General features: G+C 55.6%; 52 protein-coding genes (2 of these 52 only partly in view). 36 read left to right on the top strand and 16 right to left on the bottom strand.

The window, feature by feature from the left end; all coding sequences use genetic code 11:
• The 4 genes from RSK20926_RS10915 to RSK20926_RS10900 form a co-directional block, all read left to right on the top strand.
• Positions 1–434: the 3' end of a pyridoxal phosphate-dependent aminotransferase gene (locus tag RSK20926_RS10915; protein WP_037254743.1), read on the top strand. The gene continues 721 nt to the left of window position 1, outside the view; the window shows 434 of its 1,155 coding nt (coding positions 722–1,155); the start codon falls outside the window, past its left edge; the stop codon is at positions 432–434.
• Between the two features lie 136 nt (positions 435–570).
• A complete protein-coding gene (locus RSK20926_RS10910) occupies positions 571–1,809 on the top strand; it encodes an N-acetylmuramoyl-L-alanine amidase (RefSeq protein ID WP_050773071.1) in 1,239 nt (412 codons plus the stop codon).
• 29 nt (positions 1,810–1,838) lie between these two features.
• Positions 1,839–2,627, top strand: a complete 789-nt coding sequence (locus RSK20926_RS10905) for a phosphodiesterase (RefSeq protein WP_157133091.1) — start codon at positions 1,839–1,841, stop codon at positions 2,625–2,627.
• 149 nt (positions 2,628–2,776) lie between these two features.
• The gene (locus RSK20926_RS10900; RefSeq protein WP_008206675.1) at positions 2,777–5,281 is read left to right on the top strand and encodes a penicillin-binding protein 1A; all 2,505 of its coding nucleotides are present in this window, start codon (positions 2,777–2,779) and stop codon (positions 5,279–5,281) included.
• 99 nt (positions 5,282–5,380) lie between these two features.
• Here RSK20926_RS10900 and RSK20926_RS10895 read toward each other — a convergent pair whose 3' ends face one another.
• A complete protein-coding gene (locus tag RSK20926_RS10895) occupies positions 5,381–7,459 on the bottom strand; it encodes a Hint domain-containing protein (RefSeq protein WP_008206672.1) in 2,079 nt (692 codons plus the stop codon).
• Between the two features lie 243 nt (positions 7,460–7,702).
• Here RSK20926_RS10895 and prfB point away from each other — a divergent pair, with 243 nt between their 5' ends.
• The 3 genes from prfB (at position 7,703) to RSK20926_RS10880 (ending at position 11,319) form a co-directional block, all read left to right on the top strand.
• Positions 7,703–8,827, top strand: a complete 1,125-nt coding sequence (gene prfB / locus RSK20926_RS10890) for a peptide chain release factor 2 (RefSeq protein WP_008206671.1) — start codon at positions 7,703–7,705, stop codon at positions 8,825–8,827.
• Between the two features lie 276 nt (positions 8,828–9,103).
• A complete protein-coding gene (locus tag RSK20926_RS10885) occupies positions 9,104–10,513 on the top strand; it encodes an amidase (protein WP_008206669.1) in 1,410 nt (469 codons plus the stop codon).
• A gap of 80 nt (positions 10,514–10,593) precedes the next feature.
• The gene (locus RSK20926_RS10880; protein WP_008206667.1) at positions 10,594–11,319 is read left to right on the top strand and encodes a DUF2189 domain-containing protein; all 726 of its coding nucleotides are present in this window, start codon (positions 10,594–10,596) and stop codon (positions 11,317–11,319) included.
• A gap of 21 nt (positions 11,320–11,340) precedes the next feature.
• On the opposite strand, the gene RSK20926_RS10875 is transcribed toward RSK20926_RS10880, so the two are convergent.
• Positions 11,341–12,099: a helix-turn-helix domain-containing protein gene (locus RSK20926_RS10875; protein ID WP_037254739.1), complete on the bottom strand. Its 759-nt coding sequence runs from the start codon at positions 12,097–12,099 to the stop codon at positions 11,341–11,343.
• A gap of 275 nt (positions 12,100–12,374) precedes the next feature.
• On the opposite strand from RSK20926_RS10875, the gene RSK20926_RS22085 reads away from it, so the two are divergent.
• Entirely contained in the window at positions 12,375–12,836 is a 462-nt protein-coding gene (locus RSK20926_RS22085) for a hypothetical protein (protein WP_008206665.1), read from the top strand.
• Between the two features lie 144 nt (positions 12,837–12,980).
• On the opposite strand, the gene ilvN is transcribed toward RSK20926_RS22085, so the two are convergent.
• Together ilvN and RSK20926_RS10860 are read right to left on the bottom strand one after the other, a co-directional pair.
• Positions 12,981–13,544, bottom strand: a complete 564-nt coding sequence (ilvN, locus tag RSK20926_RS10865; protein ID WP_008206664.1) for an acetolactate synthase small subunit — start codon at positions 13,542–13,544, stop codon at positions 12,981–12,983.
• Between the two features lie 65 nt (positions 13,545–13,609).
• Positions 13,610–15,361 carry an acetolactate synthase 3 large subunit gene (locus RSK20926_RS10860; RefSeq protein WP_008206662.1) on the bottom strand — a complete coding sequence of 584 codons (1,752 nt, stop codon included), beginning with the start codon at positions 15,359–15,361 and terminating at the stop codon, positions 13,610–13,612.
• Between the two features lie 406 nt (positions 15,362–15,767).
• On the opposite strand from RSK20926_RS10860, the gene RSK20926_RS10855 reads away from it, so the two are divergent.
• On the top strand, positions 15,768–16,664 hold the full coding sequence (locus RSK20926_RS10855; protein WP_008206658.1) for a HalD/BesD family halogenase: 897 nt from the start codon (positions 15,768–15,770) through the stop codon (positions 16,662–16,664).
• 76 nt (positions 16,665–16,740) lie between these two features.
• Here the strand turns inward: RSK20926_RS10855 and RSK20926_RS10850 are convergent, their stop codons facing one another.
• On the bottom strand, positions 16,741–17,385 hold the full coding sequence (locus RSK20926_RS10850) for a response regulator transcription factor (RefSeq protein ID WP_008206655.1): 645 nt from the start codon (positions 17,383–17,385) through the stop codon (positions 16,741–16,743).
• Positions 17,382–18,902, bottom strand: a complete 1,521-nt coding sequence (locus RSK20926_RS10845) for a cache domain-containing protein (RefSeq protein ID WP_008206653.1) — start codon at positions 18,900–18,902, stop codon at positions 17,382–17,384. The genes RSK20926_RS10850 and RSK20926_RS10845 overlap by 4 nt, the downstream gene beginning before the upstream one ends.
• 251 nt (positions 18,903–19,153) lie before the next feature.
• Here RSK20926_RS10845 and RSK20926_RS10840 point away from each other — a divergent pair, with 251 nt between their 5' ends.
• From RSK20926_RS10840 to RSK20926_RS10825, 4 genes are all read left to right on the top strand, one after another.
• Positions 19,154–20,236, top strand: coding sequence for a TRAP transporter substrate-binding protein (locus RSK20926_RS10840; RefSeq protein ID WP_037254737.1), 1,083 nt, complete (start codon positions 19,154–19,156; stop codon positions 20,234–20,236).
• 140 nt (positions 20,237–20,376) lie between these two features.
• Positions 20,377–21,303 carry a TRAP transporter small permease subunit gene (locus tag RSK20926_RS10835; RefSeq protein WP_008206648.1) on the top strand — a complete coding sequence of 309 codons (927 nt, stop codon included), beginning with the start codon at positions 20,377–20,379 and terminating at the stop codon, positions 21,301–21,303.
• 17 nt (positions 21,304–21,320) lie between these two features.
• Positions 21,321–23,675: a TRAP transporter large permease gene (locus tag RSK20926_RS10830; RefSeq protein WP_008206646.1), complete on the top strand. Its 2,355-nt coding sequence runs from the start codon at positions 21,321–21,323 to the stop codon at positions 23,673–23,675.
• Positions 23,676–23,868: 193 nt separating this feature from the next.
• Positions 23,869–24,432 carry a hypothetical protein gene (locus RSK20926_RS10825; protein ID WP_008206644.1) on the top strand — a complete coding sequence of 188 codons (564 nt, stop codon included), beginning with the start codon at positions 23,869–23,871 and terminating at the stop codon, positions 24,430–24,432.
• A 20-nt stretch (positions 24,433–24,452) separates the two neighbouring features.
• Here RSK20926_RS10825 and RSK20926_RS10820 read toward each other — a convergent pair whose 3' ends face one another.
• Entirely contained in the window at positions 24,453–24,848 is a 396-nt protein-coding gene (locus RSK20926_RS10820; RefSeq protein ID WP_008206643.1) for a VOC family protein, read from the bottom strand.
• Complete coding sequence (locus RSK20926_RS10815; RefSeq protein ID WP_037254734.1) at positions 24,848–25,669, bottom strand: arginyltransferase; 822 nt, start codon at positions 25,667–25,669, stop codon at positions 24,848–24,850. Before RSK20926_RS10815 ends, RSK20926_RS10820 begins: the two co-directional genes overlap by 1 nt.
• Before the next feature lie 410 nt (positions 25,670–26,079).
• Here RSK20926_RS10815 and RSK20926_RS10810 point away from each other — a divergent pair, with 410 nt between their 5' ends.
• Positions 26,080–26,703: a VPLPA-CTERM sorting domain-containing protein gene (locus RSK20926_RS10810; protein WP_008206639.1), complete on the top strand. Its 624-nt coding sequence runs from the start codon at positions 26,080–26,082 to the stop codon at positions 26,701–26,703.
• 232 nt (positions 26,704–26,935) lie between these two features.
• On the opposite strand, the gene RSK20926_RS10805 is transcribed toward RSK20926_RS10810, so the two are convergent.
• Entirely contained in the window at positions 26,936–27,367 is a 432-nt protein-coding gene (locus tag RSK20926_RS10805) for an RDD family protein (protein WP_008206638.1), read from the bottom strand.
• Positions 27,368–27,487: 120 nt separating this feature from the next.
• The gene (locus RSK20926_RS10800) at positions 27,488–27,949 is read right to left on the bottom strand and encodes a DUF2852 domain-containing protein (RefSeq protein WP_008206636.1); all 462 of its coding nucleotides are present in this window, start codon (positions 27,947–27,949) and stop codon (positions 27,488–27,490) included.
• Between the two features lie 818 nt (positions 27,950–28,767).
• On the opposite strand from RSK20926_RS10800, the gene RSK20926_RS10795 reads away from it, so the two are divergent.
• The 10 genes from RSK20926_RS10795 to RSK20926_RS10750 all read left to right on the top strand — a co-directional run bounded on the left by RSK20926_RS10795 (position 28,768) and on the right by RSK20926_RS10750 (position 38,811).
• Positions 28,768–29,916 carry an MHYT domain-containing protein gene (locus RSK20926_RS10795; RefSeq protein ID WP_008206634.1) on the top strand — a complete coding sequence of 383 codons (1,149 nt, stop codon included), beginning with the start codon at positions 28,768–28,770 and terminating at the stop codon, positions 29,914–29,916.
• 112 nt (positions 29,917–30,028) lie between these two features.
• On the top strand, positions 30,029–30,883 hold the full coding sequence (locus tag RSK20926_RS10790) for an FAD binding domain-containing protein (protein ID WP_008206632.1): 855 nt from the start codon (positions 30,029–30,031) through the stop codon (positions 30,881–30,883).
• An 11-nt stretch (positions 30,884–30,894) separates the two neighbouring features.
• Positions 30,895–31,389, top strand: coding sequence for a (2Fe-2S)-binding protein (locus tag RSK20926_RS10785; RefSeq protein WP_008206629.1), 495 nt, complete (start codon positions 30,895–30,897; stop codon positions 31,387–31,389).
• Entirely contained in the window at positions 31,386–33,812 is a 2,427-nt protein-coding gene (locus RSK20926_RS10780) for an aerobic carbon-monoxide dehydrogenase large subunit (RefSeq protein ID WP_008206628.1), read from the top strand. Before RSK20926_RS10785 ends, RSK20926_RS10780 begins: the two co-directional genes overlap by 4 nt.
• Positions 33,813–33,856: 44 nt before the next feature.
• Entirely contained in the window at positions 33,857–34,732 is an 876-nt protein-coding gene (locus tag RSK20926_RS10775) for an AAA family ATPase (RefSeq protein WP_008206627.1), read from the top strand.
• Positions 34,729–35,910, top strand: coding sequence for a vWA domain-containing protein (locus tag RSK20926_RS10770; RefSeq protein ID WP_037254729.1), 1,182 nt, complete (start codon positions 34,729–34,731; stop codon positions 35,908–35,910). The genes RSK20926_RS10775 and RSK20926_RS10770 overlap by 4 nt, the downstream gene beginning before the upstream one ends.
• Positions 35,907–36,686, top strand: coding sequence for an XdhC family protein (locus RSK20926_RS10765; protein ID WP_008206623.1), 780 nt, complete (start codon positions 35,907–35,909; stop codon positions 36,684–36,686). The genes RSK20926_RS10770 and RSK20926_RS10765 overlap by 4 nt, the downstream gene beginning before the upstream one ends.
• Complete coding sequence (locus tag RSK20926_RS10760; protein ID WP_008206621.1) at positions 36,679–37,287, top strand: nucleotidyltransferase family protein; 609 nt, start codon at positions 36,679–36,681, stop codon at positions 37,285–37,287. The genes RSK20926_RS10765 and RSK20926_RS10760 overlap by 8 nt, the downstream gene beginning before the upstream one ends.
• Positions 37,288–37,397: 110 nt before the next feature.
• Complete coding sequence (locus tag RSK20926_RS10755) at positions 37,398–37,853, top strand: CoxG family protein (protein WP_008206620.1); 456 nt, start codon at positions 37,398–37,400, stop codon at positions 37,851–37,853.
• Positions 37,834–38,811, top strand: a complete 978-nt coding sequence (locus tag RSK20926_RS10750) for an XdhC family protein (protein WP_008206619.1) — start codon at positions 37,834–37,836, stop codon at positions 38,809–38,811. Before RSK20926_RS10755 ends, RSK20926_RS10750 begins: the two co-directional genes overlap by 20 nt.
• A 472-nt stretch (positions 38,812–39,283) precedes the next feature.
• Here RSK20926_RS10750 and RSK20926_RS10745 read toward each other — a convergent pair whose 3' ends face one another.
• From RSK20926_RS10745 to RSK20926_RS10735, 3 genes are all read right to left on the bottom strand, one after another.
• A complete protein-coding gene (locus RSK20926_RS10745; protein ID WP_008206618.1) occupies positions 39,284–39,718 on the bottom strand; it encodes a helix-turn-helix domain-containing protein in 435 nt (144 codons plus the stop codon).
• 451 nt (positions 39,719–40,169) lie between these two features.
• Positions 40,170–40,838: a DUF1415 domain-containing protein gene (locus RSK20926_RS10740; protein WP_232281880.1), complete on the bottom strand. Its 669-nt coding sequence runs from the start codon at positions 40,836–40,838 to the stop codon at positions 40,170–40,172.
• Positions 40,839–40,960: 122 nt separating this feature from the next.
• Positions 40,961–42,157 (bottom strand): oxidoreductase, encoded by a 1,197-nt coding sequence (locus tag RSK20926_RS10735; RefSeq protein WP_037254725.1) that lies wholly within the window; start codon positions 42,155–42,157, stop codon positions 40,961–40,963.
• Between the two features lie 101 nt (positions 42,158–42,258).
• Here RSK20926_RS10735 and RSK20926_RS10730 point away from each other — a divergent pair, with 101 nt between their 5' ends.
• Positions 42,259–43,158: a LysR family transcriptional regulator gene (locus tag RSK20926_RS10730; protein ID WP_008206614.1), complete on the top strand. Its 900-nt coding sequence runs from the start codon at positions 42,259–42,261 to the stop codon at positions 43,156–43,158.
• A 739-nt stretch (positions 43,159–43,897) separates the two neighbouring features.
• Here the strand turns inward: RSK20926_RS10730 and RSK20926_RS10725 are convergent.
• A complete protein-coding gene (locus tag RSK20926_RS10725; RefSeq protein ID WP_037254720.1) occupies positions 43,898–44,782 on the bottom strand; it encodes a LysR family transcriptional regulator in 885 nt (294 codons plus the stop codon).
• Positions 44,783–45,044: 262 nt separating this feature from the next.
• Here RSK20926_RS10725 and RSK20926_RS10720 point away from each other — a divergent pair, with 262 nt between their 5' ends.
• The 7 genes from RSK20926_RS10720 (at position 45,045) to RSK20926_RS10690 (ending at position 52,374) form a co-directional block, all read left to right on the top strand.
• Complete coding sequence (locus RSK20926_RS10720; protein ID WP_037254827.1) at positions 45,045–46,010, top strand: ABC transporter substrate-binding protein; 966 nt, start codon at positions 45,045–45,047, stop codon at positions 46,008–46,010.
• Between the two features lie 110 nt (positions 46,011–46,120).
• Entirely contained in the window at positions 46,121–47,176 is a 1,056-nt protein-coding gene (locus tag RSK20926_RS10715) for a quaternary amine ABC transporter ATP-binding protein (RefSeq protein WP_008206609.1), read from the top strand.
• Entirely contained in the window at positions 47,173–48,723 is a 1,551-nt protein-coding gene (locus RSK20926_RS10710; RefSeq protein WP_008206607.1) for an ABC transporter permease, read from the top strand. Before RSK20926_RS10715 ends, RSK20926_RS10710 begins: the two co-directional genes overlap by 4 nt.
• Complete coding sequence (locus RSK20926_RS10705) at positions 48,720–49,439, top strand: alpha/beta fold hydrolase (protein ID WP_008206606.1); 720 nt, start codon at positions 48,720–48,722, stop codon at positions 49,437–49,439. The genes RSK20926_RS10710 and RSK20926_RS10705 overlap by 4 nt, the downstream gene beginning before the upstream one ends.
• Before the next feature lie 977 nt (positions 49,440–50,416).
• Positions 50,417–51,046, top strand: a complete 630-nt coding sequence (locus tag RSK20926_RS10700; protein WP_008206605.1) for a sigma-70 family RNA polymerase sigma factor — start codon at positions 50,417–50,419, stop codon at positions 51,044–51,046.
• Positions 51,047–51,682 (top strand): ChrR family anti-sigma-E factor, encoded by a 636-nt coding sequence (locus RSK20926_RS10695; protein ID WP_008206604.1) that lies wholly within the window; start codon positions 51,047–51,049, stop codon positions 51,680–51,682.
• 176 nt (positions 51,683–51,858) lie between these two features.
• Positions 51,859–52,374, top strand: a complete 516-nt coding sequence (locus tag RSK20926_RS10690; RefSeq protein WP_008206603.1) for a fasciclin domain-containing protein — start codon at positions 51,859–51,861, stop codon at positions 52,372–52,374.
• 31 nt (positions 52,375–52,405) lie between these two features.
• On the opposite strand, the gene RSK20926_RS10685 is transcribed toward RSK20926_RS10690, so the two are convergent.
• Together RSK20926_RS10685 and RSK20926_RS10680 are read right to left on the bottom strand one after the other, a co-directional pair.
• A complete protein-coding gene (locus RSK20926_RS10685) occupies positions 52,406–53,131 on the bottom strand; it encodes an SDR family NAD(P)-dependent oxidoreductase (protein ID WP_008206601.1) in 726 nt (241 codons plus the stop codon).
• Positions 53,128–53,895 carry a DUF1365 domain-containing protein gene (locus tag RSK20926_RS10680; protein WP_008206600.1) on the bottom strand — a complete coding sequence of 256 codons (768 nt, stop codon included), beginning with the start codon at positions 53,893–53,895 and terminating at the stop codon, positions 53,128–53,130. Before RSK20926_RS10680 ends, RSK20926_RS10685 begins: the two co-directional genes overlap by 4 nt.
• A gap of 123 nt (positions 53,896–54,018) precedes the next feature.
• Between RSK20926_RS10680 and RSK20926_RS10675 the strand changes: the two genes are divergently transcribed.
• The 4 genes in view from RSK20926_RS10675 to RSK20926_RS10660 are tightly spaced (each overlapping or abutting the next) and all read left to right on the top strand, a layout consistent with a single transcriptional unit that may run on beyond the window.
• Positions 54,019–55,368, top strand: a complete 1,350-nt coding sequence (locus RSK20926_RS10675) for an NAD(P)/FAD-dependent oxidoreductase (protein WP_008206598.1) — start codon at positions 54,019–54,021, stop codon at positions 55,366–55,368.
• On the top strand, positions 55,307–56,464 hold the full coding sequence (locus tag RSK20926_RS10670; protein ID WP_008206597.1) for an SAM-dependent methyltransferase: 1,158 nt from the start codon (positions 55,307–55,309) through the stop codon (positions 56,462–56,464). Before RSK20926_RS10675 ends, RSK20926_RS10670 begins: the two co-directional genes overlap by 62 nt.
• Entirely contained in the window at positions 56,457–56,945 is a 489-nt protein-coding gene (locus RSK20926_RS10665; protein WP_008206596.1) for a hypothetical protein, read from the top strand. Before RSK20926_RS10670 ends, RSK20926_RS10665 begins: the two co-directional genes overlap by 8 nt.
• Positions 56,942–57,270, top strand: the 5' portion of a protein-coding gene (locus RSK20926_RS10660; protein WP_008206595.1) for an MFS transporter. It continues 901 nt past the right edge of the window; the window shows 329 of its 1,230 coding nt (coding positions 1–329); its start codon is at positions 56,942–56,944; its stop codon lies off the right edge, out of view. The genes RSK20926_RS10665 and RSK20926_RS10660 overlap by 4 nt, the downstream gene beginning before the upstream one ends.

Below are 57,270 nucleotides of genomic sequence, written 5' to 3'. Positions count from 1 at the left end.
TTGTGCCAGAGGATCATGTACGCGTTGTCGAAAGGCTGGCCCAAAACATGTTCATCTGCGCGCCGCATGCCAGTCAGGTGGCGGCCTTGGCTGCGATGGATTGTGAGGAAGAGCTGCGGGAGAACCTGAAAGTTTACACCCGAAACCGCCAGCTGATGATCGAAGGTCTGCCCAAGGCGGGGTTTACGTCTTTTGCTCCACCAGATGGCGCCTTTTATGTCTACGCGGATGTTTCGGCTCTGACACAGGACAGTCGCAGTTTTGCGGCTGAGATCCTGGAAAAGGCGGGTGTTGCGGTGACACCTGGGCTGGATTTCGACCCGGTGCGCGGCGCAACAACCCTGCGCTTCTCCTATGCGCGGTCAACCGAAGACATCCAAGAGGGGCTGTTGCGACTAGAGCAGTTCATGCGTGAGCGCGGTCAGACCGATTAGTGAGCTTGCTACCCTAAGTGGCTTCTAGAGTGAGCGCACCCGAAGGCGAGTATCGCTGGTTCTGGCAGGGCTGGGAGCATAAGTCAGTGTTGTGGTGCTGAGAGAGAAAAAAACGAGAAAGAAGCAGGGCAGCGATATGAGAGGCAAGAACTTGGTAAGGTCGTTTTCACTGCTGTTCGGGTTGCTTTACCTGTTTTCCAGCTTGGCCTCTGCCCAGGGGTTTAGTGGTCTCGCCCGGGTTGAAGCTTCGCAGAGTGCCGCCAAGGGGACCGTCGAAGAGGTGCTGATTGACCTCTCTCTCAGCCAGGGAGTGCCCTACCGGATGTTCCTCTTGGATGAGCCGCCGCGCCTGGTGCTGGACTTCCAAGAGGTGGATTGGACCGGGTTGCGTGAAGAAGAGTTCTTGCAGGGGGAGGGCGTCTTGTCTGCGCGGTTTGGGACCTATGTGCCGGGCTGGTCGCGTATGGTGCTGGAACTGGCGGGGCCTATGACGGTTTCAGCCGCCTCCATGGCAATCGATTCCGTCACCGCGGCCGCAGAGCTGAAGGTCCAGTTGCAGGACGCCACTCCGGAATCTTTTGCTGAAAACACCGGCGCCCCGCAGGACAGTCACTGGGATCTGCCCGTGCCTGCACCACTCAAACGCCCAAAGCAACGGGATGAAAACGCCCCGCTCTTGGTAGTTTTAGATCCGGGGCACGGGGGCATAGACCCAGGCGCAAAGGCTGAGGGGGGCGTGGTCGAGAAGGATCTTATGCTGCGCTTTGCCTTGGAGCTGGGGGAGGTCCTGATCCGCTCCGGACAGTTCCGGGTTCAAGTGACCCGCGATGATGACTATTTTGTCTCGCTCGAAAGACGGACAGCCCTTGCGCATCAGGCCGGTGCGGATCTTTTTATCTCGCTGCATGCGGATTCCATCGCTCAGGGGCATGCACATGGGTCGACGGTCTATATTCTCTCCGATGAGGCCTCGGATGCGGCCTCTTCCAGTCTGGCAGAACGACATGACCGGGGCGACCTCTTGGCGGGAACGGACCTGAGCCAGACAGACGATCTGGTGGCGGGGGTCATGCTGGATCTGGCCCGGCAGGAAACACGGCCACGCAGCAAGGCTTTGGCGCGATCAGTTGTTTCCGCGTTGCAAACACATGGCGGGCCGGTCAATCGCAAGCCTTTGCGGTCAGCGGGATTTTCGGTGTTAAAATCCGCAGACATTCCCTCAATCCTCATCGAGATCGGCTTTATGTCGAGTGAGCGGGACCTGAAAAACCTGTTGGATCCAGCCTGGCGGAACCAGATCGCCCGCTCAATTCTGGCCGGACTGATCGAATGGCGCATTCTGGATGAGGCGCAAAAGGATCTTGTCCGGCAATAATTGGCAGCGAAATAGGATTGGACCTCGCATTGAAACTGATTTGGCTTTCGGATTTACACTTTCTGGCGACTGGTAATGTTCTGGGACATGATCCACGTCTGCGGTTAGAGGCTGCGATTTCTCACATCTCTGCCTGCTATCCGGAAGCAGCGGCTTGCATCATAACCGGCGATCTTGTTGAGAGTGCAGAGCCCGAGCACTATGAGGCGCTGCAGACGCAGCTATCCAACTTGCCTGGACAATTGCTGCCCTTGACGGGCAACCACGACGACCGAGACCTTTTGCGGCAAGTCTTTTCGCTGCCCAATGTTGCTATGGCTGAATTTGTTCAGTACCGGGTGGATTTCCCGCGTCTCTCGGTGGTCGCTTTGGATACACTGGTTTCCGGGCAAGGCTACGGTTTCCTCTGCGCGCAGCGATTGGAGTGGTTGCAGCAAACATTGGATGACTGTCGTGACGGACCTCTTTTGCTGGCGATGCACCACCCGCCGATGAAACTGGGACTGCCGATTTTGGATGAGGACAACCTAAGAAACGGCCAAGAGCTGCTAGAACTGCTCAAAGGACGGAACAACATTCAGCATCTGTTGCTAGGGCATGTTCACCGACCTGTCGCAGGCCTGACTGCGGGGATCCCTTTTAAGACTTCAAAATCAATACTCTATCAGGCTCCTCCTGCGGTCCCCGCTTGGGATTGGGAGAGCTTTTCACCCGCGCCGGAAGCGCCAGCTTATACCGTGATCGAAGTGACAGAGACAGGTGTGACCCTGCAGGAGATGTGTTTTTGTCCTTATGAATTGGGTATCGTGGCGCAGTAGGAATGGGAGCGGTCAATTGCTGCGATTGCATCAGCGGGAAAACTGCCGCATTTTTCCCGTCTTTTCAGGCAAAGAACCGCTGTTTCCTGTTTTGACGCCACTGTCTTGGGCTCTTATATAAGCAGAATCCTGCGAGAGAGGCTCAATACGTGCTGCGGTTCATCTTTTCCTTCTTTGGTTCCATCTTCAGCACCATCACCTTGGGTGTTGCTATGGTTGCTCTGACCATTGGCGCTGTGTTTTGGATCTATGGTCGTGACCTGCCAAGCCATGAATCTCTGGCTCAGTATCAGCCTCCGACAATCAGCCGGATCTATTCCGGCGAAGGGCGTCTGATCGATGAATTCGCCAAAGAACGGCGACTCTTTACCCCATCAGAAGAAGTTCCGGATCTGGTGAAACAGGCCTTTATTTCTGCGGAGGATAAGAACTTCTATTCGCATAAGGGCTATGACGCGCGCGGTATCGCCGCCGCTTTTGTTGAGGCTGTGCGTTCACGTGGGAGCAATGTGCGCGGCGCCTCGACGATTACCCAGCAGGTGATGAAGAACTTCCTGTTGTCCGGGGATCGTAAGGCCGCGCGTAAGATCAAGGAAATCATCCTGGCGACCCGCTTGGAAGAGACCCTGGACAAGGATCAAATTCTGGAGCTCTACCTTAATGAAATCTTTCTGGGGCAGAATTCCTATGGGGTGACAGCTGCGGCGCAGAGTTACTTCAACAAGACGCTTGGCGAACTGGCCCCACATGAAGCGGCGACCTTGGCCTCAATGCCAAAAGCGCCAGGCAAGTTTCACCCGGTGCGCGGCAAGGAGCGTCTGACAGAGCGCCGTAACTACGTCCTGCGGGAGATGAAAGAAAACGGTTACATCTCCGAAGACGTCTATGAGGTCGAGGTGGAGCAACCCCTGCGGTCGGTGCAAAATGGTGATTTTGAAAGCTTCCGCACCGGCCTGCCACCACGCGATTACTTCACCGATGAGATCCGCCGCCAATTGTCCGTGGATTTTGGCGAAGGTGAGTTTTTTACCGGTGGTCTTTCAGTACGCGCTACCATTGATGCTGAGATGCAGATGGTAGCTGCTGAAGCGCTGCGCGAAGGTTTGCAAAAATACGACCGCTCCCGCGGTATCTGGATTGGCACTGGGGTCACGCTCGAAGAGGCCGTGCTTGACGGAGAAGCCGAATGGCGCGACGCGCTGGCTGCAACAGAAGTTCCCCGCGACATTGATCTTGGTGGGAAATGGCTGCCAGCGGTCGTCTTTGAGGTTGGTGACAAGAGCCTTTCCATTGGTATCGAAGGCGAAGATGCGGCTGGCTCTGTTCCGCGTGCGGACATCAAATGGATGAAGGGCAACTTCAAGGATAATTTCACCCGCGGTGATGTGGTTCTGGTTCGTGCAGAGCTGAACAAGGACGGCACATTCAAACACTGGTCATTGCGTCAGGTGCCGGAAGTGCAAGGCGGCTTTGTTGCGATGGATGTAAACTCTGGTCGTGTTCTGGCGATGCAGGGTGGCTTTTCTTACCAGCATTCGGTGTTCAACCGCGCCACCCAGGCACAACGCCAGCCGGGTTCCAGTTTTAAGCCCTTTGTCTATGCAGCAGCACTTGATAGCGGCTATAGCCCGGCGACAGTTGTGGTCGACGCCCCGATTGAGATCAATACACCTCAGGGGCTCTGGCGGCCTAAGAACTCGACCAATAAGTTCTACGGCCCCACGCCGCTTCGGACCGGGATCGAGATGAGCCGTAACCTGATGACCATCCGCCTGGCACAAGAGGTCGGCATGCCGGTTGTTGCAGGCTACGCAGAGCGTTTTGGGGTCTACGACAATATGGGTACCTTCCTGGCCAACTCACTGGGCGCGGAAGAGACCACGCTTTATAAGATGGTTGCGGCCTATGCGATGTTTGCAAATGGCGGTGAACGCGTCCGGCCAACCCTGGTGGACCGGGTGCAGGACCGCTATGGGCGCACGATTTATCGCCATGATGACCGTGACTGTATTGATTGTTCGGCACAGGATCTCGCACTTGGTCAATCGCCCCGCATCGTCACCGATCGCGAACAGGTGATGGACCCGATCACCGCCTATCAGCTCACCTCGATGATGCGCGGTGTTGTTGATCGCGGGACCGCCTCCAGTGTGATCAACTTGCCAGTGCCAACCGCTGGTAAGACTGGCACCACAAATGACAGCCGCGATGTCTGGTTTGTGGGCTTCACTTCGAACATTGTTGCCGGGTGCTACATGGGGTTCGATCAACCGCGCCCAATGGGGCGCGGCGCCTATGGCGGGACCATGTGTGGCCCGGTCTTCCAGAAGTTCATGAAGGTCGCGACGGAGAAATTTGGTGGCGGTCGCTTTGATGTTCCGGAAGGTGGCCATTTCATCAAGATTGACCGTTTTACAGGCGCGCGCCTGCCTGACAGTGCCTCTGGCAGCTATGTCGTGGCAGAGTATTTCCGGGATGGCTTTGAGCCCATTTTTGGTCTGGCCTTTGATGGCGGTTTTGCAATGGGGTCTGACCTGCCGCTTTTTGAAGAGGCGCAATCCTCTGGTCGTCAAGTCACAACATCCAGCGGGGGAACTGCAATTTTGGGGCCAAAGGCGACTTTTGGCACTATCAGTTCAGGCGGGCAGTACTAGCGCCTTTTTCTGAATGTGGTGAAGGGTTTTGCCGAAGCCGCTTGTTTTGCGGCGTTCCAAACGGGTGATCTGTAATAGGCGCATTGAGACTGTTCCACGTCAGATCAGCGCCCTAGTTTCGCTGCGGGTCAGGCATAGGCGGGCGGTTGGGCCATAGCTGCCGGGATTGCTCCTCAGATCAGGCAGACAGTCAAAGAGAGAGTGGAGGGCGCTGGGGCAAAGGGCTTCCAGCGCTTGATCTCCGGGAAAGAAACTCTCTGTTGGGCAGTTTTCCGCAAAGATCACCTCATGCTGATCCAGGAGAAGATGGACATAGGTGACCGCACCTCCAGGCTGGCGACAAATGCTGTGGTCGTTCAATAGATGTCTGGCCACTGTCAGAACTTCGTCACTGCCATAGAGCATGCGGGCTGCGGTTCCCCTTATCAATAGGCGATGTTGTGGCGAAACCAGCAGATCGCGGCTGCACCCAAGGGTGCCCGCTGAAATGCGGATTGGGGCAAATTCACCAAGAGCGGGGACCGTAGTCTTACCGATCCAACGTACCGGCTGGTAGCCATTGTCGCGGGTCAAGACCATATCGCCAATCTGCAGCTCCTCTACCGGAACGGCACCCGCCAATGTGGTGATCCTTGTGCCCGAGGCGAAACAGATGATTTGCTCGATATTTGAAAAAGTGACCAGGCTGCCATCCAGCAGAGAAACCGTTCCGCTGAGGGTTCCATCACCTGAATCTGTAAAGCTGAGGGTGCTTCTGTCAGCCACGCCATTCAGATCAAGAGTATCCCAATCATCCCCGCCCTCATTGCCATCTATGGTGATGCTGGCGCTTCCGGTCTCACCACGGTCAATGAGAGTGAAGGTGTCGCGATCGTCGCCACCGGTTGCGGTATCTCCTTCGGAAAGCTTGATGCTGTCATCGCCACTTCCACCAGTGATGGAATCACTGCCCGTGCCGCCGACCAGCGTGTCCACACCAGCGCCACCGATCAGGGTATCATCGCCGCTGCCCCCCTCTAGGCTATCGGCACCTTCGCCCCCATCAATACTGTCATTGTCATCGCCACCTAAAAGCGTGTCATCACCACCCTCGCCAAAAATGGTGTCATCTCCGGCTCCGCCCGAGATGGAATCGGCATAGGGATCTGCCTCAACAACGGGGAGGGTGAAGGAAATATCCGAGACCATATAATCAGAGCCATCGGTAAGGTCGGTTTGAATATTTGCGGTCAGCACCAATTGGTCGAAGTTTCCAACCCCATTGATGGTCACTGACCCAGAACCGGATCCAATAGTGTCCTCGGTAAAATCACCCTCGGCGACCAGCACTCCTCCGTCATAGACGGCCCAGTGCCCCTCTTCCCCGTAGGTATCGGTAAAGAGATAGTCATACGAGAAGGACAGCTCATCAACAGGGCTATCGAGATCTACGATCAAGGCCTCACTTTGCCCTGTTGCAAGGTCGTAGCCAATTTGCTCCGTCACCGCGCTGTCAGAGTCAGAGATCGCACCTGCAACACCAAACCCACCGCTCCAGGTGGCGATATTGGCAGCACTTGGGCTGCCACCAATAGGCGTTGCCGTCACCGTATAGCCGCTGCCGGTATCAGCAACATTTGTGTCGGTGATCGTGGTCGGCGTTGGGGTCAGATCCTGTTCTGCTTCCGTATCGCCATGGATTAGATCAGCGCCGCTACCGCCCTCGATGCTGTCTGCACCAGCCCCGCCAAAGATACTGTCAGCACCACTGCCAGCATCAATGGTGTCATTTCCGGCTCCGGCCTCGATGGTGTCGTCATTCCCGGCCCCGCCCCCAAGCCCATTATCGACCTGATCCCCCTCAGCATCGGAATAACCGGAATCGATGAGATCTGCTCCAGCGGTTCCATCAATGGTGCCATCAAGATCCGTATAGGCAGGTGGATTGGTTGCGGTCGCGCTGGTCAGCGTATCGACTGGTCCAAGGTCCGGAGTGAAATAGACATTCCCATCGGTCGCCAGATAATAAGTCCCTGGCTCAACCTCATCAGTATAGGGAAAGCCGCCAACTGTGCCACTCCAGGTCCAGTCGCCGCTGCCTATTACGGTATCCGTCGTAAAGGCAGTGTAGCCACCCGAGATAACATCTCCGGTGTCGAGCGTACTGTCCCCGAGTGTGACCAGGTAACCACTAGGCATTGGTTTGTCCGTTTGTCATCAGCTTTGCACGCAGCTTTGAAGTCGCGCGATTGAATTGGCCTGCCATTAGAGGCAGGGTACCTTTTGTTTACCAAGAGCGAATTTACGTCAGGTTCTCAGAACAGGGAAAATAGCTAGGATTTTAACTATATCGGCTTGGCCCTGCTTTGCTTCAGCGCTGCTTGCCCGTGACGCTGGACTGGTTTATCACCCAAGTCTGAAACCAAGGTTCAAGGACATAAAATGCGCGCTGAAACCCAAAATACCGTGGCCGAGATCGAGAAGTCTCTGGAGCTTCTGGCCCAGCGGCTGAATTGGGAAACCGCTGAGTACCGGTTGGAGGAGTTTAACGCTCGCGTTGAAGATCCGAACCTCTGGGATGACCCGGAAGCGGCGCAAAAGCTAATGCGCGAGCGTCAGACCCTGGTGGATGCAATGGATACCTACAAGGGTATCAAGCAAGACCTCGCTGATAACATCGAACTCATCGAGCTGGGGGAGATGGAAGAGGACGAAGAGGTCGTCGCGGATGCGGAGGAGGCGCTGAAGGCGCTGCAGCAAAAGGCGGCAGAGAAAGAGCTGGAGGCCCTGCTGGACGGTGAAGCCGACAGCAACGATACCTTCCTTGAGATCAACTCGGGGGCCGGTGGAACCGAAAGTTGCGACTGGGCCTCCATGCTGGCGCGTATGTATGTGCGATGGGCCGAAAAGAAGGGCTACAAAGTCGAGCTGCAGTCAGAGACCGCGGGCGAAGAAGCGGGGATCAAATCCGCAGCCTATAAGATTTCGGGTCACAATGCCTATGGCTGGTTGAAATCCGAAAGCGGTGTGCACCGGCTGGTGCGTATTTCGCCCTTTGACTCGGCGGCCAAGCGTCACACATCCTTTACCTCGGTCAAGGTCTATCCGGTTGTTGACGACAACATCGAAATCGAAGTGAATCCGGCGGATATCCGCATCGATACCTATCGCTCCTCCGGGGCTGGTGGTCAGCACGTGAACACAACAGATTCCGCGGTACGGATCACGCATAATCCAACCGGGATCGTGGTGACCTCCTCTGAGAAATCACAGCACCAGAACCGCGACATCGCAATGAAAGCCCTGAAATCGCGCCTCTACCAGATCGAACTGGACAAGCGCAGCGCGCTGGTGAACGAGGTCCATGAAAGTGCAGGGGATGCGGGCTGGGGCAACCAGATCCGCTCCTATGTGTTGCAGCCCTACCAGATGGTAAAAGACCTGCGCACCAGCCATGAAACCTCCGATACCAAAGGAGTTCTGGACGGTGACCTGGATGGGTTCATGGCGGCCACTCTGGCATTGAATGTTTCTGGCAAAAGCCGCTCGGAAGCCCAGGGCGAATAAGCGGTCGCGCCAATCGGCTGGACTGGAGACAGCTTTGTTTTCGTCTGATCGTTTTTTAGCTGCAAAGTGATGAGAGCGCCCTTTGAGGCGCTCTTTTTTGGTCAATGGGCAGGATGTTTGAGCCGGCACAGAAGAGCGCTCAAAAACGCTGCGGATTTTTGGCAAAGCGGAATTTTCCGTCGCGTTTGCAAAGGTTAGGTCTTGGTGCGTCTTTTCAGGCTCCAAATCCGACGCTAGGCTATTGTGGAGGTTGAATTTCCGCAGGAGCCCTAGCCAATGCATGACCCATATCTCTCTGCGGCTGATCTGCTGCGGCAATTGCGAGAGGGGAGCCTGACCGCAGAGGAATTGATGCGGGACACGCTGAGCAGAATTGAAGCGGTGAACCCGACCCTGAATGCGATTGTGGCCCTCAGACCAGCAGAGGAATTGATGGAAGAGGCCCGAGAGGCCGATCGCCGTCGTGAAAGCGGGCATCACCCCGAGGCACTCCATGGGCTGCCGATGGCTGTGAAGGATTTGGCCAATGTGGCGGGGATCCCCTCGACCCAGGGTTCGCCCCTGTTTCAGGATTTTGTGCCCAAACAAGATGAGCTTTTCGTCTCCCGTTTGCGGGCTGCGGGGGCCATCCTGATCGGTAAGACCAACTCGCCCGAGTTCGGTTTGGGGTCGCATACCTTCAATCCGGTCTATGGTGCGACCCGCAATCCCTTTGATGCAAGCCGCAGCTGTGGTGGCTCTTCTGGAGGTGCAGCGGTGGCGCTCTCGGCGGGTATGCTGGCGCTGGCGGATGGGTCTGACATGATGGGGTCGCTGCGAAATCCCGCCGGCTGGAACAATGTCTATGGATTTCGTCCCACCTGGGGCTGGGTCCCGGCAGAACCTCAAGGGGACCTGTTTCTGCACCAGCTCTCAACCCTAGGACCGATGGGCAGAAGCCCCGAAGATCTGGCGCTCCTCCTGGATGTCATGGCTGGCCCGGACCCACGTCAGCCACTTGCCAGGGGGGCGGAACTCTGTGCGCCCCTGCCGCCAACACGACGCATGCGTATCGGCTGGCTTGGCAATTGGGGGGGAAGTTTCCCGATGGAGGCCGGGATCCTCGACCTCTGCCAAAATGCGCTGGAAGTGGTTCGCGATTTGGGCCACGTGGTTGAAGAACTGCCACCTCCTTTTCCTGCCGAAGACATCTGGGAGGCCTGGACATGCCTGCGCTCTTTTGCAGTGGCGAGCGGTTTGCGATCCCTCGACAGCAATAGGGCGTCGCTAAAGGCAACCGCCGTTTGGGAGTTGGAGCGCGGGTTGTCGCTGACTGGGCCGCAAATTCAGGCGGCTTCCGACATCCGCTCTGATTGGCAGCGCCGGGTGGGAGAGCTGTTTGACAGCTTTGATGCACTGGTTTTGCCGACTGCGCAGTGCTGGCCATTCTCGGTGGAAAGCGAATACCCCACGGCCATTTCCGGAACACAGATGGATACTTATCACCGTTGGATGCAGGTGGTGACTCCTGTCAGCTTGCTGGGGCTGCCCTGTCTAGGGGCGCCCGCCGGTTTCGGAACGCAGGGGCTGCCGATGGGGCTGCAGATTTTTGGCCCACATGGCAGCGACCGTATGTTGCTGTCCCTGGGGCAAGCCTATCATCAGGCAACAGAGTTTCCGCAGAAACACCCACCACAGACAGTTTAGGAATTTACCGCATTTTCGGAACATGAGGGAGGAGGTCCAGGGTGACAAATAAGGCATTTGGCTTGCCAGAGTTGCGACCCATGCAGGTTGCGACATTGAAGGAAGCACTCCGGTGCGGCTGGCAGGATTTCTGCCGCAAACCTGGATATGGCCTGTTCTTTGCAGGGTTCTATGTTCTTGCCGGCTGGATGATGAGCTGGATAACCCTGTCGACCGGAACCACCTTCTGGTTGGTCCTTGCAGCGATTGGATTTCCGCTTTTGGGACCTTTTGTGGCTGTTGGCCTCTACGAGGTCTCCCATCGTCTAGAGCAGGAAGAGGCCATGCAGCCGTCTGATATTCTGGGGGTAATCCTGCAACAGGGCCGCCGCCAGCTGCCCTCTATCTGTGCGATCATCATCGTTGTGTTTCTGTTTTGGTTTTTCCTGGGTCACATGATTTTTGCGCTTTTCCTGGGGCTTTCAACCATGACGAATATCTCCAGCTCTCTGGAGGTGTTCTTAACACCCAACGGCATGACGATGCTGGTCGCCGGGACGCTGGTTGGCGCATTGTTTGCGCTGTTGCTCTATATGATCACGGTTCTTTCCCTGCCGCTTCTGCTGGACCGGGAGTTGGATTTTGTCACCGCCATGATCGCGAGTTTTACCTATGTTCAGCAGAATTTCTTTCTGATGATGGTCTGGGCCGTCGTGATCGCTGGCCTAACCTTTGCGGCGCTTGTGCCGGGGTTTGCAGGGCTGTTTCTGGTCATGCCATTGCTTGGCCATGCCTCTTGGCATGTGTATCGCCTGATCGCGCATTGATCCCACTCTTACCGGTGGCTTTTAGCGAAAGGGAACGTCAGGGCGGAGAAGATGTCGGTGATAGGGCATCAAATCGGCCTCTTCAGCAAAGCCAGAGCTGCGGGCGGCTGCCAAGGCGGGGCCGAATTCGCGGCCAAGGTGCTCATAGACCATGCGCGTCACCCGTTCTCCACTGCCGTCGCGAACCGTGCGTGCAACATATCCAAGCCAGAAGTTGTTCTCCATCGAACCAATCCGGGCCAGATAATTGAAGGAATAGGTCATGGCGCGACGTCGGGAGATCATGAAAGCAACCCCATCTTCATGCGCGGAGACGAGGCCACGGAATTCGCGTGAGCGGGGGCTTTCGCTGAGCCCCTGAAAGCGCATCGCTTCGCGGGCTTCGAAGCCTTTGACAAAGGTAATCCCATCTTGGCCCCGAAAAACCTGCACCAGGCCGACGATGAACTGACCATTGCTGATAAAGCTGCGGCGCGTAAAGCGATAGAAGCCCGAGGGGAAAAAGGGTTCGCTGAGCTGCCTGACCCCATGGCCAAGGAAGTCTGTTAAAAACGGGCTATTTAGGATCTGCCCCTGACTCCCAATTGTGTCAACTGGTTCGAGTAGGATGCGCGCATCAACGTCAAAAAAGGAGCAGATCCGATCCAGGACATCCGGTCGGGGGAAACTCTCCCCGGACATGTAGCGGTTGAACTGGGTTCTGTTTATGCCGAGTTGTCGAGAGAGTTCGGATACCGATGGGTAAAGCTGCGCCAATTTGCGCAAGTTCGTACCAAACATGTTTCGGAGTTCGGAAGGCGTACGAATGCGCTTGTTGATTCGCGGTTCAGTATTTCTTTTTGCTGACGTCTTCAAAAGCCTAAGATCCTGTTGTCAAAAGAGAAGAGATAAATACATTTTTTATAGTTTGACGCTGGATAGCATCATGTCGAACCTCAACCACGTCAGGACACTAATAAACCAGACACAAATTGCAAGGATCGGGCGCAGCATTATCGATTTTGATACTGAACAATTTGCATCACACTTGGGCTATCCAAGTTGCGAGGCCTGCTATGATTGGAATTGTCCTTTGGCGCGATGAGACGGCTGGAAAATCGGTGATCTGGTGCGAAGATCAGGGAGATCTGGCCTTTGCAACCGGCGTCGGCGCTGAGCAGTTTGTGGAGCTGCGGGTGGGCGATTGGGTTTCTTTTGGTGTGACCTTGAGTGGGAATATTCGACTGGCGGAGGATGTTATCCTGCTCGCGGAAGAGGGCTGCCCGGATCTGGTTGGCGATCTGGTTGCTGCCACTGCCGCTCCAGCGGCGCAGGACACTGAGATCTCCGAAGTGGTCAAGTTCAGCGGCCTGCTTGAGCAGCGCCAGCGAGAACGGAAAACGGTAAAACAATTGGTTCAGAGCCGAGCGCAGGTGGCTGCTGATCAGGACGATAGGAAAGTTGTGTCTCTCTTCGGGGATGAGGGGCGGCCATGCTGTTCATCTTCCCTCGTGTCAACACGGCGCCGAAGCCGCTAACGGCCCTGAAGACACCAATCTTCCCTGCAATCGGGGCACGGAACAAAAAAACAGGCCCTTCAGCAGAAGGGCCTGTTTTTTCATGTAGACTCATCGCAAAGATCCGCTGGGTGCCCATCTATGGACGAGACCCAGATATCTTTGTTACTCCGCTCCGCGCAACAGGGCGGCAACCCCGGTGCGAGCAACTTCCAAAAGACCGAGAGGCCGCATGAGATCGGCAAAGGCGTCGATCTTTTCAGGGGCACCGGTGATCTCAAAGATGAAGCTGTTGAGGGTGCTATCGACCACATTGGCGCGGAAGATATCCGCAAGACGCAGGGCTTCAACGCGTTTTTCACCGTCGCCAACCACTTTGAAGATCGCCAGCTCACGCTCAACCGAAGCGCCTTCGACGGTGAGGTCATGCACATCGCGTACAGAGACGATCCGGCCCAGCTGGGCCTTGATCTGCTCGATCACCTGCGGCGTGCCTTTGGTCACCACAGTGATACGGCTGAGGTGGCCGGTGTGGTCCACCTCGGCCACGGTCAGGCTTTCGATGTTGTAGCCGCGGCCCGAGAACAACCCGATGACGCGGGCCAGAACGCCGGGCTCGTTCTCGACCAGAACGGCTAGGGTGTGCTGTTCCTGAACATCCGAGAATGTGGGGCGCAGGTTATAGGCGGAATGGCGGGTGGAGCCTTTTTTGATGTGTAGGGCAGACATTTAAGTCCCTTTCCTGAATTCGGGGCAGGGCAGTGCTGCCCTGCAAAATCTTTCCTTGAGGGGGCTTAAACCAGCACGGCGCCGCCGGCCTGGATGACACCTTGGGTTTCGGCCTCGCCCAGCAGCATTTCGTTATGCGCCTTGCCCGAGGGGATCATCGGGAAGCAGTTCTCGTGCTTTTCCACCAGGCAGTCAAAGATCACCGGTCCGTCATATTCGATCATTTCCATGATCGCATCATCCAGTTCCGCCGGATCGCTGATGCAGATACCCTTGGCGCCAAAGGCTTCGGCGAGTTTGACAAAATCGGGCAGGGCTTCGGACCAGGAGTGGCTGTAGCGCTCACCGTGCAAGAGTTCCTGCCACTGGCGCACCATGCCCAGGCGTTCATTGTTGAGGATGAACTGCTTCACCGGCAGGCGGTACTGCGCCGCAGTGCCCATCTCCTGCATGTTCATCAGCCATGAGGCTTCACCGGCCACATTGATGACCAAGGCATCCGGATGGGCAATCTGTGCGCCAATGGAGGCTGGGAAACCATAGCCCATAGTGCCGAGCCCGCCGGAGGTCATCCAACGGTTCGGATCCTCAAAGCCCAGGTATTGCGCCGCCCACATCTGATGCTGGCCCACTTCGGTGGTGACATAGCGGTCATATTTCTTGGTCAGCTCTTCAAGACGCTGCAGCGCGTGCTGCGGTTTGATAGTCTTTTCGCTGCCGGTGAAGGCCAGGCAGTTGATCTTGCGCCATTCACTGACCTGCTCCTGCCATTTGGCAATAGCCTCCCGGTTCACCTTGCGGCCACGGGATTTCCAGACTTTCAAAATGTCTTCCAGCACATGGCCAACATCGCCGACAATCGGAATATCGGCCTTGATCACCTTGTTGATCGAGGAGGGGTCGATATCGATATGGGCTTTGATCGAATTGGGGCTGAATGCATCCAAGCGGCCGGTGATCCGGTCGTCAAAGCGCGCGCCGATATTGATCATCAGATCGCAACCATGCATGGCCATATTGGCCTCATAGAGCCCGTGCATGCCCAGCATGCCGATCCAGTTCTCGCCAGAGGCTGGATAGGCGCCAAGACCCATCAGGGTGGAGGTGATCGGAATACCGGTGGCATCAACCAGTTCGCGCAGGAGTTGGCTGGCTGCGGGGCCAGAGTTGATCACCCCGCCGCCTGTGTAGAACACGGGGCGTTCTGCTGTTTCCAGTGCCGCAACCAGTTCAGTGATCTCTTCCATGTCGCCCTTGACCACGGGCTGGTAATGGGAGGCGCTGGGTTTTGCAGGTTCATAGGTGCCGGTGGCGAATTGAACGTCTTTGGGAATGTCGATCAAAACCGGACCAGGACGGCCAGAGGTGGCGACATGGAAGGCCTCATGCAGGGTGCCGGCCAGCTTGTCGGTGTCTTTCACCAGCCAGTTGTGCTTGGTGCAGGGGCGGGTAATGCCAACGGTGTCCGCCTCCTGGAAGGCATCGGAACCAATCATGAAGGTCGGAACCTGGCCGGTCAGAACCACCAGAGGGATCGAGTCCAACAAAGCATCGGTCAGACCGGTCACCGCATTGGTGGCCCCGGGGCCAGAGGTCACCAGAACAACACCGGGCTTGCCGGTGGAGCGGGCATAGCCCTCGGCCGCATGGACGGCGCCCTGTTCGTGACGCACTAGAATGTGGCGAATGTCATTCTGCAAAAAGATTTCGTCATAGATCGGAAGCACGGCGCCGCCTGGGTATCCGAATACTGTGTCTACACCCTGATCCTTCAGGGCTTGAACCACCATTTTCGCGCCGGTCATTTCACGTGTCATCTGCTTTTTGCTCCAATTGGCGACATCGTCTGTTACGCATAAAAAAAGCCTCCGCTTTGTCAGGGGAGGCGCATGGGTTCGATTGTGGTCTACCGTTACCGGCCCATGCGCTTGGTTCCTACGATTACGACTAGGGCTTTCATTGCCACTGGCTCCGTTTACTGCGTTGCAGCGGACATTATGTCTGTCAGCGGGGGGCGTCAACAGGCAAAGAGGATGAAAATCACCTGATTTGGGACATTTTCTTGCGCCCACTCTAGTGGAGGCGACATTTTTGCAAATTTGAGGCGTGATTTCTGACCCAAATCATTCAAAATCGTCACTCTGGTGTCCTTTTTGAAACAGATCTAGGCAGAAGGAGAGCACAATCTTTCCCTCATACAGATACTCAGCAGTGAGGTGAGACATGGGCGGGAGGCAGAGCGGGGCAAGGGGTAATGCTGCGGCGCAAAAACCAGAACTCGGCGATTTGGTGGATCTAGGACGATACCCGATCGATCTTCCGTCCTCGCCAGCCTATCGCAAATTGCTTGCGGATCTGTGCCGGGATCTAGCGACAGATGGCTGCGCCGTATTGCCCGGTTTTGTCCACGAAGAAGGGGTGGAGCGTTTGGCCCAAGAAGGGGATAGCGTCGCTGAAAAAGCGCATCATTCCTTTTCCCGCACCAATGCCTATTTCACCAAAGATGATCCCAGTCTGCCTCCGGAACACCCCTTGCGACAGTTTTATGATCGCTCAAACGGTTTTATCCCGGCCGACAATTTTGGAGCGGCCAGCCCGCTGCGCAGCATCTATGAGGCCCCATCTTTCATGCCCTTCATCCGGGAGGCGCTGGGACAGCCGCAAGAGCACTTCTTTCGCTACGACGACCCACTGGCCGATGTGATCATCAATATGGTGGAGGAAGGCGATGGCTTTCCCTGGCATTTCGACACCAACAATTTTACGGTGACCCTTGCGATCCAGAACCCGGAGGAGGGCGGCGAGTTTGAATACGCACCGAACTTGCGCACTGCCACCAATGAGAATTTCGAAGCGGTCGCCAGGGTTCTGGCGGGGCAGAACCCCCAGGTCAGGCGTTTGGAGCTGCAACCCGGTGATTTGCAGATCTTCAAAGGGCGCTATTCTTTGCACAGGGTTGCTCCCATGCGGGGTACGCGGCGGCGCTATGTGGGGATTTTCTCTTTTGTGGAAACCGAAGGCATGTGTGGCGGGGTAGAGCGCACGCGTCAGCTCTATGGGCGGACGCTGCCAATTCATCACAACAGAGAGGGGCGACGCTCGGATCAATTGGTGGATTGATCAGGGGCGGCGTCAACTTGGTAAGCCAATGCAATTGCGAGGAGAAGGGCTTTCTGGGGAACCCTGAGGCTGGGTTCTAGAAATCGTGGCCGGTGCCCTGCAACACGCCATGCTCCAATGCGTAGCGTGTGAGGCCCGCAGTCGAAGAAATGCCAAGCTTGCGTTTGATATTCTTGCGATGGGTCTCAACGGTGCGCACCGAGATGTCCAGATGCAGCGCGACTTCTTTGTTTGATTTCCCCTGTGCCAGCTCCAGCAGAATAGTCTGTTCGCGCCCGGTTAGCGCTTCGCGCGTTTCACCCTCTTTGGGTGCCATCGCGCCCTGTGCGCCAGTGCAAAGATAGCGCTCCCCGCGCATTACTGTATCAATGGCCAGTTTGATTTCTTCGGTTGGCACATCCTTGAGGACATAGCCCATGGCGCCATGGCTGAGAGCAGTTGAGATATACTCGGGGCTATCGTGCATCGACAGGATCAGGATACGTGTCTCCGGGTGGTTCTCCAGGATCATCTCGGTCGCGCTGAGGCCGCCAAGCTTGGGCATGTTGAGATCCATCAGGATCACATCAGGTCCTAGCGTCTGGGCCTGCGCCACCGCTTCGCTGCCATCGGTAAGCGATGCGAGAACCTCTATATCGTCATAGCTTTCGAGAATGGATTGGATGCCTTCAGCCACCATGGGGTGGTCATCCACGATCAGGACCCGGATCATATCGCTCATGTCTTATCCTCTGTCCTTGGGCTCTCTACCCCTTGGCTCTGCGCCTCACCCATGTTGACGTTCGCAACAGTGAGTTTCGTTGACGGACCCTCGACTGTGATTTCTGTACCGGTGCTGCCACTTGGCGGTAGCAAATGGCTAAGGGGCAGGGTGACCTCGATAACGGTGCCGCTTTGGGTGCCACGTGATGACAGAATGCGCAGGGTGCCGTCAAGTTGCTCGATACGTTCCTGCATATTGCGTAGCCCAATGCCCGGGCCTGCGCGCTCCTGCTCTGGGGGCAGGCCGCAGCCATTGTCGGTAATCCGCATGGTGGCGCCTTTGGCATGTCCGCGCAGGTCCATTGTCATATGGGTGGCATTGGAGTGTCGCTCGATATTCATCAGGGCCTCTTGCGCGATCCGATAGAGTGCAATCTTGGCGTCCTGATCCAGGCGGTTGCGAAACACCACAGTAGAAAAACTGGAAACAATGCCAGTTCGCGCGGCAAATTCGTCGGTCAGAGTTTTCAGGGCAGGGCCCAGGCCAAGATCATCAAGCACACCGGGCCGCAGGTCCCGGCTGATGCGACGGACCTCAGTGATGGCAGTTGCAAGGTTTTCGATACCCCTGTCCAGGGGGGGGATGGCGCGATCCAATTCTCCGCGTTTGAAGCGGCGGCTGGCATTGTCCAGAGCAAATCGCACGCCAACCAAGAGCTGGCTGATACTGTCATGCAACTCTCGGGCAACCCGGCCGCGCTCCTCTTCCTGCGCATCCAAAACGCGCTGGGTCAGTTCTTTCAGCTTGGCATCCGCCAATCTGCGTTCGCGCAGGTTCAGAAACATGCCCGAGGCAAAAACCAGGATGAGTGAAACCAGAGCAATCGCGCCAATATAGAGGAAAGTACGCCGCACACGGGTCTCCACTTCGGCACGCGCAGCCGCGACGGAGGCCAGAACATCATCGATGAAGACGCCGGTGCCAACGGCCCACTGCCAATCCTGCAATCCGACCACATAAGCGATCATCCGGGCCTCTTCGCCGGTCGATGGCTTTTGCCACATGAATGTATGCCAGCCCGCGCCCTGTCGTGCGAGGCGCAGGAATTCATCCACCACGGGCACTCCACCGCTGTCCGTCAGGCCCGCCCAGTTCTGATTGATGAAATCCGTCTGTCTGGGACTGACCAGATTGGTGCCGTCATAGTCATAGACAAAGAAGAACCCATCCTTGCCGTAGATCATCGCGCTGAGGATCTGGCGTACCCGTTCCTTCGCCACCGCATCATCTGGCGAGGCGCGCCCATAGATATGGGAAAATCCGTTGCGCGCCTGGGTCACATAGTTTCTTAATTCGGCTTTCTTGGCCTCAAGCAATTGCAGCTCTAGCGCTTGTATCTCGCGCTCTGCGGAGGCGCGAGATTGATAGGCCACCAAAAGGGCAATCGCGGCCACAGCAACCACCAGCGGAAGGGTCGCGAGAATAGAGATTTTCTGTGCGTAATTCGGACGAAAGAGGGAGCGGAATGAGGCCATGGGGCGAATCGTTACGCAATCCGGCGGGCGAATCAAAGTGTTGAAGCGTGTTTTTCGCTGGCCAAGGAACAAGAATGGCCAGGGCACGCGGAAAATGACGCAAAGTTTCAACGCATTATCGGCTATTCAACGTGATATACGCAGTACTTGGTATTCACATGTTCTGTGACGTCGCTAGGCTAGCGCCACTCGATAGAAGATCGGCCCGGGACAACCGGGCGGAGAGACTACTTATGGGAGGAGCTACTCTAATGGATCGTCGTTCTTTTTTGAAAACATCCGCAATGGGCGGAACCGCCGCTGCTGCGGCAACTCTGGCTGCACCAGCCTATGCACAGGGCAAACGCACCCTGACCATGGTGACATCCTGGGGCCGCGGCCTGGCAGGCGTGTTTGATTCCGCTCAGCGCGCAGCGGACAGCATTACTGCAATGTCCGACGGCAACCTGACCGTCGAAATCAAAGCAGCCGGTGAGCTGGTTGGCGCATTCGAAGTATTTGATGCGGTGTCCTCCGGTCAGGCGGATATGTATCACGCGGCTGACTACTACTTTGTAGGTCAGCACCCAGGCTATGCCTTCTTCACCTCCGTGCCTTTTGGTATGACTGCACAGGAACTGCTGAACTGGTACCACCATGGCGAAGGTCATGCGCTGCATGACGAGTTGGGTCAGATCTTTGGTCTGAAGTCCTTCATCGCAGGTAACACCGGCGCACAGGCCGGCGGCTGGTACTCCAAAGAGATCAACAGCCCCGAAGACTTCAACGGTCTGAAGTTCCGTATGCCGGGTTTGGGTGGCAAGGCGCTGGGCAAACTGGGCGCATCCGTTCAGAACATTCCTGGTTCCGAAGTTTATCAGGCCCTGTCTTCCGGCGCGATCGACGGCACCGAGTGGATCGGTCCTTGGGCGGACGAAAAGGCTGGTTTCCAGGAAATCACCAAGACCTACTACACTGCGGGCTTCCACGAGCCAGGCGCGGCTCTGTCGCTGGCAACCAACCGCGACGTCTTTGACAGCCTGTCACCTGCGCACCAGAAGATCATCGAGATCGCAGCGGGCGAAGCGCATCAGTGGAGCCTGGCACAGTTCCTCAACAACAACGGCGCAGCGCTGCAGCGTCTGCAGGCCGGTGGCGTGAAGGTCATGGAATTCCCTGACAGCGTTTGGGATGCCTTTGGTAGTGCCTCCAAGGATGTGATGTCAGAGAACATGGGCGATGAGCTGTTCGCGAAAATCTACGACAGCTACAACGCTTCGATGAAAGCCTCCTCCAACTGGCAGAACCTGTCCTCCGGTGTTTACACCGCACAGCGCGACCGCGTTCTGGGCTAAACTCAGCTAGGTGAGAAAACGGGTCCCCCGCCTGAGTGCGGGGGACCTCTGTTTAATTGTTGCAGGTGGAATGCCCTACTGGTGTTGCTTGGTGAGCCAAGCCCAAAGCCCCCTGTTGCAAGCAATCATCCGGAGGAAAAATGCAGGAAGAAACTGGCATTTCCTTTTTCGGGGCCCTGCTGGCCGGCCTATGGTGGCTGGTGCAGAATATCGCAGGTGCCTTTTACAATTTCGGCTATGCCGTAACCCATCCCGAACTCTGGTTGGACTGGTCCGACAAAGCGGCGATCATGCGCTTTGTCTACTACGGCGGCTCTGTTGAGTTCTTCTTTGTCGTTTTCACCCTGTTCCTGGTCCTGACCGCAATCGGCCTTTACCGTCGCCAGGTCATGTGGGGCATGGTGCGCGGGCTGGAGTTCTTTGCCAATGGTATCGGGCGTATCTTTGCCTGGGCCGGTCTGCTCATGGTGATCCAACAGATCATTATCGTCTTCATGCAACGGATCTTTGCGCGCCCGGATATGAGCTTTGGTCTTGGCATAGCGCTTGAGAAAGATATCTCCTGGTTTGCCGAGGAATTGAAGCTCTACAACGCTTTGGTGGTTTGCATGTGTGTAACCTATACATTCGTGCAGGGCGGCCATGTGCGCGTAGACCTGATCTATTCCGGCATCAGTTTCCGCGCCAAACGGGTAGTGGATATGGTCGGTTCACTGATCTTCATGATGCCTGCCGCCGTACTGACCTGGATGTATGGCTGGTACTTCCTTTGGCGTCATCTGATCGTGCCGAAGCCCTCAGCCTCTGATACTTTGGAACGTCTGGTGATGAAGTCACGCGCTCTGCGCTGGAACATTGAGACGATCGGTTTCAGCCCCAATGGATTCAACGGGTATTTCCTGTTCAAGATCCTTTTGGTGAGTTTCGCCGGCATCGTCTTCCTGCATGCGATCTGTTTCTTCTACCGCTCGCTGCTGGAGTTCATCGAAGGCCAGGCCAGCGAAAACAAATACCTCGACAAGGATACCCTTGGCGAAGGTGAAGAAGCCTATGAAGGCGCGCATTAACCTAAGGGACAGCGGATATGCTTTTTGGTCTTGATGGCGTCGAAATCGGCTTGCTCATCGTATTCTTCTGCCTCTTTGGAGGCATTCTCTCCGGCTTTCCAGTGGCCTTTGCCATTGGCGGGGCTGGTATCATCTCCTTCGGAATCATCGCCTCGCTTGATAGCGCAGGTCTCCTGATCCACCAGGCTATAGACACCTCTTCCCAGGCCTATCGCACATTGGTGGACAGCGGCGTCAAGGCCGATGTGATTTCGGTCTTCCGCTATCCGGATCTGCCCAGAGTGGCCGAACCGGTCTTTACCCGCGGGTGGGAAGTGGCGTTGGACCGTAACGTTTCTTTCATCGTGAACCGCATGAACGAGCGCGTTCTGGCCGGTGCCTCGATCGAGACACTTCTGGCGGTTCTGATGTTTGTTCTGATGGGGATCACCCTGGAACGTTCAAAGATCGCCAATGATCTTCTGACAACTATGGCGCGGGTCTTTGGCCCATTGCCCGGGGGGCTTGCGGTTTCCATCGTGGTTGTCGGCGCCTTCCTGGCGGCTTCCACCGGTATCGTAGGTGCAACCGTGGTCACGATGGGGCTTTTGGCCCTGCCGACCATGCTGCGCAACAACTACAGCCCGGAATTGGCGACGGGTGTCATTGCAGCTTCGGGTACTCTGGGGCAGATTATCCCGCCTTCGATTGTGATCGTTCTTCTGGGAACCCTCGCAGGGGACCTCTACTCGACCGCGCAGGAAAACCGCGCGCAAGAGGCGGGCTGCTCTGATGCGCTCACTTATCTCGGGGAACCGGCGGTTGTCTCGGTGGGGACATTGTTCCAGGCGGCTCTGCTGCCCGGTATCATGCTGGCACTGCTCTATGCGCTTTACGCCTTTGGCTACGCGCTGCTGAATCCAGAGAAGGCCCCGGCCGTCGCACTGGAAGCCAGCAGCAATGAGCCCGTAACGCGCAACGAAGCCCTGACCTGGTTCCTAGGCGTGCCTGCTGCTCTGATTGGTGGCGCAATGCTGCTGAGCACCTTTGGTGTGATTGGTTCACAGAATGTAACAGTCTCTGGTTTTTCTGATGCGGGTCAAACCGCCAGCCTGCGCACCAATGTTGGCGCGGACTGCCAGGCCTCGATGATTGATCTGCATGGGCAGGAAGCCTGGGACGCAGCGGTTGCCGAGCAGCAGGAGATTGATGCTGCAGGTGGCGTGGCCCAGGCGGTGAAACTCTCCGAAGAGGAACTGGTTGCTGCCCGTGAGGCCAAGATCGCGGCGGCTGCACCAATTGGCACGGGTCTGACTGTGCTGATCATCCTGCTGGGCCTGGTCCTGGCGGTCGGACGCGGTGTGGCGCCTTCGCGGGATGCCAAACCTTTGATCCTTGGGGCGATTGGTCTGCTGCTGGTTCTGTTGATAGATGTGATCGCTATTGCTCCAACCACTTCGGCTGGGGTGACGGTCCTGCTGATCGCTTTGCCTGTGGTTCTGGCGCTTTACGGCTGCAAAGAGGCTGCAGCCCGTTGTGCCAAAAACGATCTGATCCGGGTGGTCTTTCCACCGCTGGTTCTGATCGTTGCGGTGCTGGGGTCAATCCTGGGTGGCATTACCAACCCGACGCCCGCTGCGGCGCTAGGGGCGGGTGGTGCGATCATGCTGGCGGCTTATCGCAGGCTTCAGGATGAAGGACGTTCCGGCAAGATCATCATCTGGGCGACCTTTGCGGTGATCATCTCGATCCTCATTGGGGTGAACTTTGATCTACGCATCAACCAGGACAACGTGAGTGCTGAAAGCTGGATCGCCTTCTTCTTTGCCTATGGCGCCTATCTCTATGCACTCTTTGGCCTGCTCTATGGGTGCTGGGTACTGTTCAAAGGCGGGGTCCTGACTCCGGTGGTGCGCGAAACGGCCAAGGTGACCTCCATGGTTTTCACCATCCTGATCGGCTCTCAGCTGCTCAACCTCGTGGTGATTTCCTTTGGAGGCGAGCACTATATCCAGCAGTTCCTGAAGAGCTTTGACAATGAGATGACGGTCTTCCTGATCGTGATGCTTGTCCTGTTCTTCCTGGGCTTTGTGCTCGATTTCCTGGAGATTATCTACATTGTGATCCCAATCGTTGGTCCGGTGATCTATGGCGGGTCGTTTGACCCCAAATGGGTCACCATCATGGTTGCGGTGAACCTGCAGACCTCCTTCCTGACACCGCCCTTTGGATTTGCCCTGTTCTACCTGCGCGGGGTTGCTCCCAAAGAAGTAACAACCGGGCATATCTACCGCGGGATTCTGCCCTTTGTGCTGATCCAAGTGGTGGGTCTTGGCATCCTTTGGCTGTTCCCGGCCATTGTCACGATCGTGCCAAATCTGATCCCGAATTGATCGGATCGAAAAGAGCTGGGGAAAGGGGGGCTTTTGGCCCCCTTTTTCTTTGGGATGGGGGCAGAATCTACAGTGGTTTGGGCTCCTAGAGACGAAGATTTAATAATGGGTGAAATTATTAAGGAGTTTCAGCTATTTTCTGAACCGGGTCGCTAAGGGAGTGAGCAGCGGCGCAAGAAAGGGATGATTTTTCATGTCCTTGGTTAGCGAATGGCAGAAGGCCAAAAAGGCCTATGATGAGGTGCAAAAACAGGCAAATTTCCATATCCGGAAGTTGAAGCCAGATCTGGAAGCTGCCCAATTCTACCGCAATGCTCTGCAGGCGGGGCTGCTACGGGACAACAGCCATATGCAGAAGATCAAAGACTATCTGCCCCGGTTTTCACCCCAAACTATCAATCAGATCTGCCGTGATCTGGAGCAGGAACAGAGGGATCTGGAAGCGCTTTGCCCCAGACCGAATACGGGGATTGCACAGGCCATTCGCGATCTGGAGAAAATCCTAGCCGTTGCTGAATCTCTCATCGCCAAAGGGGAAAGCTGTCCTGATCGTTGGGACCATTTCCATGAGGTACACGAAACCTGTACCCATCGTTTGATGTCTGCAAATGACATCATCGAAGGGTTTCTTTGCAAAAACGCGCATCTGAAGCCAAAGCAAAAACTACGGGAGGCACATGCTTCCTTGCTGGCGCAGGCGGGACAACGCGGTCGCCAGATTCACCAGTTTCTACAGGATCATGGCATTCGGGGTTAGAAACCGGGCAGGGTGGTTTTTCAGCTTTCACAGGCCATTTGCAACAGATCCCAGCGGTTGCCAAAGGGATCTTGCCAGACAGCGACCGTGCCATAGGGTTCATAGCGCGGTTCTTCTTCGAAGTGTATTCCGACCGCGCGCATTGCAGCATGGTCTCTGACAAAGTCATCCGTGACCAGAAACAGGCCGATACGGCCACCAAATTGATCACCGATTATCGCTCTTTGCTGGTCATTCGCGGCCTGGGCCAGGATTATGCTGCCCTGGCTGGAACCTGGCGGTAAAATGCGGACCCAGCGTTTATCGCCTTGGTCGACATCTTCGGCCAATTGCCAGCCCAAAGTGCCGCAGTAAAAGGCTATCGCCTCATCGTAGCTCGGTACGACAAGCGAAAAAGCATGGAGGAATTGTTGCATTATCGTCGGTGCTCGGGTTGTTGCGGCAGTTGAATGCTTGCCACCTGTTCCGAGATTGGCTCTGTCGCCAGGGGATGGGCGCTGTCCAAAAACTCCTCTGGATCTTCCATCTTCTTCCAACGGCCCTGGTGATAGACCTCAAGCCCCGAGAACTTCTCCTTGTAGCTCATCTTGGCGCTGCCAGGCACCCAATAGCCAAGGTAGACATAGGGTAGCCCTGCTTCGCGAGCTATTTCAATGTGATCCAGGATCATGAAGGTGCCGATGGATTGCTTGGGCAGGTCCGGGTTGTAGAAGGAATAGACCATGCTCAACCCATCCTCCAGCACATCGGTCAGCGAAACCGCTATCAGCTTGCTGAACTGCGGTTCGGTATATTCCACCACCCGGCTGCGGATCGGGGTTTCCTCGATCATGGCGGCATATTCAAAGACATCCATATCTGCCATTCCACCATCCGCATGGCGGCTGTCGAGATAGGTCCGGAACAGATCAAATTGATCTTCGGTGGCCCAGGGAGAGGTTGCGCGGCGTACCAGATAGTCGTTTCGCTTCAGGATGCGTTTCTGGCTGCGGCTCTGCTCAAAGGCGGTGACATCAATACGGGCGGACATGCAGGCAGCGCAATCAGAACAACTGGGCCGGTAGAGAACATTCTGTGACCTCCTAAAGCCCTGATGTGAAAGCGAATTATTTAGTTGCTCTGCCGTGGACCCCTGCAGTGCTGTAAACAGCTTCCGTTCCATCCGCCCCTCCAGATAGGGGCAGGGCTGCGGAGCAGTTACATAGAATTGCGGTGCTATGGGAAGCGTGTGGCGCATGAAAATCCGAAAACCGTTTAAGGGCAGATGTTTTGATAATAGATGGCGCCCAGAAGATAGCAACGTCCTTTCAAAGCGCAAACCACGGTAGGGGTTTTGGTTAATATGTGGTCGACATCTCTGACTGGCCGTCACGGCAGGGGCTCAAACCTGAAAAACAGATCTGACCATCTCAACTGCAGCGACGCTTGGCATGAGAATGACTTTCCCAACGTGCGGTCGCGGCTTGCTTTGAACAACCTTTGTCATTGTGCTTTTGACGCTTTCGCGGGCCTACTGGCGTCTTTTCGGGACCAATGCGCCCGAATGGAATTCACTGTTTCCACTGTGGAGAGCATGGAAGTAAAATTTGCCTCAAATTTGACACAAAGTGAAAAGTTTGACTTAGTCAGTCTCAAGGGGAGTTCACAATGTTTAATGGAATTAGAGAAATCGCTCTGTCAGGGCTATTTGCAGCACTAGCATCTGCGTCTCATGGCGCTGTCATTGCATATACTTGGGAAGAGGGCGGCAATCTTGTTACCGAGTATTCGGGCTCTTTGGACTTATCCGGTCTGACTTTTGCCCAAGGCTTAACCAACGTGAATTACCGCCGCTTCCAGCCGAACCGAAATTTCTACTGGAATATGGACGATTACCAGGGCCACTTTGATGCGAGTATTTCCGTCACCGGTGGCGCGAGCTCAACGGTACTTGCCAATCCTTCGCCTTCGGTGATTGGACACACGACTTACTATGGCAGCGTATTTGGCTATGGAAATACCTCGGGGCTATCCAGAGGTGGCGCGGTCTATACCGCTTTTGGCTATAGCAACAATGATGCCATTAGCGGCGGTTCCACCACCCTTGGGGCGAGCCTTTCGACATTGGGCCTCTCCGGCCCCGCTACAGTCAGCTATTCTTGGAGCACTGACAGTATCACTCATTTTTACGGCGTTGCAGCTCCTTCGCCAGTGCCGCTGCCGGCAAGCTTGCCGTTGGTTGTGACTGGCCTCGGGGCATTGTTTTGGATGCGCCGCCGCAAGAAAGCTTGAGTCGCCTCCTGATCGGTTAAAACTTGTCGTGGTGGCTGTTGCCGCTTTTGGGCTCAGGACCAGGGGCATGATCTTGACTGGATGTTCTTGCGATGGCTTGGCCCATTCACACCCAGTCAGGACAGAGTCTTTTCTAGCGCTTCGGATCACTCTGATAACCTGAGGCTATTTGCGAACCAAGGTTGGTACTGCAGGCTGGTCACCGACTCGCAGACATGGGCTCGATGCCTTCCTAGCCACGCCGGTTCAGCATCACCGTACCAAGAAGCGCGTCACTCAGACCTTGGCCACGCGCAGTGGTCAGCATCATGATTACAGAGATCACCTGCAGCACAGGAATAGCGAGCGAAATACTATAGCCCGCAGTATGCAGGGCGGCTTGGCCCGCATCCAAGCGTCTGCCACTAAGGTCACGCAATTCCAATCCCGTGAATCGCATCCCCCAGGTCGCTGAACCATTTGCAATTGTCACTGTCCTGTAGACAAAACCAATCACCAGATAAAGCAGCGGCCAGATGAAGATCCCTACAAAGGCCGTCAGCAAAACCGTGACGAGACAGAGGGTAAAGATGATCAGGCTGTCCACAAGCCAGGCAATCAGGCGCTTTGGGGCGACGCCGCTGTAGAATTCGGCCTGATAGTCGGGGTCGGGCAGGGCACTCATGGAAGGGGTCCTTTGTTGCAATGTTTTGTGCCTTGGGGCGCTGGACCATCTCGAACCAACACCCGCTTTTAGGCTGCACCGTGGCGGCGGCACAGCCCAGAGGTCAGGAGAAGGTTGTACTTAGTTGACCTTCTTGGCCTGGGTGACCTCTTCGTCGTTGTCCAGTTCGGCTTCTGTCTCTGGCGCAGTGGCACGCTCATCCATGAACTGGTCAAATTCAGCCTTGTCCTTTGCTTCACGCAGACGCTGCATGAAGGCTTCAAAATCATGCTGCTCCTGTTCTAGGCGGCGAAGTGTTTCGGCTTTATAGGCATCAAAGGCACTATTGCCAGAAGGCTTCATAGCGGACATGCCATGGCGGGCCCAGGCATTGCGTTTGTGGCTGCGGCAGGATTTACTGAACATGCGTTTGCTCCAGATCATGTAAAAGAGAAGGGCGAGGCCAATGGGCCAGAAGAAGACAAAGCCCAGAACCATCGCGGCTATCCAAGCGCCTTTGCCTTTTTGGTCCAGCCAGGCTTCGCTGCGGGAAAACCAGCCCTGATGACCAGGGTCAGAGGCGGTTGAGGTCATGGTTGTCATCTCTTGTCTCCAGGTTCTGCGGCAAGATCCGCGATTGCTTTGGTGAATGTAAATGCTCTTCACATTACAGCATATCGGAAGCCTGAGGGCGGGTTTCAAGAGAGGAAGTGAATGTTTTTTACATTAACACTGTCGAAGCCAAAAGATTGTGCATATTAAGCCATTATCAGACTCCAGGAGGCGGCTGTAGCTGTAGCGGGACACTTCGCGTTGCAGTGCGGGACACTTCCCATTGCAGCAACTTGTTTTTCGAAGTCTGAGCTGTTTTTGGCATAAAAACAGGCGCTATTCCCGTCTGGAATTCCCCCAGTGAGCGCCGCGCGGCGAAGCGGACCTGAAGCTGACCTGGCGCCGCTTTGGGACACTTCCGGTTTCAAACTCCAGTTTTCCGCCGCCCGAAGTGTTTAAAATCGCCGGGCGGCGGGTTCTTTAAAGGGGGGCGAAAAGGGTCTTTTAGGCCTAGCCAAGGTCTGGGCCAGGTAGACCTGTGAACCACAGACCGTCGCAGCAGAGTGAGTGTCGGGCAGCAATGCGGGACAGATCCGGTCACTCACCTGTTTGGGATCAAGGACCGCAGGCAGCCCGAAGCGGTCATTCGTTGAGCCTGCGACGAATGGCCTGTTAGAGCCCATTTTTGTATATGCTGCGAGTTGGGCGAACGTCCACTTTGAAGACCTGGCCCCAAACCTCAGGTGTTCCATCCACTTAGATTATTGACACAGAGGTCTTTAAAAATCTGACCTCTGAATGAGCGGTTTGGCTGGTGGCGGGATGTGGAGTATTTGCAAAATGTCATTGTCTTAGTCATCTTGCTCGGCATGGAATTTTTAAACACCAGTCACAGCGGCTTTTTGGTCGCGATGTCCTGCCTTGTTGCGCTTGTGGCGGGGTTCACTGGGCTTTCACTTACGCGGGATCTCGCAGAAAAGCCGATGTTTCAGAAAAAGGCCTCTATCGCACTTGCATCCGTTGCCTTGGGGGGCGGCATTTGGGCGATGCATTTTGTGGCCATGCTGGGGCTGCAACTGCCTATTCTGTTTTATTATGACGCGGCGATCACCCTGGTTTCGGCCCTGTCGGCGATTTTGCTTGTCGGTGCGGCGCTGATCATACTGCATTTTGCCAATCGGACACCGGTGATCATCACGCTGGCCGGGGGCATTGTCGGAGCCGGAATTCTAGCAATGCATTACATCGGCATGGCTGGACTCGAGCTCTGCCGCGCCGTTTTTTCCGTCTCAGGTGTTGCTTTCTCGTCTTTCGTGGCCGTTGGCCTTTGTATCGCGGCCTTCTGGATTGCCTATGGGCAGCGCACAAACCGCAATATCCTTCTGGGCACGCTCTGCTTTGCAATTGCCGTCTGCGCGGTGCATTTCCTGGCCATGACGGGAACAAATTTCGTGGCAGTCCCCAGTCTGGCTGAATTCGGCCCGGTGATGAGCAATGAGACACTTGCTCTAGGAGTGATCTTTTTCAGCTTTGTGATCTTTGGCACCTGCCTTTGGGTCAGCGTCACCTATCTGGTCGTAGCCCCCTCGGCCCAACCCGAAGCCGCCACAGAGCCAAGCCACGCTTCGAGGTCCGAGCCGAGATCGGCGCCGGAAGCCGTGGTTGGTTTGCAGATCCCCTGCGAGCGCGATGGGAGTAAGGTCTTTATCCGCTCCGCTGATGTGCTCTTTGTGCGCGCTGATGGGCACTACACGCAGGTCTACACAGCAGATGAGCATCTGTTCTGCGCCTGGCCCATTACCGATGCTACCAAGCGGCTGATCACGGTCGGATTTATGCAGACCCATCGCAGCTATCTGGTCAATCCCGATCGCGTGGTTCGCTTTGAGCGGACCAAGGACAAGGGCCGCTGCATCTTTGGGGGGGCAGATTTGCCACCAGCACCCGTCAGCCGCTCCAAGCTCAAGATCATTCAGAATGCTCTGGCTTCGCAGGTCGGTGCAGTTCGTGCAGGCTAACGCGCATTTCGTGCAAAATACCCGTGTTTCATTGATTTTCTAGTGCTGCAGTATGTGGGCGTATGCAGGCTCCCCCTAGCGAGAACATTTGCTTTTAGGGAGGAGAAAGGCGATGATTCCAGCGGCGTTCGAATATTATCGACCCAAGGATATGGCGGGGGTTTTATCCCTGCTGGAGGAACATGGCGATGACGCGCGTGTCATGGCGGGGGGCCACAGCCTCATTCCCATGATGAAGCTGCGCATGGCGGATGTGCCACACCTGATTGACCTTCAAGATGTCGATGGCCTGTCCGGTGTCGAGATCGATAACGAAGCCATCCGCATCGGTGCCATGGTCACGCAGGCTGACATTATTGATCACCCAGAGCTGGCCAAGGTCGCGCCAATCCTGCGCGAAGCAGCATTGCAGATTGCCGATCCACAGGTCCGTTATATGGGGACTGTTGGTGGCAATGTCGCCAATGGCGATCCGGGCAATGACATGCCGGGGTTGATGCAATGCCTCGACGCAAGTTTCAGAGTGATCGGCCTAGACGGTGAGCGTGAGATCCCGGCGCGGGACTTCTACGAAGCCGCCTATATGACCGCACGTGAGGATGAGGAAGTACTGACAGCTGTTTCCATCCCACTGCCTGCAGGCGGTTATGCCTATGAAAAGCAAAAGCGCAAAATCGGGGACTACGCCACAGCCGCAGCCGCGGTGCAGATCGTCAAAGATGGCGGCACCTGTGCCAGCGCCTCGATCGCAATGACAAACCTCAGCGATACACCGATCTATTCCGAGGCGGCAGGGGCCGCACTTGTCGGCACGACCGTTGACGAGGCAGCACTGGCAGCCGCCGTGGCTGCAATGCTGGGCGACATTGATCCCACCGAGGACAATCGCGGCCCTGTCGCATTCAAGAACCACGTGGCGGGCATCATCCTGCGCCGCGCCATCGAACGCGCTTGGTCGCGGGCCTGAGGGAGAACAGCATGTCAAAGAAGATGCACATCAAGCTGAAAGTGAATGGCAAGGACGAAGAGTTCTTCGCTGAACCGCGTGAGTTGCTGATCTACACGCTGCGTGAACGGCTGAACATAACCGGCCCGCATATTGGCTGCGAGACCTCCCATTGCGGAGCCTGCACCGTCACGATCAATGGAAAGTCCGTAAAGTCTTGCACCATGTTTGCCGCCCAAGCGGATGGTGCCGAGGTGACGACAATTGAAGGCATTGGCGGGCCAGACAATCTGCACCCTCTGCAGGAGGCCTTCAAGGAGCATCACGGACTGCAATGCGGCTATTGCACCCCAGGTATGATCACCCGCGCGAGCAATCTGTTGGAAGAAAACCCCAACCCAACCGAAGAAGAGATCCGCTTTGGCATGGCCGGCAATATCTGCCGCTGCACGGGTTACCAGAACATTGTGAAATCCATTCAGGCCGCAGCCACAGAAATGAATGCAGCCAAGGAGGCGGCAGAATGAAGGACGATATCACTCGCGACGAGCGCGTCGAAAATCTCAAAGGCATGGGCTGTTCGCGCAAGCGGGTTGAGGATGCCCGCTTCACTCAGGGCAAGGGCAACTATGTTGACGACATCAAGCTGGACGGGATGCTGTTTGGCGACTTTGTCCGCTCGCCCTATGCGCACGCGCGCATTACCAATATCGACGCTGCCGCAGCCCTTGAAGTTCCTGGTGTGATAGCGGTGCTGACGGCCGCAGATCTGGAACCTCTAGGCCTGCATTGGATGCCGACATTGGCGGGCGACAAGCAAATGGTCCTGGCAGATGGTAAAGTACTGTTCCAGGGTCAGGAAGTCGCCTTTGTCGTCGCCGAAGACCGCTATGCCGCTGCCGATGGTATCGAGGCGGTTGAGGTGGAATACGAAGAGCTTCCCGTTGTTGTTGACCCATTCGCGGCGCTGCAATCAGACGTGGTTCTGCGCGAAGATCTGGTGGCGGAAGACGGCTCTCTCCCCGATGGGGCGCATGGTCCCCGAAAGCATCACAACCATATCTTTACATGGGAAGCTGGCGACAAAGAACCGACAGAGCAGGTCATCGACACTGCCGAAGTCGTGGCCGAAGAGACCATGTATTATCATCGCACCCACCCATGCCCGTTGGAAACCTGCGGCTCTGTGGCGTCAATGGACAAGGTCAACGGCAAGCTGACCCTGTGGGGCACCTTCCAGGCGCCACATGCGATCCGCACTATCGTGTCGCTGATCTCCGGCATTGAAGAACACAATATCCGGGTGATCTCGCCCGATATTGGTGGTGGCTTTGGCAACAAGGTGGGGGCCTATCCGGGCTATGTCTGCTCGGTTGTGGCCTCCATTGTCACCGGCAAGCCGGTGAAGTGGATCGAAGACCGCATGGACAATCTGATGACAACCGCCTTTGCGCGGGATTATCACATGACCGGAAAGATCTCTGCCACCAGAGACGGCAAGATCACCGGGCTGCATTGCCATGTCACCGCGGATCATGGCGGCTTCGACGCCTGTGCGGATCCCACCAAGTTCCCGGCCGGCTTCATGAATATCTGCACCGGCTCTTATGACATCCCAACCGCCTATCTAGCGGTCGATGGTGTCTATACCAACAAGGCTCCGGGCGGTGTTTCCTATCGCTGCTCCTTCCGGGTGACCGAGGCTGTTTATTTTATTGAACGGATGATCGAGGTCCTGGCGATCAAGCTGAATATGGACGCCGCTGAGTTGCGCCGGATCAACTTTATCAAGAAAGAGCAGTTCCCCTATACCGCCGCGCTGGGCTGGGAATATGATTCAGGCGACTACCACACGGCCTGGGACAAGGCGCTGGACACCGTTGACTACAAAGGGCTGCGTGCCGAACAGGCGCAGCGGGTTGAGGATTTCAAGGCTGGCAAGACCCGCAAATTGATGGGGATCGGCCTGTCGTTCTTTACCGAGATTGTCGGTGCCGGCCCGGTAAAGAACTGCGATATCCTTGGTCTGGGCATGTTCGACAGCTGCGAAATCCGCATTCACCCGACGGGTTCGGCCATTGCGCGGCTTGGCACCATTTCCCAAGGACAGGGGCACGCAACAACCTTCGCACAAATTCTTGCCTCCGAGATCGGCCTGCCAGCGGACAGCATCACCATAGAAGAAGGCGATACCGACACTGCGCCTTATGGTCTGGGGACATACGGCTCCCGATCGACACCGGTGGCGGGGGCCGCAACAGCCATGGCGGGGCGCAAAATCCGTGCCAAGGCGCAGATGATCGCGGCCTATCTGCTGGAAGTGCACGACAATGACGTGGAGTTCGATGTTGATCGCTTTGTGGTGAAAGGCGCGCCCGAGCGCTTCAAGACCATGAAAGAGATCGCCTTTGCGTCCTACAATCAGGCAATTCCCGGTGTCGAGCCCGGTCTGGAGGCGGTTAGCTATTACGACCCGCCCAATATGACTTATCCCTTTGGCGCCTATATCTGTGTGATGGATATTGACGTCGATACCGGTGTGCCGGAAATCCGTCGCTTCTATGCACTGGACGATTGTGGCACCCGGATCAATCCGATGATCATCGAAGGTCAGGTGCATGGCGGTCTGACCGAGGCGCTGGCCGTCGCATTGGGGCAGGAAATTGCCTATGACGATATGGGCAATTGCAAGACCGGCACCTTGATGGATTTCTTCCTCCCAACGGCCTGGGAGGTTCCCAACTACGAGACCGACTATACCGTGACCCCAAGCCCGCATCACCCGATCGGTGCCAAGGGTGTTGGTGAAAGCCCGCATGTGGGGGGGGTGCCCTGTTTCTCCAATGCCGTGCAGGATGCCTTCCGAGCCTTTGGCAATACGCATACCAATATGCCGCATGATCATTGGCGCATCTGGAAGACCGCCAGTGACCTCGGCTTGCACGGCTAAGGACAATAGCCAGGCGGGGCTTTGCCCGCCTGGCTGCAATTGACATGACCTGGATCAATCTCAAATCCCGCCTTGCCGAAAAGGGCTATGTAGCCTCTGACGATCTTGCCGTTGCCCTGCAACTTGCCTTGTCGCTTGGGCGACCGCTGTTGCTGGAAGGGGCTGCAGGCGTCGGCAAAACCGAAATCGCCCGCACCCTGTCGCAGGTTGAAGACACGCGCCTCATCCGGTTGCAATGCTACGAAGGGCTGGACGCAGCGCAGGCAATTTATGAATGGAATTACCAGCGGCAACTCCTGACCATTCGCGCCGCAGCCGAAGATGGCGAAACCGGAAAAGAGGTCGAACAGCGCATTTTCTCGCGGGAATTTCTGCTGGAGCGCCCCTTGCTTGCTGCGATCACGCAGGACAGCCCTCCGGTTCTGCTGATTGACGAAATCGACCGTGCGGACGAGGAGTTCGAGGCCTATCTATTGGAAATTCTATCCGACTTTCAGATTTCCATTCCGGAACTCGGCACCATCAAAGCGGTAACCCGACCCATCGTAATCCTGACCTCGAACGGCACCCGTGATCTCTCGGACGCATTGCGCCGTCGCTGTCTTTACACCTATGTCGACTACCCTGATCGGGCGACCGAGCTTGCCATTCTCAGGGCCCGATGCCCCGACATCGAAGCGCGTCTGGCCGAGCAGATCATCGGCTTTGTGCAAAAACTACGTCAAGAAGAGTTGCAAAAGACCCCGGGCATCGCCGAGATGCTGGATTTTGCCGCCGCTTTGATGGGCTTGGGCATTGCGGATCTCACCGAGGATCCCGCCGTGATGCAATCCACGCTGACCACCTTGCTAAAAACCCAAAGCGATCAGGCGCAGATCACCCGAGAGGTCGCAGGCCGTATCGCGGGGCGGGCGGCATGAGCCGTGTGACCAAATTTGCCGCCCGTGATCCTGGACCTTCTGTTCGGATGGCGGGTTTCATCGCCCATCTGCGCGAAAATGGGCTGCGTCTTGGAGTGGCCGAGGCCGAGATCGCCTTGGCTGCCTTGACCCATGTTGATGCCGTCCATCCTGATGATAGCCGCCGGGTGCTGCGGGCCGTGTGCACGGGGTGCAAGGAAGAAATCGAGCGGTTTGATGATCTGTTTGACAGCTACTGGATGGATATGGGGCGGGTTAAACAAAGGGTCACCCCAACCGTTTCGAGCGCGCAGAACGACGATGTGCATTCCTCGCGTGATGCCAAGGGCAAGGAGGCCGGAGCTTCCGGCTCCGCCACGGCGCCCGACAGTGAAGACGGAGAGGCAGAAAGCGATGGCACGGGTAAACTGATTGCGACCGAACTGCGAAATTTCAACCGACGCGATCTGCGCGACTTGGTGCGACCCGATGAAATTGCCGTAGCCGAGGAGGTCGCTCGCCGTATTGGCGCTGCGCTCTTTGACAAACGATCGCGCCGCCGGATTGCTGCGCGCAAAGGTGACCGGCTGCACTTTCGCAAAACCATCCGTCATAGCCTTGCCAGCGGCGGCGAACCCCTGCGCCTGTTGCGCAAACGTCGCCCGGACCGCACCCGCAAGATCGTGGCGCTTTGTGATGTCTCCGGGTCGATGACCGTCTATGCGCAGGTATTCCTGGCGTTTCTTGCAGGGCTCATGCGGGTGGACAACGCGGCGGATGCCTATCTGTTTCACACTCGCCTTGTGCGCATCACCGATGTGCTGCGCGACAAGGACGCGATGCGTGCTATTGGGCGGATGTCATTGATGGCGGATGGGTTTGGCGGGGGCTCAAAGATCGGGCCGTCCCTGATGCGCTTTGCCGATACATATGCCAAACGTTTTGTCGATGGGCGCAGTGTCGTGTTGATCCTGTCGGACGGCTACGACACCGAGGCGCCGGAACTGACCGGTTTGGCCCTGCAGAAGCTGCGCAAGCGTGGCTGCAAGATAATCTGGCTGAACCCGTTGAAAGGTTGGGCAGACTACGCGCCGGTGGCCGAGGGCATGGCCGCAGCCCTTCCGCATCTGGATGCATTCAAATCCGCCAATACACTTGTTGATCTTGCGGCTTTGGAAAAGGAGCTTGCCAGATTATGACACCGGCTGAATTTCTTTCAAGCGATATGGCCGAGGCGGCGCAGGAGCTGCGCGCCAAGGAGGAAGCCTTTGCCTTTGCCACTATCGTGCGTACCGCCGGGTCAACGGCGGCCAAGCCCGGCGCAAAAGCGCTGCTGAGTTCGGATGGCACCCTTTTACAGGGGTGGCTTGGCGGTGGATGCACCCGCGGCGCGGTTAAACGCGCCGCCGTTCAGGCGTTGAACGAGGGCCGGCCGCAGCTGGTGTCAGTGGCGCCTGAGGATCTGCTGGCTGAGAAAGGCGTAGCGGCAGGCGATGAAGTGGATGGCACCCAGTTTGCTCGCAATGGCTGCCCGTCGCGCGGGACGGTCGATATTTTCATCGAACCCTGTCTGCCCATCCCCCAATTGGTGGTCATTGGGTCGTCACCCGTGGCCAGAGCTCTGAGCGAGCTTGCGCCCACATTCCATTGGTCCGTCACCGCAACGCCGCACAAGAACAAACCGCATAAGAAGCGCTTTATCGTGGTGGCCACCCAAGGCCAAGGCGATCTGGATGCCCTGAAGAGCGCCCTTGAAGTCGGATCGGGCTATGTGGCCTTCGTCGGAAGCCGCCGGAAATATGCCTCGCTTGCAAAAAAGCTTGGGGATGCCGGCCTGAATCAATCGGCAATCGATGGCGTTCACGCCCCTGCCGGGCTGGAATTGGGGGCGATCACACCAGAGGAGATTGCCCTTTCGATCCTAGCGCAACTGGTGCAGGAGCGCCGAGCCACTGCGAACCAAAACGATGTCTGAGGTCGCCGTGATCATATTGGCCGCCGGCCTGTCGCGTCGCATGGGGGAGCGCAACAAGCTGCTCTTGCCAGTCCATGGTCGCCCCATGATCCGGCATATGGTAGATCTCTATAGCCAAGTGACACCGCGGCCCGTTCTGGTGGTTACGGGACATGAGGCAGACCATATCGAAGCGGCGCTGGAGGGCAACTCCGCCGTGACGGTCGTCAACCCGGACTACAGCCAAGGTCAGCAAACATCCGTAGCCTGTGGGCTGCGGGCAGCAGAAGACTGCGAGCTGATATTCATTGGTCTGGGGGACCAGCCGCTTTTGACAACCGCTGATCTGCGGGCTCTGCTTGCGGCCCATGCATCGGCGGATCCCGCGCGCATCTCCATTCCCATTCAGGACCAGAAACGCGGCAACCCCATTGTGGTGCCTGCCAGGCTGCGGCCACGGCTCTTGGCCGATCCACAGTCGCCCGGCTGCAAAATATTCACCCGTGCCAATCCGGACCAGGTCCAGTTTCACGCACTGTCGGCTCCGGGATTTTATGCCGACGTCGATACACCAGACGCCTACGACACCCTTTTGCGAACCCGCCAGGAGGAGATCTCATGAAGTCACTCAGTAAAATCGCCACGCGCATGCGTCGGATGTTCGCCCTGACACCCGAACAGGCCGAGCGATTGGCCCAAGTTAAATTTCCCTGTTGTTAAGAAGGACATCTCATGGAACTAACAGACGAAATCACCATCAACGCGCCTATAGACGTGGTCTATGCCGCGCTGAATGACCCGGAGATTCTGCAGCAGTGCATCCCCGGTTGCGAAGAACTGATCAAACATTCCGACGCAGAGCTTGAGGCCAAAGTCGTGCTGAAAATCGGCCCCGTGAAAGCCAAGTTCAACGGAGATGTCCAATTGGACACAGCAGGCGCGCCAGATGCGTTCTCACTGACCGGCCAGGGTAATGGTGGTGCCGCAGGCCATGCCAAGGGCGGCGCCGATGTCACGCTGACCGCAGATGGACCAGACAAGACCATCCTCCGCTATGAGGCCAAGGCCGACATTGGCGGCAAGCTGGCTCAATTGGGCAGCCGTCTCATCCAAAGCACTGCCAAAAAGCTGGCGGCAAAGTTCTTCAAATCCTTTGCGAGCGTCGTGAATGAAGATGCCACCGTTTAACGGTCTGCTCTACGCTGAACACGCATCAGACATCATTACAAAAGGGGCGGCGCATATTCGTGCTGCCCGACCTTTTGCATTGATCACCTCCCTTGCAATCGAAGGCGGGGCGGCGAGGGAGGTTGGCTCCCTCGCGCTGGTAGACCAGAGCGGGCAGATGACAGGGTATCTGTCAAACGGCTGCATAGATCGCGACATTCAGCTGCACGCAGTGGAGGCCCTGCATTCAGGGCAGAAGAAAACGATCCGCTACGGCGACGGATCCTGCTATGTGGATCTCAAACTCCCCTGCGGCGGTGCTCTGACGGTCCTGATTGACCCCACGCCTGACACAGAAGCGATCCTAGCTGCCGCAAAAGCATTTACCGCACGTCAGACGGTGACACTGACCTTCGAGGGACAAGAGGAGGCGAAACTGGTGTCTCGGGCATTCACCTACGCCCCCCAGCATCGCCTTGTGTTGTCCGGACGCGGGGCAGTTTTTCGGTCCATGGCGCAGATTGGCCAAGCGATGGGATTTGACCTATATTTGCTGTCCCCTGAGACAGAGGACCTGGAAGCAATTGGCCACCTGTCAAGCCAGACACCGCTGCATCTCACATCCCCCCGTGCGCAGCCTTCCCTTGATATGTTGGACGCACATTCTGCCTTTCTGACATTGTTCCATGACCATGATTGGGAACCAAACCTGCTGCGGGCCGCGCTCGATACCCCCGCCCAATTTATTGGCTGCCTCGGAAGCCGCCGCACTCACGCAATACGTAAAGAAACATTGCGGCAAATGGGCGTTTCTGAGGCGAGCCTTTTCCGTTTACACGGCCCGCTTGGTCTGGTGCCAACACTGCGGGACGCCTCTTCAATCGCAGTTTCCGCCCTGGCCGAAATTGTTGGGGCATTCCAGAGGACAGATGCGGGGCTGAAAGCAGGCAGAATTACCAAGACTGCCATTGGTTTTTAATGGGGCAACGGCAGATTTGTCCGCACTGCTGGCCTCCAACCCTCAAATTTCGCAGCAACTCTCATCGATGACCGCTTTTCACGCGGCATCGCGGGGTCACAGTCTGTGTTCCTAGGCCTAAAGACGGGCTTTGCAAACTCTGTTATCTGCGCATTGCTGTCCCAGGGCCCAGACGCTGCATCTGGCGCTATAGGCTCAAATCGGCCAATCGATAGAGAGGAAACGGGTCAGGTCTCGTCTAGACGCTTGATGCGCAGGCTCATGCTGCGACCGTTGAAGTGGGGCACATCTATTTGCAGGCAAGTGGAATTTGCGGAAGGAACTGTTTGAAATCCCGCTGAATGCTCATTTCCCGCAGTCGGCAAATGGAGTTTGCACCGTGCTATCGGGAGGCGCTGAATGTGGGGCGGAGTCTCGATTGAAAGGAGAAGAGCCCGGGTGGTCGTCTTAGCTGTCTGGGGCCTGGCTGGCATCAGCGCCCAGCTCTTAGCCAACTGCGCACAGAAACATCGGTCACGCAGAGTTTTCGGGCAATTTGCACCGTTGTCATGCCTCTCGCTTTGTAAGTGAGCGCCCGCCACTTCTTTGCTAGGGGGACACGGCGTTGCAACAGGTAAGAAACTTCCGCCAATCCCTTGGCTTTGTCATATCCCAAAACCGCAACGTCACTTGAGCGGGACTGAGGGTTGTCCGCAATGTAGACCTCGGTGCCGCCGAAGGCCTCGATAAACCGCAGGGTGTCATCAAGGCCCAGGATGTTGAAATAGGGTTCGACTTGTGCGGTTGGTTTAGGAAGGGACATGTCGGAAGAGGTCATTGCGGGCCCGTTATTGCGCGGTTCGGAGCCAGGGTAGCCGCCGAAGAGCGGCTGCTTCAGTCCGACCGCTGCCGCCTTGTCTTTGAGCAAGAACGGGGCATCCAGCGCGACAGGACGCTATTGGGCGCGCGTTGACCATGCCGGGTAAGGAAACCATCAGCTGATCATCACGAATGTTGCCGTTCGTCGGCCTTGGTGAGCGCTCCTCAATGCTGAGATCAGCACCAATGTCGGCGAAGCGCAGAGAGCGACCTTTGCAAAGTTGGGGCCACCGGGCAAAAATTTTTTCCTGACCGGCCCACAGCTGACTTTGGCCAGATCATCTAACGCTGCGATGCAACTTCCCCAGACCAGGCGATGGGGGGCGGTGCTGCACTGTGACTCGTCCAAGGTTTACGCTGCCGAGTTTGCTGCCAGGTACCACAGAGTTGGACCATAGCACTGCCCCAAACCCGATGAGCCAAATGCTCTCTTAGTTTAATCGACCTTTGGTCCAAAGAGCTTTGACGCCGGACGCGACTACAGGCAACCGCAATCAGCCTTATTTTCCCCAGGGACAGAGTGCCTCGACCTGTCGGCGGCCAAGCTTATTCAACGTTTCTATGTTATCCAAATAAATCTTCTCTGGGTTCGAAACGTGCGCGAGGGTTTTGGTCATTTGGTCTTGACGCAGAAGGTGTATGGTTGGATAGGGCGCGCGATTGGTGAAATTACTTAGATCGTCCGGAGCCACACCGTCAAATTGGTATTGAGGATGAAAGGATGCCAGTTGCACATCCTCTGTCAACTCTGCTTGCTCCAAGAGTTGCTGAAACCAATTGAGTAAGTCGAGGTAATCATCGAACTCTTCTAGACCTTGGGTAAACATGAGCAGGCTGGTAGCGATGTCATTTTCGTTGGTCACGAGCAGGCGCTGTAGTTCCGTCATAAAAAACTGCTTTAGATGCGTATCGGTCGTGGCGTCACATATGGCATAGTGGACTTGGTCTCGGGCTATGACGCTCGAGGAAAATGGGCATAGATTTAACCCCACCACCATGTGTTCAAGCCATCGACGTGTGTTTTTCACCACGTCTTGATGAGCTGTTGATAATGTCTTTGGTTCGCGCGTTTTGATAGAATGGATCCCTTCATGTTTGGCAGACTTTAAGCACGTTCTGCCCATGGTTCCTAATTGTTTGGGAAAGCGAAATCCATCGAAACGGTGCAATCACTAGCGTCTTTCGTGTCATGCCATCCTGTGCCATAGCCAAGAACGGCCCAAAGCAGGCCTTCACCCTCCCCTGAACCAGCAGCCCCTGTCGTGAAGCCCGCGGCCTGGGGAAAAACACCTTACTGACCTGAAGATCTTCTCCTCCAAATCCCAACACGCTGCGCATCGCGTATTTCGTACTCGGCCAGAGCTTCACCAATCTCCCTGTCCACTTGACCCTCTCGTTCTTCTCCAAGATCGGTCATTCGCATCGTGAACCACGCCGTCATGCCGCCGGGGGGCAATGTGGCAAAGCGCGGGAAGAGGGGGGCACTTTTATCCGTCTGCCATGTTGCAGGTAGGGACGGATCAAGGACAAAACCACGAGCCAGCCCCACGGCATCCACAGTCCCCGAATGGACGGCGGCTTCAGCCTCCTCCTGACGCTTGAAACCGCCGGTCGCCATAAGAGGGATCGATGTTATGTGACGGGCTGCACGGGCGAAATCAACAAAGTAAGGACCTATACTTGCACGCTCGGAGCTGGACGACGCACCAGGAAAATAGGTGCCTCCACTGATGTCCAGAAGGTCAACACCCCTGCCTTCGAGTTCAGCCACGACCTTGAGGGAGTCTTCTTCCGCCAGACCACCATCAAGCTGATCAGTGGCATTCAGTTTAACCGCCATCACGAAATCAGATGGTACCAGCGCACGAACCGTCTCTACCGTTTCGATAAGCAATCTCATCCGAGCCTCTATTGAACCACCATAGGCATCCGTTCGATGATTGAAGAGTGGCGACAGAAACTGGCTTAGAAGAAAGCCGTGTGCGGCATGGATTTGCACGCCTCCAAACCCTAACTCCGCCGCACGCAATGCCGTTTTCGCAAAACAATCTGGAACAGCCTGTATCTCGGCAAGAGACATGGCTTCGCTGCGGAAATCAGGGAACTCTATTTCGCTTGGCCCTTTGGGTTTACTGATTGGCAGATGTGCCAATGCCCCGGCATGTCCAAGCTGCAACCAAAGCTGTGCTCCATTCGTCGAACCTTGCCGCGCAAGCTGGCGAAATGCCGACTTGTCAGCGTTATCGTCCAAAATCAAGTTTCCCGGTTTCTCGGGGTATCGTGGATCGCCCTGGACCTCTCCGATGATCGACGCTGCCAGCCCACCTTCTGCCCACCGTTCATACAGTCGCATTTGTGCTAGGGTCGGGTTGCCTTGGCCGTCCCCCAGTGAATCCGACATGGCCGATTTGATGATCCTGTTCTTCAGCACACGACCGTTCGGCAGGGTCAGAGGCGTGAAGAGAGTTGTCGTCGATGCGGTATGCAAGGCGGGTCTCCTCGGTATTGCTGTTGTCGCCTGTGATACTTTGGATGACTTGTGATGATAATCGGGTATCATGGATCAAATCTTGATAGTATTTGGAACAGATGGGTCAAAAAACCGAGTTGGAAATCCTTTTGGCCGTTGTTGATCACGGCAATTTCTCGGCCGCTGCCAGAGCGTTGGGATACACACCTTCTGCCGTCGGGAAACGGGTGCATCAGCTGGAACAACGGTTGAAGGTGCCGCTACTTGTCCGCTCGACCCGGCGCATGACGTTGACAGGAGCAGGTCGGCGATATGTGGAGGAAGCACGGGAGCTTTTCGTCCGCTTGACCGCGCTGGAAGACGATATCACTGATGATGCTGATACCTTGCGCGGCACGATACGTTTGACAAGTTCAGCAGCACTTGGGCGACTGCATGTTGTGCCCCTGGTCATTGAGTTCATGGAACGCCACCCGGATATCGAGATTGAGCTTATTTTGACGGACAAGATCATCGACCTGATCAGTGACGGTTTCGATCTTGCGATCCGGAGCGGCATCTTGCCAGACTCGTCTCTTGTGTCGCGAAGGCTGATGAGCAACCGACGCAGGCCATTCGCTGCGCCAGCCTATCTTGAGCAGCATGGCGTTCCTGAGAAGCCCGAAGACCTCGTGACGCATAAATGCCTACGCCTGGGGCAGGAACGACAGGTTTCAGATTGGGGGTTTAACGGACGGCAAGGTGGAAACGTACGGCTAGGCCCAGGTTTTTTATGCAACAGTCTCGAGGCACTCCATGCGGCGTGTTGCGCGGAACGCGGTATTGCATGGCTGCCGGAGTTCCTCGTTTCAAATGGCGTGCACGAAGGTAGATTGGTGCCCTTGCTCGAGGACTACACAGAATCAGACGCGGGCGGAGGTGTCTTCATTCTGCGTCCAGAAACAGCATTCCTTCCGCGCCGGGTGCGCACCATGGTTGACTTCTTGGCAGATCGATTTTCCGAGATCGATACCGATTGACTAGAGGGAAATGCTGATTATTCCATCCCAATGCAGTTCACTCAATCGCTACAATATCGCGCGCATCGGACATTGGTGACTAGCACAACGAAAGTCGGCTTTCCGCTCGACCTGCGGATGCCGCACGGTCGAAGGGATTTGCAGATCGAGTCCGCTTTGGGCTGAGAGCAGTCATCCGTAGCCTGAAGGAATAGGGACTACCCTCGCAGATAGCCCGCGACGTCGGCTATGCGCAGAAAGCGTAGTTTGCAAAGTTACGTGAACAGCCCATTGCCGACATTTGCCGGGCAAGAAACGTTGCGCTGCAGATCTCGAAAGCAGCTGTTTGACCAGTCACGCAGCATTTTAGGCGGTACAAGGTCAGCGGTGCGGGACTTTGCTGCCGTCTAGAAAACGTTGGCGAATGGCCGCTTCCCAAGAAACTGCTATGGGGCGCGGTGAAGTCGTTCTGAAATAGCGAGAAAGGATCAATGGAAAAATCATCGAAACGCGACGTTTGCTCCACCGCAAATCCGCTGCTTAACCAAACAAACCATATGCGTCAGACCCACTCTTAGCTCAGGCTGCTAACTGGACCAAAATCTCTGACGGCGAACCCACAGCGGAACTGCAATCGCAAACATGTTTTGAGGGAGCGGACTTTCGAACCGACAAATAGAATTGACCAGACAGAAAGGGAGATGATGACAATCGTTTCCGAAGCACGCTTTGGGTATCAGACCAGATGGTTCTGCTTTAGCTACAGTAGGTCCCACAACCTTCGGGCTGTTGGATCCAACGTTTCTGGATTTGACAGAGCAGATACAGTCAATGAAGTGCGCCAACAATCATCACCGATCGGCACCAAAACCCCTTCGCTCAGTTCTGTCTCGATAGCTGTTGCAGGCATCCAGGCAAAGCCGCTCCCCTTTAAAAGGCGCCGTTTGATTGTTTCCACTAGGCCATCAACATAGATTTCTTCAGCATTGAGCAATTGCCGTTCCACTGTGTTTTCGACAACCGTACCTAGGAACGACGTAGGTTCATACGCAAGATAGGGGATCGGAGAGCCATTCTGCTTGTTCAGGTTCCACAGGTTGGCACGAGCCTGTTTTGTGGCGGCGACCGGAATGAGACGATCTGTCAAAAGGTCCTTTCGGATAAAAGCAGCTTCGTCGATCTTTGGTGAAACCGAGTGATGATAATAGCAAAGCATTATATCCACTGCGCCTTCGACAAGGAGTTCGCAACAGGTGCTGAGGGAATCTGATCTCACACGAGTTCTCAGTTCGGGAATCTGAAGCTGCATCTCTTCAATTCGGGAAGCGAGATAATTTATCGATATCGTGTGCAGTACTGAAAACCGGATAAAACGGCTGTCACCTCGATCAGCATCACGTAACGATTGACGTGTTTCAGAAAGCTGAGAAATCGCTGCCAATGCGACTGGCAGGAACTGTTGCCCTGCTTCAGTTATCTGCACGGGATAGGTGGCACGGTTGACCAAAGGTAGCCCGACCCAGCTTTCCAGAGCTTTGATTCTTCGACTGAAAGCCGATTGCGTAATGTTTCTCTCGTCAGAAGCTCGAGTGAAGCTCAAGGTCCTGGCAAGGCATTCGAAGTCACGTAGCCAATTTAAGTCCATAAGGGGTTCCTACCGGTCTGGAATGCAGGCAAAGCCTAGCCTAAACTATGCAAATTCAGAATAGATTTATGAAATCTTCGAATTGGCTTCCCAAAAACACTTTGACTTAGACTTCTCAAAGGAAACGGTGGCCTGGCTCCTGGTCAGTTCTTCGTCCACATCGCGGATTGATTGGCCGGTCATCACGGTCGTCGCGCAAGGTGGAGCTCCGATTAATGAATCTGACGCCGGATCACGGCGCATCTCAACAGAGGAGAAGACCATGGGAAACAAGTTAAGAAAGATGGGACTGGCGGCTGCGGTTAGCATTTTTGCGACGCCTGCCTTTGCGGCAGAAGAGGTCAAGATCGGTGTTCCTTCCTGGACCGGCGCACAGGCGATTGCGCATCTTCTTGGCGCGGTTGTTGAAATGCGCATCGGGGGTAAGGTCGAATATGTGCCGGGCAACAACGCGACGATTTTTCAAGCAATGGATCAGGGCAAGGGCGACATTGATGTCCATCCAGATGTCTGGCTTCCCAACCAGCAAAGCTTCACTCAAAAATACGTTGATGGCGCCGGCACAGTGACCCTGTCGTCTAACCCCTATGAGGGCAATCAGGGATTTTGCGTCTCCAAGGCTTTTGGAGAAGCGAACAACATTACCGATATCGCGGATCTGGGCCGTCCGGACGTGGCAACTTTGATGGATAGCGATGGCAACGGCAAAGGCGAGATGTGGATTGGCGCGCCAGGATGGGCTTCGGCCAATGTGAACGAAGTGAAGACCCGCGATTACGGCTTGCTTGACTTTATCGAGCCCATCCGAGCGGAAGAGAGCGTAAAGACAGCTCGCATCAAAGACAGTATCGCCAAGGGTGAAGGCTATGCTTTCTATTGTTACAAGCCTCACGCAGTCTGGTTCATGTTTGACGTAGAAATGTTGAGTGAACCAACCTTTGACCCCGCAAAATATGTCATGGTTCAGCCCTCGGACGACCCTGATTGGTACGAAAAATCCTCTGTCGCCACCAAAGATGCGCTCAAGAATGTTCAGATCGCCTGGTCAAACTCACTTGAAGGTCGCTCTCCCGCCATAGCGGAGTTCTTTGCAAATTTTGCTCTGACTGCTGATGATGTCTCGGGTTTTGCCTATGAAATCAGTGGCAAAGGCCGTGAACCTTCAGAGGTTGCGCGTGAATGGGTTGAAGCCAATCCTGACCGTGTAGATGCCTGGCTCGGGCTCTAACAGAGCTCAGCGTTGCTATCGGCGTCGACAGGGCGGCAACTCTCTGTCGGCGCGTCATTCCCCTCTTACAACATCTGAGCCTTTGGACCCCTACATGAGCACCGATACCTATGAGCACTGATACTGTTGTCGAGATTTCGAATGTCTGGAAGATTTTTGGTGCCAACCCCCCGGCCGCACTGCAAGCAATCCGCGAGAGGGGCTTGAGCAAGGCAGAAGTTCTTGCCGAATTGGGCGCCGTTGTTGGGGTTGCTGACATCAGCCTTTCGGTGAACCGCGGTGAGATTTTCTGCATCATGGGTCTTTCCGGCAGTGGAAAATCAACCCTGGTGCGCCATTTCAATCGCTTGCTTGAACCCACTGCTGGCAACATCAAGATCGAAGGCACTGATGTCATGGCGCTAGCGCCAAAAGAGCTTCAGGAGTTCCGGAACCGAAAAATTGGTATGGTTTTTCAGAACTTTGCTCTGATGCCACATCGCTCGGTCCTGGACAATGTGGCGATGCCTTTGGAAATTCGCCAAATCGCCAAGAATGAACGGATGCGACAAGCCGCGGCCATTCTAGACATCGTCGAGCTAGGGGCCTGGGGCGCAAAATTCGCCCATGAATTGTCAGGGGGCATGCAGCAGCGTGTTGGATTGGCTCGGGCGCTTGCAGCCAACCCTGATGTCTTGCTGATGGACGAGCCTTTTTCAGCTCTCGACCCACTAATCAGACGACAATTACAGGACGAGTTCATTCGCCTTTCGAAGATCCTGAAAAAGACCACAATATTCATTACTCACGATCTTGATGAAGCGGTCCGTATCGGCGACCGAATTGCCATTATGCGAGACGGGAAAATGGTGCAGATGGGCACCGCGGAAGACATCGTCATGCATCCTGCGGATGACTATGTAGCCGATTTTGTCGCTGGCATCTCACGCCTCAAGGTAGTTCACGCACATGCCGTGATGCAGCCGTTGGAGACCTTCGTTGCACAGAGCGGGCCTCTGGCTGCCGACCTCCCTCGCGTTGCGGCAAGTGAAACACTTAGCAATCTTATCAATATGGCAATCGAAGAGGACAAGCCAATTATTGTCCAGAACGAGGGAAAGGACATTGGGATTGTCACCCGGGCAGATCTTCTGCGCACTGTGATCGAAGGGACGGAAGTATCATGAGCAACCACAATGATCTAGGTGTGAACCCGCTGGAAGATACCGAAAGCGAAGCCGCGCTGGCCTATGCCGAAGAGCGCCGCTCCAGTATTCGTGCTTTCGTGCGCACAAACCCGGACTATTACATCAGGAATTTTGACAGAATTGGTGCCTCATCCCGTTTTACCCCAACCCTGAATCTGATGGCTGGGGTATTCGGCCCTGTTTGGTTTGGGGCCCGCGGCTTATGGTCTTGGGCGCTGCCATTTCTGATCCTTGAAACCCTAGGCTTTGTACAGATTGCACGTGGTCTGTTTGGGGATCTTGCGGCTGACGCCATGAAACGCATTTCCTCGATTGAAGGCACCCTGGAACTGCGCCGCCAACAGCTGGCAGCCGCAATCGAGAACAACTCCGACAAAGTTGATGTCTATCGCCGTACGGTTGATTCCTTGGAAGAAAACATTGGCGGCATCCGCGCCGAGGCCGAGGCCCTTGCGGCTGAAGGCCCCTCGATTGTCCTGACCGGTGTTCTCATCTTGCTGGTCGTCAAAGCAGTTCAATGCTTGGTGGCCAATTGGGCGCTCGAAGCACGGTTCTCTGATTGGCTTTCCGACCGCTCTGTCCGGTCCGCGATGCCAGTCGTGCACATTGTGTTGAGCGCGATTTTCATGTTGCTGATCGCAAGCGCTGCAATGCTGCATTACAGCTTCCCTGGGCGGTTTACCTTGCTGAGCCATTTCCCAACGGACCCAAACATACGTTTGACCAGCATTTCCTGGGTGGAGAGCTTCATAGCCTGGTGTGTTCGCAACAGCGAGGTGTTTTTTGACGGGCTGACATTTGGTATTCGAGGACTTTTGGATACTCTCGAAGTGATTTTAGTCCAGACACCGTGGATCGTCATCGCCAGTCTCATCGTGCTGCTGACCTGGCTTACTGCAGGTATCAGAGCGGCGATCTACTCAGGGGCATTCCTCGCCTATATGGGTTTTCTTGGCTTTTGGGAGGGCGCAATGACAACGCTTGCCTTGCTGGGAACAGCAGCCTGCTTGTCGATTGTGATAGGTATCCCACTGGGCATGTTTGCGGCAAGGCGCCCAACCTTTTATGCCGTTATCCAACCGATTATGGACTTCATGCAAACGATGCCTGCCTTCGTGTTCATGGTGCCGGTGATTGCATTTTTCGGAGTTGGAAAACCGGCGGCAGTGATCGTCACGATGATCTTTGGTGGAACACCAGTGGTGAGGTTGACGGTTCTAGGCCTGCGTGGTGTTCCTGAAAGCGTACGCGAAGCTGCGATCAGTTTTGGCGCCAACAAGTGGTATCTGCTAACAAAAGTCGACCTGCCTTTAGCAAGCCCTTCAATCCGCGCCGGGATCAATCAGACAATCATGCTGTCACTGGCAATGGTTGTTGTGGCCTCCTTGATTGGGGCCAAGGGGCTGGGTGAAGATGTCCTGGAAGCACTGCAATATGCCAATGTCGGCCAGGGTATCCTTGCCGGTTTCTCTATCCTGTTCTGCGCCATGATCCTCGACCGCATCGTTCAGGGCGGGCGCAAATGAGCACGGTTGTATTTGTTCACGGGTTTCTAGGTGGAAGTCGGCAATGGCGGGCGCAAGTTGAAGCCTTTTCAGGCTTTAAAGTTGTCACACTGGACCTACCCGGCTTTGGCGACAATGCTCAGCTGCCAGCCTTGGATAGTATTGCGGAGTATGCAGTCTGGGCCTTGGATGTGTTGAGTGCGCGCGGGATTGAACAATTTGGGCTACTTGGCCATTCGATGGGTGGAATGATCGTGCAGGAAATGGTCAAACGCGCGCCCGAACGTATCGAACAGCTAGTCCTTTACGGCACCGGCGCAACAGGGATCCTACCTGGCCGTTTTGAAACCATCGACACGTCAAAACGTCGCGCCAAAGTAGACGGGCCAGGCGCTACGGCGCGACGCATTGCGGCAACTTGGTTTCTTGATCGAGAACACGCAGAAGCCTATGAGGAATGTGCAGAGATCGCAGAACAGTGCAGCCTGGGTGCGATCCAGACAGGCCTGCAAGCGATGCAGGGGTGGAGTGGTTTCAAAAACTTGGAGGCAATCAAATCAAGAACTTTGGTGATTTGGGGAGATCATGATCGTACCTATCCATGGTGTCAGACTGAACAATTGTGGCAATCTATCAAAGGAGCCAATCTTTCAGTGATTCCGGGTTGTGCCCATGCTGTGCATCTAGAAAAACCAGTTCTTTTCAACAATACTCTTTTGGATTTCTTTGCCAGCTGATGGGGGCGTAGGATGAATTGCAGAGAGACCTATCGCTGGTAATTTGACAGAAAAACCACACCCTGTTGGCATATTTGATTTGGAGACTTAGTAGAGCCCACATGAAGCAATAGTGTAAGGCCTTCAAGGGAAGCGGTTCTTTCCTCTAAACGGTAAGAGACGTTTTATTCGGTTTGTGCTCAAGGCTACTAGATTGGCTTTTCTGAATGACTGCGGAGGCGAGATCGCCGGACTTGCAAAGGTCACTATCTGCGTTCAGCCGACCTTGGTGAGTAGTGCAGTATGTAGGCTTCGGCCAGCAAGGGGTTGAATGACCGCTTTTGCCTGTCTGGCGCGGAACCGTCGCAGACGCGGCCAATGACAGCTATCCGCCCGAGGTGTAGGACGCCCTGTCTGCTTTGGGCTGGTAGCTGACCTCTAGCGGTCAACTGAGCGGCGGGGTCACTCATAGGCTGGGTAGGAGGACCGCAATGCGCAGGAAGCGCCCTTTGCAAATTCAAATCCCAGAGGATCATGATACGTCATAGATGGCCATAGGCTGCCCCCAGCGCACTGCTCTGTGGCTTCCCAAGAGCGGACGTTCGTGCCGCAAATAAGTATGGCTGGAATGTCAAGGCTCTATTAGTCTATTTCAAAACCCGCTATTGGGATGGAAGATCTCTCCTAAACAGATTTCCCTAGCTCAAGCCAAACACGGGCTATCATGTTCGTCATTAGCTGGGTGACAGTCACAAATTTGAATGTCTCATGAAACGAGGGTGGGGTCATGCGTGCAATTTCTGCCAGGTTCCTAAAGACCATTCTGATCCAGGTGATGGGTTCGGCAGCAGGTTAGGAGGGGTGTCGATTGAGCTGAATACAGAGATTAGCTATCTTCCTTAGGCTGCTATTCCCTTTCAACCGGCTCCTGGCATGTTTCCACTTAAGTTTTTTGCCTTTAACGTGATCCAAAATTTGCACCACTGCGTACTCTTGGTATGATGGACACAGTTCTAGAACATATCCATGCAGGCAAGGCGCAAAAGAGCCCGCCCAAAACAGGACGTGCCGTGCCGCAGCAAGCCCCGCAAATGTCTCAGATGACGGTCTGGTTGATCGCAGTGCGCGAGCAGCGCGATCGGGATGCCTTTGGTGCTTTGTTCGAGTATTTTGCCCCCAGGCTAAAGGGCTTCATAATGCGCTCGGGTATGGGCGGGGCTCAGGCCGAAGAGATCGTTCAGGATGTGATGCTGACCGTGTGGCGCAAGGCTGCCCTGTTTGATCCACATCGCGCCCAGGCCTCTGCCTGGATCTATCAAATCGCTCGAAATCGGCAAATTGATATTATTCGGAAAGAGAACCGCCCTGTGCCAGATGAGTTGGCTCAGGATCCGGGCTCTGAGCCCGATGCCAGCCAAATTCTGGCCTTCGACCAGGAGGCTGAACATCTAAAGACAGCGCTGGACCAGCTTCAGCCTGATCAGAAAAAGATGATCGAGAAAGCCTATTTGGGGGATCTCACCCATAAGGAAATCAGCGTTCAAACCGGACTGCCACTTGGCACAGTGAAGTCACGTATTCGCCTTGGCCTTAACCGTTTGCGCAAAGAGTTAGAGGGGTTGCGATAAATGTCAGCAATCACACATCACATTCCAGATGACATGTTGGCAGCCTATGCAACTGGTACGCTGCCGCATCCTTTTGCCATGGTTGTTGCCGCCCACATTTCGCTTTGTTCAGAGTGCCGTGCGGCTTTGGGAGCCTATCACGTGGTTGGCGGTGCATTGTTGGAGCGGGCAAAGGATGTCGCGGTCTCTAGTGGTTTGAAGTCCAATTTGATGGCGCTTTTGGATGAACCAGTGGAGCCTGAACCGGTATATGATGCACAGGGCATTTACCCTGGCCCGGTGATGGAGGCCTTGAAGGGCGGATCGCCGCGCTGGAGGACGCTTGGTATGGGGGTCAAACAGAGCATCCTCTCTGAAACCGCCGGTGGATCCGTTCGCTTGCTCTATATACCAGCTGGACAGGCGGTCCCCGATCACAGCCACAATGGGTTGGAGCTCACTTTGGTCCTTCAAGGGAGTTTCAGCGATGAAACCGGGCGCTTCGGGGTGGGCGATGTAGAGATTGGCGATGAAGATCTGGAGCATACCCCGATTGCGGATGCTGGCGATGCCTGTATCTGCCTCGCTGCAACCGATGCTCCGCTGAAGTTCAACGCCTTTATGCCGCGATTGCTACAACCCCTGTTTCGCATTTAAACCCCTGTTCGAGGATCAGCCTAGAAAGCCCGCACAAAGCGGGCTTTTTTCATTTAATGCACTGTTATTGATAACATATTTGTGAATTTGAGATCCAAAAAACCTCCTGCCACGTAGCATTTGTACGACCCAAAGAGAAATGAAAACACTCTCGAAAAAATACTTGGAGATAGACCATGAAAACCGCATTCAAAACCTCCCTTGCAGCTCTTGCCCTCGCCACATCCGTCAGCGCTGCACAGGCAAACACAATCGTAGACATCGCAGCTGGGGACGAACGTTTCTCCACCCTGGTGGCAGCTGTTGGTGCCGCGGGTTTGGCTGAGACCCTGTCTGGTCCGGGGCCCTTCACCGTCTATGCGCCGACGAACCAGGCTTTTGCTGCCCTGCCGGAGGGCACAGTGGAAACCTTGCTCAAACCGGAAAACAAGGATCAGCTGACAAATGTGCTGCTGTACCACGTGGATGACCGCAAGCTTTCTGCGGATATGATCCCGGTTGGCTCAAACTATTTCAAACCCCTGCTGACAAGCGAGCGCCTTTGCATCACATCAGGGGCGGACGGTGTGAATATTGCCGATGGTTCCGGCCAAATGGCCAATGTGGTGATTGCAGATGTTGAAGCCGAAAATGGCGTGATCCATGTGATCGACAAAGTCTTGCTGCCCGGTAGCCGTCCCGCCTGCCACTGAGCAAAAAAGACCCGCAGAAATGCGGGTCTACCTATCTGAACCGGTAGATCAGCCAGTCAGGCAAGACTGACAATGTCTTTACGGCCCAGGAGAACGGGCGCGGAAAATCTGTCCGAAAACGCCGGCGCTTTAAGGCTCTGAGAACGTGGTCAGCCGCGTGTTCTGGTGTCATCAGTTGTGGCATCGGGAAATGGTTCTTCTGCGTGAGGCGGGTCTCTATGAACCCGGGATTGATGATGCGGGTTGTAATGCCACTGCCTCTCAAGTCGTGGCGTATGGTCTCAGCCAGACTTATCAGCGCCGCCTTGCTGGCGGCATATCCGACAGCCGCAGGCAATCCGTGATATCCAGCCAGCGAACCGACCAAGGTGATGTCCCCCTGACCCTTGGCTATGAACTGAGGCAATACGTACCCCAGGACCCTCACTGCTCCTGCAAAATTTACATCCATCATTGCCAGGGCTTCGGCGCTGTCCCAGTCCTGACTACGCATCGGGGTATAGGCACCGGCATTATAGATAACTCCATCGATCGGCCCCAGGCTCTGCGCCGCCTCCGCAACCGAACTTGCATCCGTTACGTCCATCGGTAGAGGCGTTGCCGCCCCAAGGGCCCAGGTCAGCTCCTGCAAGCGGTCCTGTGATCGCGCGGATAGAATGACATGGGCGCCAGCGCCAACCAATGCCTTGGAAATCTCCCGCCCAAGCCCTTCGCTGGCACCGATCAGCCAAAAGGTCTTGCCATGCAACTCGCTCACGATCCGGCCCTCGAAGAATGGCTGTCAGAAATCAATGGCCTAGGCGGTTTTGGTTTGCGCAGGAATGGCGCCCTTTTGATCCAAAGCTTTAGCGCCTGCCAATAGATCAGGGCCACGACTCGCAATGCGCCAAAGGGGCGACGCAAGGCCACCCCGATCAAAGAGGCAGTCGTCGCGGGGCGGCGCAGCCCATTCAAGGTTGCCAAGACACCTTGATCGCCATTCTCATAGGAGATGCGAATATTGAAGGCGCGATCTGTCATTTCAAAGTTGAAACGATAAGTGCCTGCCACCTGCTGAAACGGCGATACATGCATCAGTTTATCCGCCTCGATTTGATCGGAGCGTTTGATGGGGCGGAAATCGCTATGTGCACAGAAGTAGCAATGGCGGTGACCAAATGTATTGTTCACTTCGGCGATAAAGGCACAGGGGGCACCATCAATTTCCGCGATCCAAAAGCTCACGGGATTAAAGTGAAGCCAAAGAAAGCTTGGCTGGGTCAAAAGCAAAAGCCTTGCCTGTTCAACCGGGAATCCACGCTTTTTCAGCTCTGCACGGAACCATGGCACACCTTGGCCTTTGCCGCGCGGGCCGCCGTGATGGTGATCCTGAAGCGAGAACAGGTTGAAACAATTGCGGGACAAAAGCGGCGCTACGCCTTCCGTCAGATCCGACAACACATAGTCGACGCCATAGCGAAAAGCATTTTTCAAGCCGCCGCGTCGGGCGTGATAGGTTTGGGCGGATACTAGTTCAATCATATGTCGTTTACGCAAAGGCTCAGCAGGTGGATCACCCAAGGTCCAAATTTAACGTTCCAAAAGTGATCCGCATTTTTTGTTGCTACGTAATGCTCTCGTACATTCGCTAGAAATGAGGTCATCATGCTGGATCAAACCCAAGGCCTGCGCCGTAGGATCGCAATCATCGGAGGTGGCATTTCCGGGTTGTCTGCAGCCTACTACTTGTCTGCTTCGAATGATGTGACCCTTTTTGAAGCTGCACCGCGCCTAGGCGGCCATGCACGTACGGTCTTGGCAGGCAAAAATGGCGACCAGCCAGTTGATACAGGGTTCATCGTTTTCAACTACGCCACATACCCCTATCTGACACGGCTTTTCCGGGATCTGGACGTGCCCGTGATCAAAAGCGAGATGAGCTTTTGTGCCAGTATTGACGATGGCCAAATAGAATACGGGTTGAACGATCTTTCGTCGATCACCGCTCAAAAGCGCAACCTGATAAGGCCGCAGTTCTACAAGATGATTGCCGATATTCTGCGCTTTGGCCGCGAGGCAGAGGCAGCGGCAAAAGATGATACAAAGACCATTGGCGAATTGGTGGCAGAGTTGGACCTGGGATCCTGGTTTCGCGACAATTACCTGCTGCCTATGTGCGGAGCGATTTGGTCTACTCCGGTTACGGATGTCGATGCCTTCCCGGCAAAAAACCTGGTCTCATTTTTTCGCAACCATGCTCTGCTCGCAGGGATCGGGAAACATCAGTGGTGGACCGTCAAAGGGGGCAGCGTAGAATATGTGCGCCGGCTGGAAGCAGCGCTTCTGGCGCGAGGTTGCACAATTCACACAGCTTCCCCGATTGAACGGGTTACTCGGGATCATCGACAGGTGAGCCTTGTGGCTCAGGGGCACGGCAGTCAGGATTTTGACGAGGTGGTCTTTGCCTGTCATTCGGATCAGGCTCTGAAAATTCTTGGTCAGACGGCAACCGTAGCTGAAACAGCGGCCTTGGGGGCCATCCGCTATCAAACCAACTCTGCCGTCCTACATTGTGACGAAAAGCAAATGCCCAGGCACCGCAAATGCTGGTCAAGCTGGGCCTATCGCAGCCAGGATGGAGGTGTGGGAGTGACCTATTGGATGAACCGTCTGCAAAGCATCCCGGAAAGCGATCCGTTGTTTGTGACGCTGAATCCAACCCAGCCAATACCCGACAGCAAGATCTACGATCAGGTCTCCTTCTCACATCCCGTATTTGATCATGCGGCGTTGCAGGCGCAACGTGAACTGCGCGCCATGCAGGGTCAGAACCACACCTGGTTCGCAGGTGCCTACAACCGCCATGGATTTCACGAAGACGGCATCGCCAGCGCAATGCGGATTGTCCGCCGGATGAACTCCCCCGCCACTTTGACCGCAAAAGGAGCCCAGTATGAGACTGACAAACAAAGCCCTGAAAACGAAATTCCTGGCAACCTGCGCGCAACTGCGTGAGGGGCGCCTGACCCTGCGCACGCCAGATGGCGCGCGCTATCAGTTTGGCGATCACGGCCCCGAAGCCGAAATGGAAATTCGCGATTGGGCTGCGGTCTCTGCCATGGTGGCGCATGGCCAGGTCGGGTTGGGCGAAGCCTATGTGCAGGGGCTGTGGGAGACCCCTTCGATCGAGGGGTTGATGTCGCTGGCCATGGTTAATCGGCACTATCTGGCCAGCTATGATCAGGCCAGCCCGTTCAACCGCGTGAAGTTTCGTATCGTTGATCGCCTGTTGCGCGCCAATTCCAAACGCGGATCGCGCAAGAATATTCGCGCGCATTATGATGTGGGCAATGAATTCTACCAGCTTTGGCTGGATGAGGGCATGACCTATTCCTCCGGTCTTTTTGGTGAGAACGGCGATGATCTGGCCCAGGCACAAAGGCGCAAATACGAGCGTGTCTTGTCTCGCCTGAACCAAGGTGAACGGGTCTTGGAGATCGGCTGCGGCTGGGGCGGCTTTGCTGAACAGGCCAGCGCCGAGGGGCGCGATGTGACAGGGGTCACCATTTCGCGCAATCAACATAGCTATGCGGATTGCCGCCTTGATGGCCGCGCGGATATTCAACTGCGCGACTACCGCGATGTGCAGGGAAGTTTCGACAATATCGTCTCTATCGAGATGATCGAAGCCGTGGGAGAGAACTACTGGCCCAGCTACTTTGGTTCATTGAAACGCAATCTGTCAGCAGGCGGCCGCATCATGCTGCAGGCGATCACGGTTCCCGACAGTTTCTTTGAGACCTATCGCAATTCCTCCGATTACATCCGGCAATATGTCTTCCCGGGCGGCATGCTGTTGTCTGATCAGGTGATCGCAGATCAGGCGAAGGCAGCGGGCCTACAGGTGAAGAACTCTTTTGCCTTTGGACAAGACTACGGCAAAACCTGCCGGATCTGGGCACAGCGTCTGGTGGCACAAAAGCGCAAGATCAAAGAACAGGGTTACGACGAAGGATTTTTCCGCAATTGGCAGTATTACCTAGAGATCTGCGCCGCCTCCTTTGCAATCGGACATACAGATGTGGTCCAGGTCGAGCTGGCCCATGCCTAGCCTTCTGATATGCCTTTGCCTGGCTCCTGTTGGAGCTGCTGCCTCGCAGGCCAGCATCCTACCGCAGGGTGCAAAGCGACGCGGCGAAGCGGCGTTTCGCTTTCTGGGGTTTCAGATCTACAAGGCTCGGCTATTCACTCAGGCTGGTGAGCTCCAGGATTGGTCGCAGGATTTTGGTCTTGAACTGACCTATCAGCACCAGTTGAGCCAATCTGATTTGGTGGAGGCCACAATGCGCGAAATGACCCGGATGGGAAATGCCTTGCCCATTCGGGATCAATTGCAAAAATGCTACCAACCTGTGGGGGTCGGCGACACATATTTGGCGGTGAGTGACGGGCCGGACCATCTGACCTTTTGGCGCAATGGCGTGAAAGCCTGCACCCTGACCCAGAAGGATATCAAAACCCACTTTATGTCGATCTTTCTCAGCGACAACAGCCGGTCTGCGAGTTTTACGCGGACGCTCTTGGGCCAATGACACAGCATCCAAAGGTCAGCCTTTATGCCCTGATGCTGGCCAGTGCCGGAATCCCTCTTTACATTCATCTGCCGCAGTTTGCAGCAACCAACCTGGGTCTCGGTCTTGGAACGGTCGGAGCCCTGTTGTTGGTCATTCGGGCCTTTGATCTTGTACAGGATCCTCTAATCGGCTGGGCGGTGGATCGCTGGCCGAAAAGGCAGCCCCTGTTTGGCTTGTTAGCAGCCTTGGGCCTGGCTGCGGGGTTTCCACTTTTGTTTGGCTTGCAACAGGGTCCCAATGTGCTGGTCAAAATGGTCTTTATCCTGACGCTGTTATTCTCCGC

This window comes from Roseobacter sp. SK209-2-6 (assembly GCF_000169455.1).
Classification (GTDB): Bacteria; Pseudomonadota; Alphaproteobacteria; order Rhodobacterales; family Rhodobacteraceae; genus Pseudophaeobacter.
This window is presented reverse-complemented; position numbering and strand designations above follow the sequence as displayed.

Excerpts from the sequence above, each read along its gene's own strand:
- RSK20926_RS10910 (WP_050773071.1), top strand. The coding sequence starts at position 571 with ATGAGAGGCAAGAACTTGGTAAGGTCGTTTTCACTGCTGTTCGGGTTG.
- RSK20926_RS10895 (WP_008206672.1), bottom strand. The coding sequence starts at position 7,459 with ATGCCTAGTGGTTACCTGGTCACACTCGGGGACAGTACGCTCGACACC.
- prfB (WP_008206671.1), top strand. The coding sequence starts at position 7,703 with ATGCGCGCTGAAACCCAAAATACCGTGGCCGAGATCGAGAAGTCTCTG.
- RSK20926_RS10885 (WP_008206669.1), top strand. The coding sequence starts at position 9,104 with ATGCATGACCCATATCTCTCTGCGGCTGATCTGCTGCGGCAATTGCGA.
- RSK20926_RS10880 (WP_008206667.1), top strand. The coding sequence starts at position 10,594 with ATGCAGGTTGCGACATTGAAGGAAGCACTCCGGTGCGGCTGGCAGGAT.
- RSK20926_RS10875 (WP_037254739.1), bottom strand. The coding sequence starts at position 12,099 with ATGTTTGGTACGAACTTGCGCAAATTGGCGCAGCTTTACCCATCGGTA.
- RSK20926_RS22085 (WP_008206665.1), top strand. The coding sequence starts at position 12,375 with ATGATTGGAATTGTCCTTTGGCGCGATGAGACGGCTGGAAAATCGGTG.
- ilvN (WP_008206664.1), bottom strand. The coding sequence starts at position 13,544 with ATGTCTGCCCTACACATCAAAAAAGGCTCCACCCGCCATTCCGCCTAT.
- RSK20926_RS10860 (WP_008206662.1), bottom strand. The coding sequence starts at position 15,361 with ATGACACGTGAAATGACCGGCGCGAAAATGGTGGTTCAAGCCCTGAAG.
- RSK20926_RS10855 (WP_008206658.1), top strand. The coding sequence starts at position 15,768 with ATGGGCGGGAGGCAGAGCGGGGCAAGGGGTAATGCTGCGGCGCAAAAA.
- RSK20926_RS10850 (WP_008206655.1), bottom strand. The coding sequence starts at position 17,385 with ATGAGCGATATGATCCGGGTCCTGATCGTGGATGACCACCCCATGGTG.
- RSK20926_RS10845 (WP_008206653.1), bottom strand. The coding sequence starts at position 18,902 with ATGGCCTCATTCCGCTCCCTCTTTCGTCCGAATTACGCACAGAAAATC.
- RSK20926_RS10840 (WP_037254737.1), top strand. The coding sequence starts at position 19,154 with ATGGATCGTCGTTCTTTTTTGAAAACATCCGCAATGGGCGGAACCGCC.
- RSK20926_RS10835 (WP_008206648.1), top strand. The coding sequence starts at position 20,377 with ATGCAGGAAGAAACTGGCATTTCCTTTTTCGGGGCCCTGCTGGCCGGC.
- RSK20926_RS10830 (WP_008206646.1), top strand. The coding sequence starts at position 21,321 with ATGCTTTTTGGTCTTGATGGCGTCGAAATCGGCTTGCTCATCGTATTC.
- RSK20926_RS10825 (WP_008206644.1), top strand. The coding sequence starts at position 23,869 with ATGTCCTTGGTTAGCGAATGGCAGAAGGCCAAAAAGGCCTATGATGAG.
- RSK20926_RS10820 (WP_008206643.1), bottom strand. The coding sequence starts at position 24,848 with ATGCAACAATTCCTCCATGCTTTTTCGCTTGTCGTACCGAGCTACGAT.
- RSK20926_RS10815 (WP_037254734.1), bottom strand. The coding sequence starts at position 25,669 with ATGCGCCACACGCTTCCCATAGCACCGCAATTCTATGTAACTGCTCCG.
- RSK20926_RS10810 (WP_008206639.1), top strand. The coding sequence starts at position 26,080 with ATGTTTAATGGAATTAGAGAAATCGCTCTGTCAGGGCTATTTGCAGCA.
- RSK20926_RS10805 (WP_008206638.1), bottom strand. The coding sequence starts at position 27,367 with ATGAGTGCCCTGCCCGACCCCGACTATCAGGCCGAATTCTACAGCGGC.
- RSK20926_RS10800 (WP_008206636.1), bottom strand. The coding sequence starts at position 27,949 with ATGACAACCATGACCTCAACCGCCTCTGACCCTGGTCATCAGGGCTGG.
- RSK20926_RS10795 (WP_008206634.1), top strand. The coding sequence starts at position 28,768 with ATGGAATTTTTAAACACCAGTCACAGCGGCTTTTTGGTCGCGATGTCC.
- RSK20926_RS10790 (WP_008206632.1), top strand. The coding sequence starts at position 30,029 with ATGATTCCAGCGGCGTTCGAATATTATCGACCCAAGGATATGGCGGGG.
- RSK20926_RS10785 (WP_008206629.1), top strand. The coding sequence starts at position 30,895 with ATGTCAAAGAAGATGCACATCAAGCTGAAAGTGAATGGCAAGGACGAA.
- RSK20926_RS10780 (WP_008206628.1), top strand. The coding sequence starts at position 31,386 with ATGAAGGACGATATCACTCGCGACGAGCGCGTCGAAAATCTCAAAGGC.
- RSK20926_RS10775 (WP_008206627.1), top strand. The coding sequence starts at position 33,857 with ATGACCTGGATCAATCTCAAATCCCGCCTTGCCGAAAAGGGCTATGTA.
- RSK20926_RS10770 (WP_037254729.1), top strand. The coding sequence starts at position 34,729 with ATGAGCCGTGTGACCAAATTTGCCGCCCGTGATCCTGGACCTTCTGTT.
- RSK20926_RS10765 (WP_008206623.1), top strand. The coding sequence starts at position 35,907 with ATGACACCGGCTGAATTTCTTTCAAGCGATATGGCCGAGGCGGCGCAG.
- RSK20926_RS10760 (WP_008206621.1), top strand. The coding sequence starts at position 36,679 with ATGTCTGAGGTCGCCGTGATCATATTGGCCGCCGGCCTGTCGCGTCGC.
- RSK20926_RS10755 (WP_008206620.1), top strand. The coding sequence starts at position 37,398 with ATGGAACTAACAGACGAAATCACCATCAACGCGCCTATAGACGTGGTC.
- RSK20926_RS10750 (WP_008206619.1), top strand. The coding sequence starts at position 37,834 with ATGAAGATGCCACCGTTTAACGGTCTGCTCTACGCTGAACACGCATCA.
- RSK20926_RS10730 (WP_008206614.1), top strand. The coding sequence starts at position 42,259 with ATGGGTCAAAAAACCGAGTTGGAAATCCTTTTGGCCGTTGTTGATCAC.
- RSK20926_RS10725 (WP_037254720.1), bottom strand. The coding sequence starts at position 44,782 with ATGGACTTAAATTGGCTACGTGACTTCGAATGCCTTGCCAGGACCTTG.
- RSK20926_RS10720 (WP_037254827.1), top strand. The coding sequence starts at position 45,045 with ATGGGAAACAAGTTAAGAAAGATGGGACTGGCGGCTGCGGTTAGCATT.
- RSK20926_RS10715 (WP_008206609.1), top strand. The coding sequence starts at position 46,121 with ATGAGCACTGATACTGTTGTCGAGATTTCGAATGTCTGGAAGATTTTT.
- RSK20926_RS10710 (WP_008206607.1), top strand. The coding sequence starts at position 47,173 with ATGAGCAACCACAATGATCTAGGTGTGAACCCGCTGGAAGATACCGAA.
- RSK20926_RS10705 (WP_008206606.1), top strand. The coding sequence starts at position 48,720 with ATGAGCACGGTTGTATTTGTTCACGGGTTTCTAGGTGGAAGTCGGCAA.
- RSK20926_RS10700 (WP_008206605.1), top strand. The coding sequence starts at position 50,417 with ATGATGGACACAGTTCTAGAACATATCCATGCAGGCAAGGCGCAAAAG.
- RSK20926_RS10695 (WP_008206604.1), top strand. The coding sequence starts at position 51,047 with ATGTCAGCAATCACACATCACATTCCAGATGACATGTTGGCAGCCTAT.
- RSK20926_RS10690 (WP_008206603.1), top strand. The coding sequence starts at position 51,859 with ATGAAAACCGCATTCAAAACCTCCCTTGCAGCTCTTGCCCTCGCCACA.
- RSK20926_RS10680 (WP_008206600.1), bottom strand. The coding sequence starts at position 53,895 with ATGATTGAACTAGTATCCGCCCAAACCTATCACGCCCGACGCGGCGGC.
- RSK20926_RS10675 (WP_008206598.1), top strand. The coding sequence starts at position 54,019 with ATGCTGGATCAAACCCAAGGCCTGCGCCGTAGGATCGCAATCATCGGA.
- RSK20926_RS10670 (WP_008206597.1), top strand. The coding sequence starts at position 55,307 with ATGAGACTGACAAACAAAGCCCTGAAAACGAAATTCCTGGCAACCTGC.
- RSK20926_RS10665 (WP_008206596.1), top strand. The coding sequence starts at position 56,457 with ATGCCTAGCCTTCTGATATGCCTTTGCCTGGCTCCTGTTGGAGCTGCT.